This window comes from Vulcanibacillus modesticaldus (genome assembly GCF_001730235.1).
In the GTDB taxonomy this organism is placed as follows: domain Bacteria; phylum Bacillota; class Bacilli; order Tepidibacillales; family Tepidibacillaceae; genus Vulcanibacillus; species Vulcanibacillus modesticaldus.
The window spans coordinates 1-57076 of record NZ_MIJF01000089.1 but is presented as its reverse complement, the minus strand read 5'-3'; the positions used below and the strand labels follow the sequence as shown (position 1 = coordinate 57076).

73 protein-coding genes, 1 rRNA gene and 2 other annotated features (1 of these 76 cut by a window edge) are annotated in these 57076 nt (G+C 36.3%); of the genes, 1 reads left to right on the top strand and 73 read right to left on the bottom strand.

Annotated elements, in window-relative coordinates; translation table 11 throughout:
- The 66 genes from truA to radA form a co-directional block, all read right to left on the bottom strand.
- Positions 1-337 carry the beginning of a tRNA pseudouridine(38-40) synthase TruA gene (gene truA / locus BHF71_RS10965; protein WP_069657668.1) on the bottom strand. Its footprint begins 404 nt before the window's first position, so 337 of the gene's 741 nt are visible here — the first part of the coding sequence; the start codon lies at positions 335-337; its stop codon lies beyond the left edge, outside the window.
- 1 nt (position 338) lies between these two features.
- Positions 339-1145, bottom strand: a complete 807-nt coding sequence (locus BHF71_RS10960) for an energy-coupling factor transporter transmembrane component T family protein (RefSeq protein WP_069657667.1) — start codon at positions 1143-1145, stop codon at positions 339-341.
- Entirely contained in the window at positions 1145-2002 is an 858-nt protein-coding gene (locus BHF71_RS10955; protein ID WP_069657666.1) for an energy-coupling factor transporter ATPase, read from the bottom strand. Before BHF71_RS10955 ends, BHF71_RS10960 begins: the two co-directional genes overlap by 1 nt.
- The gene (locus BHF71_RS10950) at positions 1987-2823 is read right to left on the bottom strand and encodes an energy-coupling factor transporter ATPase (protein ID WP_069657665.1); all 837 of its coding nucleotides are present in this window, start codon (positions 2821-2823) and stop codon (positions 1987-1989) included. Before BHF71_RS10950 ends, BHF71_RS10955 begins: the two co-directional genes overlap by 16 nt.
- 92 nt (positions 2824-2915) lie before the next feature.
- The gene (gene rplQ, locus BHF71_RS10945) at positions 2916-3281 is read right to left on the bottom strand and encodes a 50S ribosomal protein L17 (protein WP_069657664.1); all 366 of its coding nucleotides are present in this window, start codon (positions 3279-3281) and stop codon (positions 2916-2918) included.
- Positions 3282-3313: 32 nt separating this feature from the next.
- Positions 3314-4258: a DNA-directed RNA polymerase subunit alpha gene (locus tag BHF71_RS10940; protein ID WP_069657663.1), complete on the bottom strand. Its 945-nt coding sequence runs from the start codon at positions 4256-4258 to the stop codon at positions 3314-3316.
- A 203-nt stretch (positions 4259-4461) separates the two neighbouring features.
- On the bottom strand, positions 4462-4851 hold the full coding sequence (gene rpsK, locus BHF71_RS10935; protein WP_069657662.1) for a 30S ribosomal protein S11: 390 nt from the start codon (positions 4849-4851) through the stop codon (positions 4462-4464).
- Between the two features lie 14 nt (positions 4852-4865).
- Complete coding sequence (rpsM, locus tag BHF71_RS10930; RefSeq protein WP_069657661.1) at positions 4866-5234, bottom strand: 30S ribosomal protein S13; 369 nt, start codon at positions 5232-5234, stop codon at positions 4866-4868.
- A gap of 20 nt (positions 5235-5254) precedes the next feature.
- Positions 5255-5368, bottom strand: a complete 114-nt coding sequence (rpmJ, locus tag BHF71_RS10925) for a 50S ribosomal protein L36 (RefSeq protein ID WP_003322638.1) — start codon at positions 5366-5368, stop codon at positions 5255-5257.
- A 32-nt stretch (positions 5369-5400) separates the two neighbouring features.
- Positions 5401-5619, bottom strand: a complete 219-nt coding sequence (infA, locus tag BHF71_RS10920) for a translation initiation factor IF-1 (RefSeq protein WP_069657660.1) — start codon at positions 5617-5619, stop codon at positions 5401-5403.
- A gap of 3 nt (positions 5620-5622) precedes the next feature.
- Positions 5623-5934 carry a KOW domain-containing RNA-binding protein gene (locus BHF71_RS10915; protein ID WP_069657659.1) on the bottom strand — a complete coding sequence of 104 codons (312 nt, stop codon included), beginning with the start codon at positions 5932-5934 and terminating at the stop codon, positions 5623-5625.
- Positions 5935-5942: 8 nt separating this feature from the next.
- The gene (gene map, locus BHF71_RS10910; RefSeq protein WP_069657658.1) at positions 5943-6689 is read right to left on the bottom strand and encodes a type I methionyl aminopeptidase; all 747 of its coding nucleotides are present in this window, start codon (positions 6687-6689) and stop codon (positions 5943-5945) included.
- Positions 6689-7339, bottom strand: coding sequence for an adenylate kinase (locus BHF71_RS10905; RefSeq protein ID WP_069657657.1), 651 nt, complete (start codon positions 7337-7339; stop codon positions 6689-6691). Before BHF71_RS10905 ends, map begins: the two co-directional genes overlap by 1 nt.
- Before the next feature lie 68 nt (positions 7340-7407).
- Positions 7408-8700 (bottom strand): preprotein translocase subunit SecY, encoded by a 1293-nt coding sequence (secY, locus tag BHF71_RS10900; protein WP_069657656.1) that lies wholly within the window; start codon positions 8698-8700, stop codon positions 7408-7410.
- Complete coding sequence (rplO, locus tag BHF71_RS10895) at positions 8700-9140, bottom strand: 50S ribosomal protein L15 (RefSeq protein ID WP_069657655.1); 441 nt, start codon at positions 9138-9140, stop codon at positions 8700-8702. The genes secY and rplO overlap by 1 nt, the downstream gene beginning before the upstream one ends.
- A gap of 30 nt (positions 9141-9170) precedes the next feature.
- Positions 9171-9359 (bottom strand): 50S ribosomal protein L30, encoded by a 189-nt coding sequence (gene rpmD, locus BHF71_RS10890; RefSeq protein WP_069657654.1) that lies wholly within the window; start codon positions 9357-9359, stop codon positions 9171-9173.
- Positions 9360-9370: 11 nt separating this feature from the next.
- Positions 9371-9868 (bottom strand): 30S ribosomal protein S5, encoded by a 498-nt coding sequence (rpsE, locus tag BHF71_RS10885; protein WP_069657653.1) that lies wholly within the window; start codon positions 9866-9868, stop codon positions 9371-9373.
- Between the two features lie 23 nt (positions 9869-9891).
- On the bottom strand, positions 9892-10260 hold the full coding sequence (rplR, locus tag BHF71_RS10880; RefSeq protein WP_069657652.1) for a 50S ribosomal protein L18: 369 nt from the start codon (positions 10258-10260) through the stop codon (positions 9892-9894).
- Between the two features lie 31 nt (positions 10261-10291).
- Positions 10292-10828, bottom strand: a complete 537-nt coding sequence (rplF, locus tag BHF71_RS10875) for a 50S ribosomal protein L6 (RefSeq protein WP_069657651.1) — start codon at positions 10826-10828, stop codon at positions 10292-10294.
- 30 nt (positions 10829-10858) lie between these two features.
- Positions 10859-11257 carry a 30S ribosomal protein S8 gene (gene rpsH / locus BHF71_RS10870; protein WP_069657650.1) on the bottom strand — a complete coding sequence of 133 codons (399 nt, stop codon included), beginning with the start codon at positions 11255-11257 and terminating at the stop codon, positions 10859-10861.
- Between the two features lie 27 nt (positions 11258-11284).
- Positions 11285-11470, bottom strand: a complete 186-nt coding sequence (locus BHF71_RS10865; RefSeq protein WP_069657649.1) for a type Z 30S ribosomal protein S14 — start codon at positions 11468-11470, stop codon at positions 11285-11287.
- 23 nt (positions 11471-11493) lie between these two features.
- Positions 11494-12036, bottom strand: a complete 543-nt coding sequence (rplE, locus tag BHF71_RS10860; RefSeq protein ID WP_069657648.1) for a 50S ribosomal protein L5 — start codon at positions 12034-12036, stop codon at positions 11494-11496.
- A 26-nt stretch (positions 12037-12062) separates the two neighbouring features.
- Positions 12063-12398 carry a 50S ribosomal protein L24 gene (gene rplX / locus BHF71_RS10855; protein ID WP_069657647.1) on the bottom strand — a complete coding sequence of 112 codons (336 nt, stop codon included), beginning with the start codon at positions 12396-12398 and terminating at the stop codon, positions 12063-12065.
- Between the two features lie 25 nt (positions 12399-12423).
- Positions 12424-12792 (bottom strand): 50S ribosomal protein L14, encoded by a 369-nt coding sequence (gene rplN / locus BHF71_RS10850; protein WP_069657646.1) that lies wholly within the window; start codon positions 12790-12792, stop codon positions 12424-12426.
- A gap of 46 nt (positions 12793-12838) precedes the next feature.
- On the bottom strand, positions 12839-13102 hold the full coding sequence (gene rpsQ, locus BHF71_RS10845) for a 30S ribosomal protein S17 (protein WP_069657645.1): 264 nt from the start codon (positions 13100-13102) through the stop codon (positions 12839-12841).
- Between the two features lie 21 nt (positions 13103-13123).
- Positions 13124-13324 carry a 50S ribosomal protein L29 gene (gene rpmC / locus BHF71_RS10840; protein ID WP_069657644.1) on the bottom strand — a complete coding sequence of 67 codons (201 nt, stop codon included), beginning with the start codon at positions 13322-13324 and terminating at the stop codon, positions 13124-13126.
- A complete protein-coding gene (gene rplP / locus BHF71_RS10835) occupies positions 13314-13748 on the bottom strand; it encodes a 50S ribosomal protein L16 (protein WP_069657643.1) in 435 nt (144 codons plus the stop codon). The genes rpmC and rplP overlap by 11 nt, the downstream gene beginning before the upstream one ends.
- Before the next feature lie 2 nt (positions 13749-13750).
- Entirely contained in the window at positions 13751-14413 is a 663-nt protein-coding gene (gene rpsC, locus BHF71_RS10830) for a 30S ribosomal protein S3 (RefSeq protein ID WP_069657642.1), read from the bottom strand.
- A gap of 3 nt (positions 14414-14416) precedes the next feature.
- Positions 14417-14758, bottom strand: coding sequence for a 50S ribosomal protein L22 (gene rplV, locus BHF71_RS10825; protein ID WP_069657641.1), 342 nt, complete (start codon positions 14756-14758; stop codon positions 14417-14419).
- Positions 14759-14782: 24 nt separating this feature from the next.
- Positions 14783-15061, bottom strand: coding sequence for a 30S ribosomal protein S19 (rpsS, locus tag BHF71_RS10820; RefSeq protein WP_069657640.1), 279 nt, complete (start codon positions 15059-15061; stop codon positions 14783-14785).
- 68 nt (positions 15062-15129) lie between these two features.
- Positions 15130-15960, bottom strand: coding sequence for a 50S ribosomal protein L2 (rplB, locus tag BHF71_RS10815; protein WP_069657639.1), 831 nt, complete (start codon positions 15958-15960; stop codon positions 15130-15132).
- A 28-nt stretch (positions 15961-15988) separates the two neighbouring features.
- Positions 15989-16276 (bottom strand): 50S ribosomal protein L23, encoded by a 288-nt coding sequence (gene rplW, locus BHF71_RS10810; RefSeq protein ID WP_069657638.1) that lies wholly within the window; start codon positions 16274-16276, stop codon positions 15989-15991.
- On the bottom strand, positions 16276-16899 hold the full coding sequence (gene rplD, locus BHF71_RS10805; protein ID WP_069657637.1) for a 50S ribosomal protein L4: 624 nt from the start codon (positions 16897-16899) through the stop codon (positions 16276-16278). Before rplD ends, rplW begins: the two co-directional genes overlap by 1 nt.
- 26 nt (positions 16900-16925) lie before the next feature.
- Positions 16926-17558, bottom strand: coding sequence for a 50S ribosomal protein L3 (rplC, locus tag BHF71_RS10800; protein WP_069657636.1), 633 nt, complete (start codon positions 17556-17558; stop codon positions 16926-16928).
- Positions 17559-17597: 39 nt separating this feature from the next.
- On the bottom strand, positions 17598-17906 hold the full coding sequence (rpsJ, locus tag BHF71_RS10795; RefSeq protein WP_020155511.1) for a 30S ribosomal protein S10: 309 nt from the start codon (positions 17904-17906) through the stop codon (positions 17598-17600).
- A 181-nt stretch (positions 17907-18087) separates the two neighbouring features.
- Entirely contained in the window at positions 18088-18951 is an 864-nt protein-coding gene (locus tag BHF71_RS10790; protein WP_069657635.1) for a DMT family transporter, read from the bottom strand.
- Between the two features lie 262 nt (positions 18952-19213).
- Entirely contained in the window at positions 19214-20404 is a 1191-nt protein-coding gene (gene tuf / locus BHF71_RS10785) for an elongation factor Tu (RefSeq protein ID WP_069657634.1), read from the bottom strand.
- Positions 20405-20504: 100 nt separating this feature from the next.
- Entirely contained in the window at positions 20505-22580 is a 2076-nt protein-coding gene (gene fusA / locus BHF71_RS10780; protein ID WP_069657633.1) for an elongation factor G, read from the bottom strand.
- Positions 22581-22617: 37 nt separating this feature from the next.
- Entirely contained in the window at positions 22618-23088 is a 471-nt protein-coding gene (gene rpsG, locus BHF71_RS10775; RefSeq protein WP_069657632.1) for a 30S ribosomal protein S7, read from the bottom strand.
- A 55-nt stretch (positions 23089-23143) separates the two neighbouring features.
- On the bottom strand, positions 23144-23563 hold the full coding sequence (gene rpsL / locus BHF71_RS10770; protein ID WP_069657631.1) for a 30S ribosomal protein S12: 420 nt from the start codon (positions 23561-23563) through the stop codon (positions 23144-23146).
- A gap of 117 nt (positions 23564-23680) precedes the next feature.
- Positions 23681-23932 (bottom strand): 50S ribosomal protein L7ae-like protein, encoded by a 252-nt coding sequence (locus tag BHF71_RS10765; protein WP_069657630.1) that lies wholly within the window; start codon positions 23930-23932, stop codon positions 23681-23683.
- A gap of 78 nt (positions 23933-24010) precedes the next feature.
- Entirely contained in the window at positions 24011-27622 is a 3612-nt protein-coding gene (gene rpoC, locus BHF71_RS10760) for a DNA-directed RNA polymerase subunit beta' (protein WP_218064940.1), read from the bottom strand.
- A gap of 47 nt (positions 27623-27669) precedes the next feature.
- Positions 27670-31191 (bottom strand): DNA-directed RNA polymerase subunit beta, encoded by a 3522-nt coding sequence (rpoB, locus tag BHF71_RS10755; RefSeq protein ID WP_069657628.1) that lies wholly within the window; start codon positions 31189-31191, stop codon positions 27670-27672.
- Between the two features lie 226 nt (positions 31192-31417).
- Positions 31418-32029, bottom strand: a complete 612-nt coding sequence (locus BHF71_RS10750) for a class I SAM-dependent methyltransferase (protein ID WP_069657627.1) — start codon at positions 32027-32029, stop codon at positions 31418-31420.
- 86 nt (positions 32030-32115) lie between these two features.
- Complete coding sequence (gene rplL, locus BHF71_RS10745; RefSeq protein ID WP_069657626.1) at positions 32116-32481, bottom strand: 50S ribosomal protein L7/L12; 366 nt, start codon at positions 32479-32481, stop codon at positions 32116-32118.
- Between the two features lie 38 nt (positions 32482-32519).
- Positions 32520-33017: a 50S ribosomal protein L10 gene (gene rplJ, locus BHF71_RS10740; protein ID WP_069657625.1), complete on the bottom strand. Its 498-nt coding sequence runs from the start codon at positions 33015-33017 to the stop codon at positions 32520-32522.
- 28 nt (positions 33018-33045) lie between these two features.
- Positions 33046-33170: a sequence feature (ribosomal protein L10 leader region), on the bottom strand.
- 47 nt (positions 33171-33217) lie between these two features.
- Positions 33218-33955 (bottom strand): 50S ribosomal protein L1, encoded by a 738-nt coding sequence (rplA, locus tag BHF71_RS10735; RefSeq protein WP_084024515.1) that lies wholly within the window; start codon positions 33953-33955, stop codon positions 33218-33220.
- Positions 33956-33997: 42 nt separating this feature from the next.
- Positions 33998-34423 carry a 50S ribosomal protein L11 gene (gene rplK, locus BHF71_RS10730; protein ID WP_069657623.1) on the bottom strand — a complete coding sequence of 142 codons (426 nt, stop codon included), beginning with the start codon at positions 34421-34423 and terminating at the stop codon, positions 33998-34000.
- 168 nt (positions 34424-34591) lie between these two features.
- Positions 34592-35125 (bottom strand): transcription termination/antitermination protein NusG, encoded by a 534-nt coding sequence (gene nusG / locus BHF71_RS10725; protein ID WP_069657622.1) that lies wholly within the window; start codon positions 35123-35125, stop codon positions 34592-34594.
- A 43-nt stretch (positions 35126-35168) separates the two neighbouring features.
- Positions 35169-35399, bottom strand: coding sequence for a preprotein translocase subunit SecE (gene secE, locus BHF71_RS10720; RefSeq protein WP_176717358.1), 231 nt, complete (start codon positions 35397-35399; stop codon positions 35169-35171).
- Between the two features lie 13 nt (positions 35400-35412).
- Positions 35413-35562, bottom strand: a complete 150-nt coding sequence (gene rpmG / locus BHF71_RS11710; RefSeq protein ID WP_084024513.1) for a 50S ribosomal protein L33 — start codon at positions 35560-35562, stop codon at positions 35413-35415.
- 184 nt (positions 35563-35746) lie between these two features.
- Positions 35747-36391 (bottom strand): RNA polymerase sporulation sigma factor SigH, encoded by a 645-nt coding sequence (gene sigH, locus BHF71_RS10715; protein ID WP_069657621.1) that lies wholly within the window; start codon positions 36389-36391, stop codon positions 35747-35749.
- 78 nt (positions 36392-36469) lie between these two features.
- Complete coding sequence (locus BHF71_RS10710; protein WP_069657620.1) at positions 36470-36985, bottom strand: NYN domain-containing protein; 516 nt, start codon at positions 36983-36985, stop codon at positions 36470-36472.
- Between the two features lie 18 nt (positions 36986-37003).
- Positions 37004-37756, bottom strand: a complete 753-nt coding sequence (gene rlmB, locus BHF71_RS10705) for a 23S rRNA (guanosine(2251)-2'-O)-methyltransferase RlmB (RefSeq protein WP_069657619.1) — start codon at positions 37754-37756, stop codon at positions 37004-37006.
- Positions 37757-37758: 2 nt separating this feature from the next.
- A complete protein-coding gene (locus BHF71_RS10700) occupies positions 37759-38181 on the bottom strand; it encodes a Mini-ribonuclease 3 (RefSeq protein WP_069657618.1) in 423 nt (140 codons plus the stop codon).
- Positions 38178-39584 carry a cysteine--tRNA ligase gene (gene cysS, locus BHF71_RS10695; RefSeq protein ID WP_069657617.1) on the bottom strand — a complete coding sequence of 469 codons (1407 nt, stop codon included), beginning with the start codon at positions 39582-39584 and terminating at the stop codon, positions 38178-38180. Before cysS ends, BHF71_RS10700 begins: the two co-directional genes overlap by 4 nt.
- The gene (gene cysE, locus BHF71_RS10690) at positions 39581-40225 is read right to left on the bottom strand and encodes a serine O-acetyltransferase (protein WP_069657616.1); all 645 of its coding nucleotides are present in this window, start codon (positions 40223-40225) and stop codon (positions 39581-39583) included. Before cysE ends, cysS begins: the two co-directional genes overlap by 4 nt.
- Positions 40226-40324: 99 nt before the next feature.
- Positions 40325-40550 (bottom strand) — a binding site (T-box leader).
- Positions 40551-40577: 27 nt separating this feature from the next.
- Positions 40578-42044: a glutamate--tRNA ligase gene (gene gltX / locus BHF71_RS10685; RefSeq protein ID WP_069657615.1), complete on the bottom strand. Its 1467-nt coding sequence runs from the start codon at positions 42042-42044 to the stop codon at positions 40578-40580.
- A gap of 103 nt (positions 42045-42147) precedes the next feature.
- Positions 42148-42621: a 2-C-methyl-D-erythritol 2,4-cyclodiphosphate synthase gene (gene ispF, locus BHF71_RS10680; RefSeq protein WP_069657614.1), complete on the bottom strand. Its 474-nt coding sequence runs from the start codon at positions 42619-42621 to the stop codon at positions 42148-42150.
- Positions 42618-43304, bottom strand: coding sequence for a 2-C-methyl-D-erythritol 4-phosphate cytidylyltransferase (ispD, locus tag BHF71_RS10675; RefSeq protein ID WP_069657613.1), 687 nt, complete (start codon positions 43302-43304; stop codon positions 42618-42620). Before ispD ends, ispF begins: the two co-directional genes overlap by 4 nt.
- 12 nt (positions 43305-43316) lie before the next feature.
- Positions 43317-44399, bottom strand: coding sequence for a PIN/TRAM domain-containing protein (locus BHF71_RS10670; protein ID WP_069657612.1), 1083 nt, complete (start codon positions 44397-44399; stop codon positions 43317-43319).
- Positions 44400-44518: 119 nt separating this feature from the next.
- A complete protein-coding gene (locus BHF71_RS10665) occupies positions 44519-45013 on the bottom strand; it encodes a CarD family transcriptional regulator (RefSeq protein ID WP_069657611.1) in 495 nt (164 codons plus the stop codon).
- 267 nt (positions 45014-45280) lie between these two features.
- On the bottom strand, positions 45281-46003 hold the full coding sequence (pssA, locus tag BHF71_RS10660; RefSeq protein WP_069657610.1) for a CDP-diacylglycerol--serine O-phosphatidyltransferase: 723 nt from the start codon (positions 46001-46003) through the stop codon (positions 45281-45283).
- Positions 46000-46635, bottom strand: a complete 636-nt coding sequence (locus tag BHF71_RS10655) for a phosphatidylserine decarboxylase family protein (protein ID WP_069657609.1) — start codon at positions 46633-46635, stop codon at positions 46000-46002. Before BHF71_RS10655 ends, pssA begins: the two co-directional genes overlap by 4 nt.
- A 20-nt stretch (positions 46636-46655) precedes the next feature.
- A complete protein-coding gene (disA, locus tag BHF71_RS10650) occupies positions 46656-47705 on the bottom strand; it encodes a DNA integrity scanning diadenylate cyclase DisA (RefSeq protein WP_069657677.1) in 1050 nt (349 codons plus the stop codon).
- Positions 47706-47740: 35 nt separating this feature from the next.
- Positions 47741-49105 (bottom strand): DNA repair protein RadA, encoded by a 1365-nt coding sequence (radA, locus tag BHF71_RS10645; protein ID WP_069657608.1) that lies wholly within the window; start codon positions 49103-49105, stop codon positions 47741-47743.
- A gap of 277 nt (positions 49106-49382) precedes the next feature.
- Here radA and BHF71_RS10640 point away from each other — a divergent pair, with 277 nt between their 5' ends.
- Positions 49383-50339, top strand: a complete 957-nt coding sequence (locus tag BHF71_RS10640) for a 5'-nucleotidase, lipoprotein e(P4) family (RefSeq protein ID WP_069657607.1) — start codon at positions 49383-49385, stop codon at positions 50337-50339.
- A gap of 49 nt (positions 50340-50388) precedes the next feature.
- Here BHF71_RS10640 and BHF71_RS10635 read toward each other — a convergent pair whose 3' ends face one another.
- The 7 genes from BHF71_RS10635 to rrf all read right to left on the bottom strand — a co-directional run bounded on the left by BHF71_RS10635 (position 50389) and on the right by rrf (position 56945).
- Positions 50389-52812 (bottom strand): ATP-dependent Clp protease ATP-binding subunit, encoded by a 2424-nt coding sequence (locus BHF71_RS10635; protein ID WP_069657606.1) that lies wholly within the window; start codon positions 52810-52812, stop codon positions 50389-50391.
- Between the two features lie 49 nt (positions 52813-52861).
- Positions 52862-53926, bottom strand: coding sequence for a protein-arginine kinase McsB (mcsB, locus tag BHF71_RS10630; protein WP_069657605.1), 1065 nt, complete (start codon positions 53924-53926; stop codon positions 52862-52864).
- A 5-nt stretch (positions 53927-53931) separates the two neighbouring features.
- Entirely contained in the window at positions 53932-54459 is a 528-nt protein-coding gene (gene mcsA / locus BHF71_RS10625) for a protein-arginine kinase activator protein McsA (RefSeq protein ID WP_069657604.1), read from the bottom strand.
- A gap of 95 nt (positions 54460-54554) precedes the next feature.
- Positions 54555-55016 carry a CtsR family transcriptional regulator gene (locus BHF71_RS10620; RefSeq protein WP_069657603.1) on the bottom strand — a complete coding sequence of 154 codons (462 nt, stop codon included), beginning with the start codon at positions 55014-55016 and terminating at the stop codon, positions 54555-54557.
- 167 nt (positions 55017-55183) lie between these two features.
- Entirely contained in the window at positions 55184-55834 is a 651-nt protein-coding gene (locus tag BHF71_RS10615) for an MgtC/SapB family protein (protein ID WP_425425407.1), read from the bottom strand.
- Positions 55835-55923: 89 nt separating this feature from the next.
- A complete protein-coding gene (locus BHF71_RS10610; RefSeq protein ID WP_069657601.1) occupies positions 55924-56586 on the bottom strand; it encodes an HAD family hydrolase in 663 nt (220 codons plus the stop codon).
- 242 nt (positions 56587-56828) lie between these two features.
- Positions 56829-56945, bottom strand: a 5S ribosomal RNA gene (gene rrf / locus BHF71_RS10605).
- Positions 56946-57076: the final 131 nt, after the last annotated feature.

The window sequence follows — 57076 nt, the reverse complement described above, 5'->3', positions numbered from 1 at the left end:
GATAAATTTTCTTTTTAACATCAAATCGAGAATGAAACTCAAAAGGCATTTCAGTTGCCGATTTAACAACTATATCTTCAGGTAAGAGAGAATTTAAGGCATCGACCCATTTTTCCACCGGAATTCTACTTTCTGTATGAAAATTGCAGACTTGTTTTCTTGCGTGAACACCTGTATCCGTTCTACCTGAAGCAGTAATTTTTATCTGTTGCTTGATAATCATACCGATTGCCTTTTGCAATTCTCCCTGAATGGTTCTTTGGTCAGGTTGGATTTGAAAACCATGAAAATTAGTACCATCATAACTTATTTCCAACTTAATATTTCTAACATTCATCTTACAAACCTCTAATACTTAATATTGTAATCAAAAGAACGCTGAAAATAAGGAGTAATAATAAATCCCTCCAAGTAAAAACAGATACTCTTAATCTCGTTCTACCCTCTCCACCACGATATCCCCGAGATTCCATGGCTATCGCTAATTCATCTGCCCTTTTAAATGCACTAATAAATAAGGGAATGATAATGGCGATCATATTTATAACTCTTTTATGGATTGGACCAGTTTCAAAATTAGCGCCTCTAGCTTTTTGAGCTTTCATAATTTTATCCGCTTCATCAACCAAAGTAGGTATAAATCTTAAAGAAATTGACATCATCAATGCCAATTCATGGATAGGTAAATTTACACGTTTTAATGGATTCAAAATTCGTTCCAAACCCATCGTTAAATCAATTGGTGAAGTTGTTAATGTTAACATTGAAGCGATTATAACTAATATTAGTAGTCTTAATGTAATAAATACAGCCTGTTCAATACCTTGACTATAAATTTCAATCCACTTCCACTGAAATACTAAATCGCCAGCCTTATTAGTTGTTAAATGGAGAATAATCGTAAACAAAATTATTAAAAAGATAGGCATGATACCTTTAACATAGTACGATATGGGGATTTTAGATATTAATATCCCAATGATGATAAAAGACAACAAAATTAAATACCCCAAAATACTATTAGTCAAAAATACCAAAAATATATATAAAAAAACAAAGATTAGTTTCGATCTAGCATCAAGCAGATGAATATATGAGTTACCAGGAATATAACGACCAATTACCATATATTGAGATAAATTCATTACTTCTTCTCCTTTAATCGAATGGATAGATAGTACTCTAATTCATCAATTGAAAAACAACTCAATGGTATTGGGGGAGTAATTTTTTGGTTTAATAATTTAATTAATTTGGTAATTTCCGGGATATCAAGGTTGTTTTCTTGTAACAAATCAACCCGATTAAAGACCTTTTGGGGAGTACCTTCAAGTAGTACCTTCCCTTGATTTAAAACAATAAGATTATCAGCGAAATTAGCTACTTCATCCATACTATGTGACACTATAATCGTAGTCATATTTTGCTTCTGATGAAGTTCGGTTATCATCTTAAATATGTCCTTTTTCCCAATCGGATCTAAACCCGCTGACGGTTCGTCCAGGATCAAAATTTTAGGACGAAAAGCTATAACACCAGCAATCGCTACCCTTCGCTTTTGCCCTCCACTTAACTCAAACGGTGAACGGTGAGCAAACTTCTCATATGGTAACTTTACTAGTTCCATTGCCTCTTTTACGGCTTCTAATCTTTCTACTTCTGTAAATCCATAATTGCTTGGTCCAAAAGCTATATCCTTTTCAACTGTTTCTTCAAATAGTTGATGTTCTGGATATTGAAAGACTATTCCCACTTGCTTTCTTAATTCAGCAAGAGCTTTTTTATTTTTCCAATCCATTTCACCTATTTTAACTGTTCCTGTACTTGGATGTATCAGTCCTGCAATTAGCTGAATTAAGGTTGACTTACCTGAACCAGTATGACCTATTATTCCAGTTATCGTTCCTTTTGGAATATGCAAATTAATATTATCTAACGCTTTTTTTTCAAAAGGAGTGTTCTTCATATAAGTTACAGAAACTTTTTTTAAATATATGTCCATAGTTCTTGTACAAACTCCTCTATACTTACTATATCTTCTTTAATCGGAACACCATTTTCCTTCAAACGGTACGCTAGTTCGGTAGCTAGAGGAACATCCAGCCCAATATGCTTTAAAAGTAAGCGTTCTTTAAACACCTTTTTTGGTGAACCATCTAATAAGATTTTCCCTTTATCCAATACAATAACCCGATCCGCCAGAATAGCTTCATGTAAATCGTGGGTAATGTGCAATATTGTAATTTTTTCAATACTTGATAGGTTTTTTACCGTCTGTAGTACTTCTTTTTTACCTTTAGGATCAAGCATTGATGTCGCCTCATCTAGAATAATAACTTTCGGTTTCATAGCAATAATCCCGGCAATCGCTACTTTTTGCTTTTGTCCACCAGATAAATAATGTGGTTCATATAACTTAGCAAATCCTAAACCTACTTTATCAAGTGCCTTATCCACTCTTTCACGGATCACTTCTGGCTCTATACCTTTGTTTTCTAAACCAAAAGCAACATCATCCTCAACTGTATTTGCAACGATCTGATTATCAGGATTTTGAAATACTATTCCAACTTGACTTCTTATGGTCCATACTTGTTCTTCATCACTATTGGTATCAATTTGATCAACTATCACCACACCCTCAGTTGGTAACAACAAACCATTAAGTAGTTTAGCCAAAGTAGATTTCCCAGAACCATTAGGTCCTAATATTGTGATAAACTGGTTTTCTTCTAGATATATTGAAATATTTTTAAGAACTTCTTGTTCCATCCCTGGATATTGATATGAAACATTCCTTAACTCAATTATAGGATTCACCATTTTCCCTCCAAATGAGAGCTTAATAAAAAATAAAAAAGGGTATCGAATCAGAAGCTGAAAATTCAGTTTCTGCCCTCACCCTTTTATAAAAACTATTCTACTAGTTCAAGGTATACCATTGGTGCTGCGTCTCCGCGGCGAGGCCCTAGTTTAAGAATACGTGTATAACCTCCCTGACGTTCAGAGAAACGTGGAGCTATTTCACTAAATAATTTTTGGATTGCGTCCTGTCCGGTTTCTGCATCAGCTACTTCTTTTCTCACATAAGCTGCTACTTGACGACGAGCATGAAGATCGCCACGTTTTGCTAATGTGATAAGCTTTTCAGCAATTTTACGTACTTCTTTTGCTTTAGATTCAGTAGTTTCAATACGCTCATTTATGAATAAATCTGTTACGAGGTCACGGAACAAAGCCTTCCGCGCTGCTGAGTTACGGCCTAATTTCCTGTATGCCATTCCTTGTCCCCTCCTTTAAACAAGATTCTTATCTATTCATCCTTACGAAGCGAAAGTCCTAAGTCATGGAGTTTATTTTGCACTTCTTCAAGTGACTTACGTCCAAGATTTCGCACTTTCATCATGTCTTCCTCAGTTTTGGTAGTTAATTCTTGAACAGTATTAATACCAGCACGTTTTAAACAATTGTAAGAACGAACAGATAGGTCTAATTCTTCTATAGTCATTTCTAGTACTTTTTCTTTTTGATCTTCTTCTTTTTCAACCATGATTTCTGCTTCTTTTGCTTCTTCTGTTAATCCGACAAATAGATTAAGATGCTCTGTTAAAATCTTCGCGCCTAAGCTTACCGCCTCTTCAGGACGAATACTTCCATCAGTCCATACTTCAAGAGTTAACTTGTCGTAGTTGGTTATTTGCCCAACGCGTGTATTTTCAACATTAAAGTTAACCCTAGTTATCGGAGTATAGATGGAATCGACAGGAAGAATTCCTATAGGTTGATCTTCTTTTTTATTCCGTTCAGCCGGTACATATCCTCTTCCACGATTAGCACGGATTTGCATATGAAATCTAGCATTATCTTCAACCGTTGCAATATGAAGATCTGGGTTAAGTATTTCTACGTCACTGTCGGCTCGAATATCCCCAGCTGTAACCTCGCCACCGCCATCAACATCAATCTCTAAAATCTTTTCCTCATCTGAGTGGATTTTAAGAGACAATTTCTTAAGATTTAAGATAATTTCTGTAGTATCTTCTACGACACCAGGAATAGTAGAAAATTCATGCAAAACACCATCGATTTGAATAGAGGTAACAGCAGCACCTGGTAATGAAGACAGAAGAATACGTCTTAATGAATTACCAAGTGTTGTGCCGTAACCCCGTTCTAGAGGCTCAACTACGATCTTACCGTAGGTAAAATCTTCACTTACCTCTACTACTTCAATTTTCGGCTTTTCTATTTCAATCATTATTAACCCTCCTTTAAAACGTCCCATTTCAGATGGCATATATAATTACGAGGGTAAATTACCATAAAGGAACAATCGGTGGTACCAACATTCATAACCTAACCATGTTCTTTAGTAGATCTAGTTGAGAGTACATATTTACCCTAACCTATCATTTTATTATTCACATGTTCAGGCATTCTATACGTCTATAAACAAAATAATTATACACGACGGCGTTTTGGTGGACGGCAGCCGTTATGTGGAATAGGAGTTACGTCTTTAATCAAACTAACTTCTAAACCTGCAGCTTGTAAGGAACGAATAGCTGCTTCACGACCTGCACCAGGTCCTTTAACTAGTACTTCTACTGTTTTCATGCCGTGTTCCATTGCTGCCTTTGCTGCAGCCTCCGCTGCCATTTGTGCAGCAAATGGAGTGCTTTTACGAGAACCTTTAAATCCAAGAGCACCAGCGCTACTCCAAGATATCGCATTACCATGTGGGTCGGTAATGGTTACAATTGTGTTGTTAAAAGTAGACTTAATATGTGCTACTCCATTCTGAATATTCTTACGCTCACGCCTTTTAGTTCTAGTAGTTCTTTTAGCCATTTCGTCATCCCTCCTTACTTCTTCTTATTAGCAACAGTACGGCGTGGACCTTTTCTAGTTCTAGCATTAGTTTTAGTTTTTTGTCCACGAACAGGTAGTCCTCGACGATGACGAATGCCTCTGTAAGAACCTATTTCAATTAGGCGCTTAATATTAAGAGCAATCTCACGTCGCAGATCTCCCTCAACCTTAATGTTTTTATCGATTACTTCACGAAGTTTAGATACTTCATCCTCTGTTAAGTCACGTACTCTTGTATCTGGATTAATCCCTGTTTCAGCTAAAATCTTTTTTGAAGTAGAACGTCCAATTCCGAAAATATAGGTTAATGCAACTTCTACTCGCTTATCGCGAGGTAAGTCTACACCTGCAATACGTGCCATTAGATTAACACCTCCTTGGATTAGCCTTGTTTTTGCTTATGCTTTGGATTTTCACAAATGACCATTACAGTTCCTTTTCGACGAATAACTTTGCACTTTTCACAAATTGGTTTGACGGATGGTCTTACCTTCATGTTTTTAACCTCCTTACGTGCAAACAAAAAAACTATTTATATCGATACGTAATCCGACCACGTGATAAATCATAAGGCGACAACTCGACTGTTACTTTATCACCAGGTAGAATTCTGATAAAATGCATTCTTATTTTTCCTGATACGTGAGCTAAAACTTTGTGACCATTCTCCAATTCGACTCTGAACATTGCATTAGGCAAAGGTTCAATTACAGTCCCTTCAACTTCAATAACGTCTTCTTTGGCCATGGTTCACTCCCCTTTCTTTTCGTCCTCATTAAAATTATTAGAGATATAATTCTGAAGAACATATCGCAATTTAGCATTCGATACTCTTTTGTCTTCCATTATACTTTTTACGACCTCTTCTGAAATATATCCCGTAGTCCTTAAATGGCGTACGTTTTTCTTTTTAGGATGATCAAACTTTCGTTTATCACCATCTGCAATGATAACGTAGCGATCATTTATTATTTCTAATACAACTGCATATTTTCCAGTGTCTCGGCCCATTAAAATTTCAACTATCTCACCAACTTGAAACAATGAACTATTATCACTCATATTTTCACCTATAATTTAGTCAATATTTCATGACCATTATCAGTTATTACAATGGTATGTTCGAAATGCGCACATAAAGAATTGTCTTCAGTAACAACTGTCCATTGATCAGTCAAGGTTTTTACAAACCTCTTACCTGCATTAACCATTGGTTCAATAGCTAAGGCCATTCCTGGTTTTAATCGAGGTCCGCGATTTGGAGGCCCGAAATTTGGGATTTGAGGATCTTCATGAAGATTCTCACCGATTCCGTGGCCAACGTATTCCCTAACTATCGAAAAACCATGGGACTCAACATGCTGTTGTATAGCATGAGAAATATCAGATAGCCGAAATTCAGGAGATGCTTTTTCTAACCCTTTATACAAGGATTCTTCAGTCACTTTGAGCAATTTCTTAGCTTGTTCTGAAATTTTCCCAATACCATATGTCCAAGCAGAATCTCCATGATAACCTTTATACTCCGCGCCAACATCTATACTGATGATGTCACCTTCTTTTAGCACACGGTTACTAGGAATACCATGGACTAGCTCATTATTCACTGAAGTACAAATACTTGCTGGAAAGCCTGCATAGCCTAAAAACGAAGGACTGGCACCTTTACTTCTTATAAAATTTTCAGCAATCTGGTCCAGCTCTTTTGTTGTAATACCAGGGCGAATTGCCTTAGCCAAAACTTGATGGGTTTCCGCCACGATTTGTCCAGCAATTCGCATCATTTTAATTTCATAATCGGACTTACGTATAATCATTAGTTAAGACCTCTCAGTATTTTAGCTATTGATTCAAATACCTCGTCGATCTTCTGATTGCCATCAATCGTTCTTAGTAAATCCTTTTCTTGATAAAATTTTAATAAAGGTTCGGTTTGTTTAATGTTTACTTCAAGCCTTGTAGCTACTGTTTCTTCTTTATCATCATCGCGTTGATAAAGTTCTCCACCACATTTATCACAGATACCATCTACTTTTGGAGGGTTATAGATTAAATGATAAGTGGCTCCACAATTACTACAAATACGGCGGCCTGTTAAACGTTCTAACAAACTCTCCTTATCTACTGCTATATTGATCACATGATCAATCTTTTTACTCATTTGTTCAAGCAATTCATCGAGTGCTTCAGCTTGAGCTACAGTTCGTGGAAAACCATCTAATAAGAAACCGTCCTTACAATCATCTTTTCCCAAACGTTCCCTTACAATACCAATAACGACTTCATCGGGTACTAGTAAGCCTTGATCCATATATGATTTTGCTTGCAATCCCATCTCTGTGCCCTCTTTAATCGCACTTCTGAACATATCTCCAGTTGATATGTGTGGGATTTTAAATTCTTCAACTATCTTTTCGGCTTGGGTTCCTTTACCAGCACCAGGCAAACCCATAAGCACAATATTCATTAATCATCCCTCCATCAAGCCGTTGCTTTCAACATGAAGACCAACTCTTAAGAAGTCAGGCGTTAATATTATTTCTTAATAAAACCGTCGTAATGTCTCTTAATAAGCTGGGATTCAATCTGTTTCATTGTATCTAGTGCTACCCCAATTACGATAAGTAATGAAGTACCACCGATTCTTACTGATTGAGGTAGATCAGTAAAAGATGTAAAGAGTATCGGTAAGATTGCAACTGCTGCTAGGAAAAGTGAACCAGCCAAAGTAATACGGCTTAACACTTTAGTAATATATGCAGAAGTTGCTTTACCTGGTCTTACACCTGGAATATACCCACCATTCTTCTTCATGTTATCAGCCATTTGCACTGGATTAATTTGAACAAATGTATAGAAGTATGTGAAACCTACGATTAGTAACACATAAAGAGCAATCCCAAATGCAGAGTTGGTACTAAAATTACGAATAAACCAATCAGCTATTCCATTCCCTGCCCAAAAACTTGCAATAGTTGATGGGAACATCAACAATGATAAGGCAAAAATTACTGGAATTACCCCAGCAGAATTAACTTTAAATGGAATATAAGTAGACTGGCCACCGTACATTTTTCTACCCACTACGCGCTTTGCATAGTTAACTGGTATCTTTCTAACGCCCTGTTGCACATAGATAACACCAACAACGATTAAAATAACAACAAGTGCAATTAGCAATGTTTTAACTATATTAATAAATAGTAGATCTCCTGCGTCTCCAATCTCAGTTGCAAAAATCGCTGCTAATGCGTCAGGAATTCGTGCGACAATACCAGCAAAAATGATAATTGAAATACCATTACCTATCCCATTCTCGGTGATTTGCTCACCTAACCACATTAGAAATGCTGTTCCTGCTGTTAATGTAATTGCAATCAATAGATAAGTAACAAATCCTGGATCTATAACAAGCCCTGGATATAATCTATTGAAACTGATTGAAAATCCAATAGCCTGAATAAATCCTAAGACAACTGTTCCGTAACGAGTAAACTGCGCTAGTTTTCTACGTCCTGCTTCTCCTTGTCGTGCCCATTCAGCAAACTTCGGAACTACATCCATAGTTAATAGCTGAACAATGATAGATGCCGTAATATAAGGCATTATTCCTAACGCAAAGATAGAAAATTGTTTTAAAGCCCCTCCAGAAAAGGTGTCCAATAATCCAAAAATATCTCTTTCTGTAAGTGGCATTAATGCCTCACTATTAATATTCGGCACTGGAATAAAACTACCAATTCGGAAAACAACAAGCATCAAAAGGGTAAAGATAATTCGCTTACGTAAATCCTCTACCCTAAAAATATTGGAGACCGTTGCAAACATTAGATCACCTCAGTTTGGCCGCCGGCAGCAGCAATTTTCTTAACAGCAGATTCGGAGAACTTGTGAGCTTTTACAGTTAGTCCTACATTTAATTCTCCATTTCCTAAAACCTTCACACCATCTTTCACTTGCTTCACATAGCCTTTTTCTTCAAGTAATTCTGGTGTAACAACCGTACCTGCCTCAAAACGATTTAATACGTCTAAATTAATTATAGCGTATTCTTTGCGAGTTGGGTTTTTAAATCCACGTTTTGGCAATCTGCGCGCTAATGGAGTTTGACCACCTTCAAAACCAAGGCGAACGCCCCCACCAGAACGAGCTTTTTGACCTTTTTGTCCACGTCCAGCTGTTTTACCATTTCCAGTTGCAATACCACGACCTACACGCTTTCTAGTATGACGTGAACCTTCTGCTGGTTTGAGTTCATGTAACTTCACAATTACACCTCCCCTATACAAAGCTATTTATTATTCATCAACTTCTGTTACTTCAACTAAATGACTCACTTTATTAATCATCCCGCGAATAGCAGGGTTATCATTGTGAACGACAGTTTGATTTAACTTTCTAAGTCCTAAAGTTTTAACAGTAACTCTTTGAGTTTCTGGACGACCAATTAAACTGCGTTTGAGGGTGATTTGTAATTTTTTTGCCATGATACTCCCTCCTATCCTAAAAGTTCTTCAACTGTTTTTCCACGTAATTTAGCAACTTCTTCAACACTTTTTAAACTATTTAGTCCTTCTAAAGTTGCCTTAACCATGTTAATTGAATTTGAAGAACCTAAAGATTTAGTTAAAATATCCCCGATTCCTGCTAATTCAAGTACTGCACGAACTGGTCCACCAGCTATAACTCCAGTACCTTCTGAAGCAGGTTTTAAGAATACTTTTCCTGCACCAAACTCTCCAGTAATTGGATGAGGTATAGTTGAACCAACCAGTGGTACATGGATTAAGTTTTTCTTAGCATCTTCAATACCCTTACGGATAGCATCAGGTACTTCAGATGCTTTACCTATACCAGCACCAACCCAGCCATTTTTGTCCCCAACAACAACCAAAGCACTAAAACTAAAGCGACGTCCACCTTTAACAACTTTAGCTACTCGGTTGATGTTAACCACTTTTTCTTGCAAATCAAGTGTATTTGGGTCAATACGCATGTTTTTCCCTCCTTCATGTCTTGTTAAAACTGAAGTCCTGCTTCTCGAGCAGCTTCAGCTAAGGCTTTGATTCTTCCGTGGTACAGATATCCACCTCTATCAAAAACTACGCTCGCATAACCTTTTTCAACAGCTCTTTTAGCAACAAGTTCTCCAACTAATTTAGCTGCTTCAACATTACCACCGTTACTAATCTTATCTTTAAGTTCGCTATCTAATGTTGATGCAGAAACTAAAGTAGTTCCTGTAACATCATCGATTAATTGAGCATAAATGTGTTTTGAAGAACGGAATACGTTTAAACGAGGTCTTTGTGCTGTACCAACAATATTTTTTCTCATACGTAAGTGTCTTTTCTTACGGATTTTATTTTTATTTGTTTTATTAATCAACCGGATTCACTCCCTTCGTTAAGCGAAAGCATTACTTACCAGTTTTACCAACCTTACGACGAATACGTTCATCAGCGTATTTAATACCTTTACCTTTATAAGGTTCTGGTTTACGGATTGATCTAATTTTCGCTGCAGTAGCACCAACACGCTCTTTATCGATTCCTTTAACGATAATCTTAGTTGGTTCTGGTACCTCAAGGTCAATACCTTCTTCAGGTAGGAATTCAACTGGATGAGAGTAACCAACACTTAATGTTACTTTTTTACCAGATTTAGCAGCACGGTATCCAACACCAACTAATTCTAATGTCTTCTCAAACCCCTTAGTTACGCCTTCTACCATGTTGCTGATTATACTACGGGTAGTACCGTGTAATGCACGATGTAATTTATTATCAGAAGGACGTTCTACAATTACTTCATTTCCTTCTTTGATAATTTTGATATCATTATGGAATGTCCTAGTTAAAGTTCCTTTCGGTCCTTTAACACTAACTACAGTACCATCGATCGTTACTTCTACACCAGCTGGTATTTCAACTGGTTTCTTTCCAATACGAGACATTCTTACACCTCCAATCGGATTTAAGTTCTATTACCAGATGTAAGCAAGAACTTCTCCGCCCACTTTTGCTTTACGAGCTTCTTTATCAGTCATCACACCTTGAGAGGTAGAGATGATTGCGATTCCTAATCCTCCAAGTACTCTTGGAATTTCGTTATACTTTGCATAAACACGTAAACCTGGTTTACTAATTCGCTTTAATCCAGTAATTACACGTTCATTATTTGGTCCGTATTTTAAGAATAAACGGATTATACCTTGTTTGTCATCTTCAATATATTCTGCGTCACGAATGAAACCTTCACGCTTTAAAATTTCAGCAATTTCTTTCTTGATGTTTGAAGCTGGTACTTCAACAATCTCGTGACGAACAATATTTGCATTTCTGATACGAGTAAGCATATCAGCAATTGGATCTGTCATCGCCATATTGATAGCCTCCTTCCCTAACTGGGTTTACCAACTAGCCTTCTTAACTCCAGGAATTTGTCCTTTATACGCAAGTTCCCTAAAACAAATACGACATAACTTGAATTTACGAATTACAGCATGTGGACGACCACAACGTTCACAACGAGTATATTCTCTTACTTTGAACTTTTGAGGTCGTCTTTGCTTAGCAATCATTGATTTCTTTGCCACGCTATTTCCTCCTCAAATTAGAGTTATTTTGCAAACGGCATTCCTAATAGACTTAATAACTCATGTGCCTCTTCATCAGTATTTGCAGTTGTTACGAAAACAATGTCCATACCACGAAGTTTATCGATTTTATCATAATCAATTTCTGGGAACACTAATTGTTCTTTTAGTCCTAAGGTATAGTTACCGCGTCCATCAAAAGCTTTATTTGAAACACCACGGAAGTCACGAACACGTGGAAGTGCAATATTAAATAATTTATCGATGAAGTGATACATACGCTCACCACGAAGTGTTACCTTTGCACCGATTGGCATTCCCTCACGTAATTTAAAACCAGCGATGGATTTCTTTGCACGAGTAATTACTGGTTTTTGTCCAGCTATTTGTTCTAAATCAGCTACTGCACTATCCAAAATTTTTGGATTTTGTACAGCTTCTCCTAGTCCCATATTGATTACAACCTTTTCAATACGAGGCACTTCCATTACTGATTTATAATTAAATTTTTTCATCAATGCTGGAGTAATTTCATTAAGATATTTTTCTTTTAACCTTGCTGTCATAATTTAGACCTCCTTCCTTCACCTGACTACTTGTCAATTACTTCGCCAGATTTTTTAGCAACCCGCACTTTTTTCCCATTTTCTAAAACTTTATATCCAACTCTTGTCACTCCACCAGTTTTTGGATCTACTAACATAACATTAGATGCGTGTATTGGAGCTTCTTGAGTTATAATACCACCTTGTGGATTTGCTTGAGAAGGACGAGTATGTTTTTTAACAAGATTTACTCCTTCAACTAGTACACGGTTTTCCTGTGGATAAGCTTGCAATACACGTCCCTTTTTACCTTTATCCTTACCACTGATTACAATTACAGTGTCACCTTTTTTAACATGTAGTTTGTTTTTTGAGGATTTCATTAAATGCACCTCCTTACAGTATAGATTAAATGACTTCAGGAGCTAAAGAAACGATTTTCATAAAGTCTTTTTCACGTAATTCACGTGCTACAGGTCCAAAAATACGTGTCCCACGAGGACTCTTATCATCTTTAACGATAACTGCTGCATTTTCGTCAAATTTAATGTAAGATCCATCACTACGTCTAGTTCCTCGCTTAGAACGTACAATAACAGCTTTAACTACGTCACCTTTCTTAACAACGCCACCTGGTGTTGCTTCCTTAACGGAACAAACAATGATATCTCCAATGTTAGCGAATTTTCTCTTTGAACCACCTAAAACCTTAATAGCCATTAATTTTTTAGCTCCAGAATTATCAGCTACATTTAAAATTGTTTGTGGCTGAATCATTCAAAAGTCCCTCCCTTCGGAACATCAGTCTAGATTAACTGTCATATTATATGATGATTGCTTCTTCAACAATCTCAACTAATCTCCAACGCTTATCCTTAGATAATGGTCTTGTTTCCATAATCTTCACGATATCGCCAATCTTTGCTTGATTGTTCTCATCGTGAGCTTTGAATTTCTTTGTATATTTAATGCGCTTGCCGTATAACGGATGCTTTTTGTAAGTCTCAACAGCAACTACAATAGTCTTATCCATCTTGTCGCTAACTACTTTACCAACTTGAACTTTACGTTGATTACGTTCAGACATTATTTAACCTCCTTTCAGGGTTTACTTATTAATCCCTAATTCTCTTTCACGCAATACAGTCTTAGCACGTGCGATTCCCTTACGCACTTCTTTAATACGAGCTGTATTCTCTAATTGACCCGTCGCTAATTGAAAACGGAGGTTGAAAAGCTCTTCTTTAAGAGAATTAATTTTTTGCTCAATTTCAGCAGTGGTCATATTTCTTAGTTCATTAGCTTTCATTTGCGTCACCACCCACTTCTTCACGCTTTACAAACTTAGTTTTAATTGGCAGCTTATGGGATGCCAGACGCATAGCTTCACGCGCTACCTCTTCAGATACACCAGCTAATTCAAATAATACTTTACCTGGCTTTACAACCGCAACCCATTTCTCAGGTGAACCTTTACCACTACCCATTCGAACCTCTAGTGGCTTTTGTGTAATAGGTTTTGAAGGGAAAATTTTAATCCAAACCTTACCACCACGTTTAATATAACGTGTCATCGCAATACGAGCTGCTTCAATTTGTCTGTTAGTAATCCAAGCCGGCTCTAATGCTTGTAACCCAAATTCACCAAATGCTACTTCAGTACCACCTTTTGCACGCCCGCGCATTTTACCACGGTGTTCTTTGCGGTGTTTAACACGTTTTGGCATCAACATAATTATCTGCCTCCTTCCTTAGCTTTTTTGTTCTTCGCTACAGGAAGAACTTCTCCACGATATATCCAAACTTTAACCCCTAAACGTCCATAGGTTGTATGCGCTTCTGCTGTTCCATAGTCAATATCCGCACGAAGAGTATGAAGTGGAACAGTTCCCTCGCTATAGCCTTCACTACGAGCAATCTCCGCTCCGCCAAGACGTCCACTAACTAAAGTTTTGATCCCTTTAGCACCGGCACGCATTGTGCGTTGAATCGCTTGTTTCATTGCACGACGGAAAGAGATACGACGCTCTAATTGTTGTGCTATATTCTCAGCAACTAATTGAGCATCAAGTTCAGGGTTCTTAATTTCAGAAATATTTATGTGAACTTTTTTATCAGTCATCTTAGTTACTAATTGACGAAGATTTTCAACTTCAGCTCCACCTTTACCGATTACCATTCCAGGTTTTGCTGTGTGAATTGTTACATTAATACGGTTTGCTGCCCTTTCAATCTCGATATGGGAAACAGCCGCATCATATAATCGCTTCTTTAGCACTTCACGGATTTTGATGTCTTCATGTAGTAAATCAGCATAATCTTTCTCAGCGAACCATTTAGACTCCCAATCACGAATAATTCCTACGCGAAGTCCTATCGGATTAACTTTTTGTCCCACGATTTATCCCTCCTTTTTTTCAGTTAATACTACAGTAATGTGGCTGGTACGCTTGTTGATTCGACTTGCACGTCCCATTGCTCTTGGACGGAAACGTTTCAAAGTTGGACCTTGGTTTGCGTAAGCCTCACTTACAACTAGTTTTTCTACATCCATGTTATAGTTATGCTCTGCATTCGCAATTGCAGAATTGATTAACTTTTCAATAACTGGGGAAGCCGCCTTTGGAGTATGACGAAGGATTGCAATAGCTTCTCCAACTTCTTTGCCCCGAATTAGGTCTAATACAAGACTCACTTTACGAGGAGCAATCCGTACATATTTAGCTACAGCTTTAGCTTGCATTCACTGTACCTCCTCTCAATTCGATTAGCGCTTAGTTTTCTTATCGTCGTCCGCGTGTCCTTTGTAAGTACGAGTAGGAGCAAACTCACCTAATTTATGCCCTACCATATCTTCAGTTATATATACAGGCACGTGTTTACGACCATCATGTACTGCTATAGTATGTCCAACAAATTCAGGGAAAATCGTAGAACGACGAGACCATGTTTTAATGACTTTCTTTTCGTTCTTTTCGTTTAATTCTATTACTTTTTTCATTAAATGATCATCTACAAAAGGTCCCTTTTTTAAGCTACGTCCCATTAATAAACCTCCCTTCAAGATGGCAGAATAGATTATAATCTTATATTTAAACCATCAACATCTTATATTTACTTCTTACGACGGCGAATAATGTACTTATCAGAAGTGTTATTTTTCTTACGAGTTTTGTATCCCAATGTTGGTTTACCCCAAGGTGTAACAGGTGATTTACGTCCGATTGGAGCTTTACCTTCTCCTCCACCGTGTGGATGGTCATTAGGGTTCATAACAACTCCACGAACGGTAGGTCTCTTTCCTAACCAACGGGAACGTCCTGCTTTACCAATACTAATATTTTCGTGATCTAGGTTACCAACTTGACCGATTGTCGCTTTACACTCTTTACGAATCATTCGTACTTCACCAGAGCTTAGACGAATAATCGCATAATCGCCATCTTTACCAAGAAGTTGAGCCTCTGCTCCAGCAGCACGAACCAATTGTCCACCCTTACCAGGTTTCATTTCGATATTGTGGATGATAGTACCAACAGGAATATTTTCAAGTGGAAGTGCATTTCCCACCTTAATATCAGCTTGCGGTCCTGATTCGATCATGTCACCAACTTTTAATCCGTTAGGTGCAATGATATATCTCTTCTCACCATCAACATAGTTGATTAATGCAATGTTTGCAGAACGGTTTGGATCGTATTCAATTGTAGCAACGCGTCCTGGTATGCCATCTTTATTTCGCTTGAAGTCAATGATACGGTATTGTCGCTTATGACCGCCACCCTTATGGCGAACTGTTAATTTTCCTTGATTGTTACGGCCAGCCTTTTTGTTTAGTGGCGCCAAAAGTGATTTTTCTGGTTTATCCGTAGTAATTTCGTCGAAAGTAGAAACAGACATTCCACGTCTACCAGCAGAGGTTGGTTTGTATTTCTTAATTCCCATTGTTATTTCCCTCCTTTTCTTCTATATATTAAACTTCAAATAATTCCAAAGCTTTGCTATCCTCGGTTAAGGTTACGATAGCCTTTTTCCACTCAGAAGTATATCCACTATAACGTCCATATCGTTTTGGTTTTGCAGGCATTTTAACTAGGTTAACCTTTTTAACTTTTACCCCGAAGATACTTTCGATAGCAGCTTTAATCTCAGTTTTGTTTGATTTCATGTCAACTTCAAACACATATTTGTTTTCAGCCATAAGATCGCTAGTTTTTTCTGTTAACACAGGGCGCTTTATAATATCGCGAGGATTTTTCATTATACAAGCACCTCCTCTATCTTCGCCACTGCCTCTTTAGTGATGATCAATTTGTCATGATTTAAGATATCAAGAACGTTGATTCCATCAGCAGATACAAATTTAACTCCTGGAATGTTGCGAGAAGATAATGCAATATTATCATTATAATCTCTATCAACAATTAAAGCCTTACGATCTGCATTTAAATTACTTAAAATGTTTGCCATTTCTTTAGTCTTTGGCGCAGATAAAACTAACTCATCTAATACAATAAGTTCTTTATCTAATACCTTTGTAGAAAGGGCTGATTTTAAAGCTAAACGGCGAACTTTCTTTGGAAGTTTATATGCATAGCTTCGTGGAGTAGGTCCAAATACAGTTCCACCACCAACCCATTGAGGAGCACGAATACTACCTTGACGGGCACGACCTGTTCCCTTTTGACGCCACGGCTTTCTTCCTCCTCCTCTTACTTCAGAACGACCTTTAACCTTATGAGTTCCTTGACGCTCTGAAGCACGTTGCATAATAACTGCATCATAAAGTACTGACTCATTTGGTTCGATTCCAAAGATTGCATCAGATAATTCGATTTCTCCAACTTGAGTCCCACTTATATTATATAAAGCTACTTTAGGCATAGCGAATCCTCCTTTCTTTAGAAAGCTTATTTATTAGCCTTTTTTACTGCTTCTTTAATAACTACATAACTGTTTTTAGGACCTGGGATAGAACCTTTAACTAAAATAAGGTTTCTCTCAGTATCTACCTTAACGATTTCTAGGTTTTGAATAGTTACCTTATCAGTACCCATACGTCCTGGTAATGGTTTACCTTTAACAACTCTGTTAGGAGCGATTGGCCCCATTGAACCCGGTCTTCTATGATAACGGGAACCGTGAGCCATTGGTCCACGTGATTGATTGTGTCTTTTGATTACACCAGCAAAACCTTTACCTTTAGTAACGCCAGTTACATCAACAAATTCACCTTCAGCAAAAATGTCAGCTTTAACTTCTTGACCAACTTCATAATCCATAGACATGCCACGGATTTCTTTGATGAAGCGCTTAGGTGCTGTATTAGCTTTCTTCACATGACCAAGCTCTGGCTTGTTTACACGATGCTCTTTTTGATCATCAAAACCTAATTGAATAGCCTCGTATCCATCATTTTCGTTGTCTTTCTTTTGTAGAACAACACAAGGCCCTGCTTCAACTACTGTAACAGGTACTACATCACCATTATCAGTGAAAATTTGCGTCATCCCAAGTTTTTTACCTAAGATTCCTTTGGTCATTTTTGCCACCTCCTATATCAAATAAGTTACATCATTTCATTATAGTTTTATTTCAATATCTACACCAGATGGTAAATCTAATCTCATAAGTGAATCAACAGTTTGAGGTGTAGGATTGATGATGTCAATTAGACGTTTATGTGTACGCATTTCAAACTGTTCACGAGAATCCTTATACTTATGAACCGCACGAAGGATTGTGTAAACAGATTTTTCTGTTGGCAATGGAATCGGTCCGGAAACTGATGCTCCAGAACGTTTTGCTGTTTCAACAATCTTTTCAGCGGATTGGTCTAGGATTCTGTGGTCGTACGCTTTTAATCTGATTCTAATTTTTTGCTTCGCCATCTTATATTCCCTCCTTCTCGCCCATTTTTATAACGGACATTTCTCAGTAGAAATTTCCCGCTCACACCCCATGGCAAAGGGGCCGGGTGTGTCGGCAACCTTCTACCTCATCGCAAGTCCACAGACCAACGTTTTATATTATATTAAAATTCGAGGCTGAATGCAAGTGTTTTGTGTAAAATTACTTATATTTTAAATAGATAAAAATGCCTCCTATAATTATTAACCCGCCGATCATTTGTAATAATTCGACTGTTTCATTTAGGATTAAAAAAGCTAATATTATTGAACCTATTGGTTCAACTAAAATACTCATTGTTACTGTGGTTGCATTGATATAACGTATTGTCCAATTTAAAATTGTATGTCCCATGATATTTGGAATTACTGCTAAAGCAATAAACAACTTCCAGTCCCTAAGCTCATAATCTAATAAGTCGATCCCCAGCAATATATTATAAATGAGTAAAAGGATTGTGCTTGTACTATAAACAACTGTAGTATATGGTAATAATGATAATTTTTTTCGTAATGTTTGTCCAAAAAGCCAATAACCAGTTGCCGTTATCGCTCCAATAAACGCTAAAAAATCACCAATCAATGCTTGTCCAGCAATATTAAAGTCTCCCCAACCAACAATAAAGGCACCTGCTAATGCAAAAAATGCTCCGATTACCCCCAATATCGAGACCTTTTCTTTAAAAAGAAAATAACCTCCAATCATTGCAAGTATCGGTTGTAAGGTTACAATTACTACCGAACTTGCTACTGATGTGTACTTCAGTGATTCAAACCATGTAATAAAATGAATCGCTAAAAAAACTCCAGATAGCATTGAATACAACCATTCTTTATTTTTCAACAACCTCAATTCTTCACGATAATATATAATAGTAGGAATTCCGAGTATTAATGTAGAGAATAGCAATCGATATAATGCAATTATTGAAGCTGGAGCAGCCGATAATTTGACAAAGATCGCTGCCGTTGAAACTGACAATACCCCAATCCCTAAAGCTATATAAGCTCTATTTTTATTTGCCATGAATATCCCTACTTTAAAAAAGTTTTTAGACACAATGCACTTATTTCCCAGAAAATTTCCCTTCATTTATTTTACTATAAGATTAAACACAAAAATGCACCATTCCCTTGAAACAAGTACTTTATTTTGTAAAAGTGCAGCTTTTAGAAGTGTAATGAACAAGGTGAGCAGGTTATAAAATACAATTTTCTAAAAAGAAAAGCCAGCGCATAAACGCTGGCTTAACTATTTTTTAGTACTTATGTAAGTACTATTCTCTATATTATTCAATGATAGTAGATACTACACCTGCTCCTACAGTACGTCCACCTTCACGAATAGCGAAACGAGTACCATCTTCGATAGCGATTGGTGCGATAAGTTCAACTTCCATAGTAATATTGTCTCCAGGCATAACCATTTCAGTACCTTCAGGTAAGTTGATTACACCAGTTACGTCAGTTGTACGGAAATAGAATTGTGGACGATAACCGTTGAAGAATGGAGTATGACGTCCACCTTCTTCTTTTGTTAATACGTAAACTTCTGCTTTAAACTTAGTGTGTGGGTTAACACTACCAGGTTTAGCTAAAACTTGTCCGCGCTCAATCTCTTTACGATCTACACCACGAAGAAGCGCACCAATGTTATCTCCAGCTTCAGCTTGATCAAGAAGCTTACGGAACATTTCTACACCAGTAACTACAGTCTTCTTAGTTTCATCGGAAAGACCAACGATTTCAATTTCGTCTCCAACTTTGATTACTCCACGTTCAACACGTCCAGTAGCAACTGTACCACGACCAGTGATTGAGAATACGTCCTCAACTGGCATTAAGAATGGCTTATCAGTATCACGCTCTGGAGTTGGAACGTACTCATCGACTGCAGCCATTAACTCATGAATTGCATTTGCCCATTCACTTGATGGATCCTCAAGAGCCTTAAGAGCTGAACCTTTGATTACAGGAATATCGTCTCCAGGGAAATCGTACTCGGACAATAGATCACGAATTTCCATTTCAACTAGCTCTAGTAACTCTTCATCGTCTACCATGTCAACTTTGTTCATGAATACAACGATGTAAGGAACCCCTACTTGGCGAGAAAGAAGGATATGCTCACGAGTTTGTGGCATAGGACCGTCTGCTGCAGATACAACTAGGATAGCGCCGTCCATTTGAGCAGCACCAGTGATCATGTTCTTAACGTAGTCAGCGTGTCCTGGGCAGTCAACGTGTGCATAGTGACGAGTTTCAGTTTCGTATTCTACGTGTGCAGTAGAAATTGTGATACCACGTTCACGCTCTTCTGGAGCCTTATCAATTTGATCGTATGCGGTAGCTTCAGCTCCACCAGCTTTAGCTAATACAGTAGTAATAGCTGCTGTTAAAGTTGTTTTACCATGGTCAACGTGTCCAATGGTACCAATATTAACGTGTGGTTTAGTACGTTCGAATTTTTCTTTAGCCATTTTATTTCTTCCTCCTTAATTAACTAATTCTTATATGTTGAAGAAATTCACCTACAGGAACTGCAGGTAAATTTCTATATTAATAAATTAACTGGAGTTTTTATTCTCCTTTTTGTTTAGCTATAATTTCATCAGCAATGTTCTTTGGTACTTCTTCATAATGGTCAAAGTGCATTGAGTAGTTTCCACGTCCTTGAGTACGTGAACGAAGTGATGTTGCATAACCAAACATCTCAGCAAGTGGAACAAAAGCACGAATATGTTGAGCTCCGGCTTGAGCTTCCATTCCTTCGATACGTCCACGACGGGAGTTTAGGTCACCCATAACATCTCCCATGTACTCTTCCGGTACGACTACTTCCACTTTCATAATTGGCTCTAATAGAACTGGGTTACATTTGCTCTTCGCAGCCTTAAACGCCATGGAACCAGCGATCTTAAATGCCATTTCTGAAGAGTCAACATCATGGTAAGAACCGTCAAAGATTGTAGCTTTGATATCGATAGCAGGATAACCAGCAATTAAGCCATTTTTCATCGCTTCTTCAATACCCGCTTGAACTGCTGGGATGTATTCTCTTGGAACTACACCACCGACAATTTTATTTTCGAACTCAAAGCCCTTTCCTGGCTCAAGTGGTTCAAATTCAATCCATACGTGTCCATATTGACCACGTCCACCGGACTGACGTACGAACTTACCTTCAACCTTAGCAGCCGTACGAATAGTTTCTTTATATGCAACCTGAGGAGCACCAACATTAGCTTCCACCTTAAATTCACGCTTTAAGCGGTCAACAATAATATCTAAGTGAAGCTCACCCATACCTGCAATTATTGTTTGTCCAGTCTCCTCATCTGTATGAGTCTTGAATGTTGGATCTTCTTCTGCAAGTTTAGCCAAAGCCATTGCCATCTTATCTTGGTCAGCTTTAGTTTTTGGTTCAACAGAAAGACGGATAACTGGCTCTGGAAACTCCATGGACTCAAGAACAATAACTTCTTTTTCATCACAAAGCGTATCTCCAGTTGTTGTATCCTTTAACCCAACCGCTGCTGCAATATCTCCGGAATATACAGTGCTAATTTCTTCCCTATGGTTAGCATGCATTTGTAGAATACGCCCGATTCTCTCACGCTTACCTTTTGTTGAGTTTAGTACATAAGAACCAGAATTTAATATACCAGAATATACACGGAAGAATGTTAACTTACCAACATAAGGGTCAGTCATAATCTTAAATGCTAAAGCTGAGAAAGGTGCATTATCATCAGCTGGTCTTTCTGCCTCAGAACCATCTTCAAGTGTTCCCTTAATTGCTGGGATATCAATCGGAGATGGTAGATAATCGATTACAGCATCTAACATTAACTGAACACCTTTGTTTTTGTAAGAAGAACCACAAAGTACTGGGAAAACTTCTACATTAATAGTTCCCTGACGAAGAGCAGTTTTAATCTCTTCATTTGTGATTTCTTCTCCCTCTAAGTACTTCATCATTAGTTCTTCGTCCAGTTCTGCAACTGACTCTACTAGCTTAGTTCTCCATTCTTCAGCTAATTCCTTATATTCATCTGGGATTTCACGAGCTTCTGCACGTGTTCCAAGATCATCAAGGTAGTAATAAGCTTCCATAGTTATTAGGTCAATAATACCCTCAAATTGATCTTCTGCACCAATAGGAAGTTGAATTGGCACAGGTTTAGCTTGTAAACGATCTTCAATAGTTTTAACAGATTTTAAGAAATCAGCACCAATGATGTCCATTTTGTTTACATATACAATACGTGGTACACCATAGGTTGTTGCTTGACGCCAAACAGTTTCTGTTTGAGGTTCAACGCCACTTTTAGCATCTAAAACAGTAACAGCTCCATCTAATACACGTAAGGAACGTTCAACTTCTACCGTAAAATCTACGTGTCCTGGAGTATCAATGATGTTAATACGGTGACCTTTCCATTGAGCAGTTGTAGCAGCAGAGGTAATAGTAATACCTCTTTCTTGCTCCTGCTCCATCCAGTCCATTGTTGCAGCACCTTCATGAACCTCACCGATTTTATGAGTACGACCAGTGTAGTAAAGAATTCGTTCAGTAGTAGTTGTCTTGCCGGCATCAATGTGTGCCATGATACCGATATTACGTGTATTTTTTAAGGAGAATTCTCTTGGCATGACTATTTCTCCTTTCTAAAAGTTTATGATTTAAAGATTACCAACGATAATGAGCAAAAGCCTTATTCGCTTCGGCCATCTTATGAGTATCTTCTTTCTTCTTTACAGATGCACCAGTATTATTTGCAGCATCAATAATTTCAGCAGCTAAACGCTCTTCCATTGTTTTTTCTCCACGAAGGCGTGAATAGTTAACCAACCAACGTAACCCTAATGTAGTTCTACGTTCAGGCTTTACCTCTACAGGTACTTGGTAGTTAGCTCCACCAACACGACGAGCTTTAACTTCTAAAACAGGCATTATATTTTTAAGTGCTTGTTCAAATACCTCCATCGGATCCTTACCAGTACGCTCTCTGATAATGTCGAAAGCACTGTAAAGAATCTTTTGGGAAACACTCTTCTTACCATCAACCATCATCCGATTGATTAAACGTGTTACTAATTTGCTGTTGTATATTGGATCAGGTAACACATCTCTACGAGAAACAGGTCCTTTACGTGGCATTATTTCCCCTCCTTTGCTACATAACCTATTTTGGATAGTACTACAGTACTAAAGATTATTTTTTCTCCTTTGGTCGTTTAGTACCATACTTAGAACGACCTTGCATACGGTTCTGAACTCCCGCAGTATCTAAAGCACCGCGAACGATATGATAACGAACCCCTGGCAGGTCCTTAACACGTCCTCCACGCACTAATACAACACTATGCTCTTGAAGGTTGTGCCCAATTCCAGGAATATATGCTGTAACCTCGATACCATTGGTTAAGCGTACACGCGCATACTTACGAAGCGCAGAGTTAGGCTTTTTAGGAGTCATTGTTCCTACACGAGTACATACACCACGTTTTTGAGGTGAGCTTTGGTTTGTTTGTTCCTTTTTAAAACTGTTATAACCTTTTTGTAAAGCAGGTGCCGTAGATTTTACTACTTTACGTTTGCGTCCTTTACGAACTAATTGATTAATTGTTGGCATATCGCCACCTCCTTCCTTAAGTTAAGCCCACAGATCCAGGCGGTTCATAATTTTTCAAAATAAATTGCAAGACAATACATCACGCTGTATTACAGCCTGATGCTTGTCATGCAATAGTTAGTCTTTCAATACAGCAACAGCTGCTGCACCGACATCAATACCACTTGCTTTACCAAGTTGTTTCATTGAGTCGACATACGAAATAGCAATTTTTCTCTCTTCGCTGTACTGAATTATTCTTGAAGTAAGTCTTTGATCAGCGTCTTTTGCTACGATTACCTCTTGAGCTTTCCCTTGTTCAATCGCTTTTAAGGTTTGCTTCAAGCCTACAGATAAGCGTTTAGCCTGTTTTACTTTTTCATAAGACATAATCCTACATCCTCCAAAGAACAGGATTTACGCACACTTAAACATGATAACATTCCTGAACTCTATTGTCAATCATTATTAGGAATTAACTTCTAAAGTTTCAGCTAATTCCGCAGAATTCGAATCAGTCGGCTTCTTAATTTGAATATTTCGGTACTTAGCTAACCCAGTTCCCGCTGGTATCAACTTACCAATGATTACATTCTCTTTCAATCCTACCAACTTATCCACTTTCCCTTTTATTGCAGCTTCTGTTAATACACGAGTTGTTTCTTGGAATGAAGCAGCTGATAAGAAGGAATCAATTTCAAGAGATGCTTTTGTGATACCAAGGATTACCGGTCTTGCTGTCGCCGGTCTTTTACCATTTATAAATGTTTCTTGGTTGGCAGATTCAAAATCACGTAAATCTATTATGGAACCAGGTAATAAATCAGTTTCACCACTATCGATCACCCGAACCTTACGAAGCATTTGACGAATCATAATCTCAATATGCTTATCGTTGATTTCAACACCTTGAAGACGGTATACCCTCTGAACTTCTTGAAGTATATAATTTTGTACACCTTGAATCCCCTTAACTCTTAATAACTCTTTAGGATCGATAGAACCTTCTGTAAGCTCATCTCCAGCCTTCACCTGTTGGTTAAGAGATACTTTGATTCTAGCACCAAACGGTACAGAGTAAGACCTGACTTCTACTTCTCCTGTTATTTCAATTTCACGCTTTTCTTTACTATCTCTAATATCAGTTACTTCACCATCTATTTCTGAAATCACAGCTTGACCTTTTGGATTCCTAGCTTCAAACAATTCTTGAATACGTGGTAAACCTTGAGTGATATCATCTCCGGCAACCCCACCAGTGTGGAATGTTCTCATTGTCAATTGAGTTCCAGGTTCTCCAATGGATTGTGCAGCAATCGTTCCAACAGCTTCACCAATTTCTACACCTTTACCAGTAGCAAGATTTCGTCCATAACACTTCTTACAAACTCCATGACGTGTTCGACATGTTAATACTGAACGTATTGCCACTTCTTTAATGCCAGCATTAATAATCTCCTCAGCTTTTTCCTCGTCGATCAATTGATTACGCTGTACTATTATTTCATCGGTTTCAGGATGACGCACCGTTTCAAATGCATATCTGCCTAGGATACGATCATACAATTTCTCTATAATCTCATTGCCATCTTCAATATTAGTTACTCTAAAGCCTTTATCAGTATTGCAATCTTCCTCACGAACTATCACATCTTGGGCCACGTCAACCAAACGACGTGTTAAATATCCTGAGTCAGCAGTACGTAATGCTGTATCAGCTAATCCTTTACGAGCACCGTGGGTCGAAATGAAATATTCTAATACTGTCAGACCTTCACGGAAATTGGACTTAATAGGCAACTCAATAATTCGTCCGGAAGGCGCAGCCATCAAACCGCGCATACCAGCTAACTGAGTAATCTGCGAAACGTTACCTCGAGCACCTGAGTTAGCCATCATGTAAATAGAGTTGAAACGGTCTAATGAATTCATTAGTACCTCTGTAATCTGATCCTTCGCTTTACTCCAAATCGAAATAACTCTATCATATCGTTCATCATCGGTTATTAAACCTCTACGATATTGTTTTAGAACTTCTTGGACTTTTTCTTCAGCTTCTTTAAGAATTTCATCCTTTTCTGCTGGGACGGTTACATCAGAAACAGCAATTGTAATTCCAGCTTTTGTGGAGTAAGTAAAACCTAACTCCTTAATTTTGTCTAAGATCACCGCAGTTTGTGTCGTATGGAAACGTCTAAATATTTCCGAAATAATCGAACCTAGATAACTCTTCTTCACAGCGCCTCTATTTGGGACGTTTTTAATAAACTCTTGTATGTCAACTCCCTTATCATAGATAAAATAATCATCTGGAGTTCCGTTTATTAAATTATTCTTAGTTGGTGCATTAATATACGGAAAATCATGCGGAAAGATCTCATTAAAGATGATCTTACCGATCGTTGTAACTATTAATGCGTTTTGCTGTTTTTCTGTGAAAGATGTTTTCCTTAGAGCTTTTACAGGAATAACTACCCTAGCCTGTAATGATGCATAGCCATTTTGATAGGCAGCTATGGCTTCCTCAGGACTATGGAAAATCATCCCTTCACCCTTATCTCCCTCTTTTTCTATCGTTAGATAGTAACACCCTAAAACCATATCCTGAGAAGGAGTTACTACGGGACTTCCGTCTTTCGGATTTAAAATGTTATGTGCAGCAAGCATTAATAATCTAGCTTCTGCTTGTGCCTCAGCAGATAATGGTACATGGACAGCCATTTGGTCACCATCAAAGTCAGCATTATATGCCGTACATACGAGTGGATGAAGCCTTATAGCACGCCCTTCTACAAGTATTGGTTCAAAAGCCTGAATTCCTAATCTGTGCAACGTTGGAGCACGATTAAGCAATACTGGGTGTTCTTTAATAACTTCTTCAAGTACATCCCATACTTCAGGGCTTAACCTTTCAACTTTACGTTTCGCACTCTTAATATTATGTGCAATCTCTTTATTCACTAATTCTTTCATTACGAATGGCTTAAATAATTCTAGAGCCATTTCTTTAGGTAATCCGCATTGATACATCTTAAGGTTTGGACCAACGACTATAACAGAACGACCAGAATAGTCAACCCTCTTGCCCAGTAAGTTTTGACGGAAACGTCCTTGTTTACCTTTTAACATATGACTTAATGATTTTAAAGGACGATTTCCAGGACCCGTTACTGGTCTACCCCTACGGCCATTATCAATCAAAGCATCAACTGCTTCCTGTAACATTCTTTTTTCATTTTGAACAATGATATCTGGAGCACCTAGGTCTAACAATCTTTTTAAGCGATTATTTCTGTTGATAACCCTTCTATATAAATCATTCAAATCTGAAGTTGCGAATCTTCCACCATCAAGCTGAACCATCGGACGTAATTCAGGCGGTATAACTGGTAGTACATCCAATATCATCCATGATGGTTTGTTTCCTGATGATCTAAATGCTTCAAGAATTTCTAAACGTTTAATGATTCGATTACGCCTTTGTCCTTGAGCTTCTTTAAGTTCTTCTTTTAAAGTTTTCACTTCTTTATCTAGATCAATCTCTTCTAGAAGTTTTTTAATCGCTTCTGCTCCCATTCCTGCTGAGAAGCTATTTCCATACTTCTCTTTATAATTACGATACTCTTTTTCTGTTAGCAGTTGCTTTTTTTCTAAAGGAGTATCACCAGGATCGGTTACCACATATGAAGCGAAATAAATAACTTCCTCTAGTGATCTAGGGGACATATCTAGAACTAGCCCCATTCTACTTGGAATACCTTTGAAGTACCAAATGTGAGATACCGGCGCAGCTAGTTCAACATGCCCCATTCTCTCTCGTCTAACCTTAGATCTTGTAACCTCAACACCACAACGGTCACAAACAACGCCTTTATATCTTACACGCTTGTATTTTCCACAATGACATTCCCAGTCTTTTGTAGGTCCAAATATCTTTTCGCAAAATAGCCCTTCTTTTTCTGGTTTTAACGTACGATAATTAATTGTTTCTGGTTTTTTAACCTCTCCATATGACCAAGATCTGATCTTTTCTGGAGAAGCCAATCCTATTTTCATAAACTCAAAATTATTAACATCCATCAAAGGGCACACCTCCCTTATTCATAAAGCGGAACTTATAATTTTGCTTACTCTTCATTACCTTCAAGATTCAATGTTAACTTCTCTGAGTGATCATCCTCATCATCAAACTCTTTAATCTCAATTTCTTCTTCGTTTTCTGAAAGAATTTTAACATCCATCCCTAAACTTTGAAGTTCTTTGATAAGAACTTTAAATGACTCAGGGATTCCTGGTTCAGGAACATTTTCTCCTTTTACGATCGCCTCATAAGTTTTAACACGCCCTACAACATCATCTGATTTAACAGTAAGTATTTCTTGCAATGTATAAGCAGCACCATATGCCTCTAAGGCCCATACTTCCATTTCTCCAAAACGTTGTCCACCAAACTGCGCCTTACCACCCAGTGGTTGCTGAGTTACAAGGGAGTATGGCCCGGTTGAACGAGCATGAATCTTATCATCAACCATGTGGGCTAATTTAATCATATACATAACTCCAACAGTAACCCTTCTTTCAAAAGGCTCGCCTGTTCTACCATCATACAAAATTGTCTTACCATCTCTAGCAAATCCTGCTTCTTCTAACGCATTAAACACATCATTCTCTCTCGCACCATCAAATACTGGTGTAGCAACATGGATACCTAACGCTTTAGCAGCCCACCCTAGGTGAACTTCTAATACCTGACCGATGTTCATGCGTGATGGAACTCCTAAAGGGTTTAAAACAACATCAACAGGTGTACCATCAGGTAAGAACGGCATATCTTCTTCAGGTAATATTCTCGCTATAACACCTTTATTACCATGGCGTCCGGCCATCTTATCTCCTTGGGAAATCTTACGCTTTTGGGCAATATATACTCGTACTAATTGGTTAACACCTGGTGGTAATTCGTCTCCATTTTCCCTCGTGAAGACTTTTACATCGACAATAATTCCATCTTGTCCATGTGGCACTCTTAATGATGTATCTCGTACTTCTCTCGCCTTTTCACCAAATATCGCATGTAATAGACGTTCTTCAGCTGTTAACTCGGTAACACCCTTAGGCGTTACTTTTCCTACTAAGATATCTCCCGGACGAACTTCTGCACCAATTCGGATTATTCCACGTTCATCCAGATTTTTTAATGCTTCCTCACCTACATTAGGAATATCACGTGTAATTTCTTCAGGTCCAAGTTTAGTATCTCGTGCTTCAGACTCATACTCCTCTATATGAATAGAAGTATAAACATCTTCTTTCACAAGTCGTTCACTTAACAATATAGCATCCTCATAGTTATAACCTTCCCATGTCATAAACGCAACGACTACGTTTCTACCAAGAGCTATTTCTCCCATTTCTGTAGAAGGCCCATCTGCTATAATATCTCCTACTTTTACTCTATCTCCTTTTCGGACTAAAGGTCTTTGATTTATACATGTTCCTTGGTTTGACCGCATAAACTTATGTAGTTTATATCGAACCAAATCCCCGTTTACTAACTTACCATCAATTTCTTTTTGAACACGGACTTGAATTTCTCGTGCATCAACACGTTCAACAATTCCATCATGTTTAGAAACGATACAAACCCCAGAGTCCTTTGCAGCTTTATACTCCATTCCTGTACCAACAAAAGGCGCTTCAGGAACTATCAATGGTACAGCCTGTCGTTGCATGTTTGAACCCATCAACGCACGGTTAGAGTCATCATTCTCAAGGAAAGGAATCATTGCTGTCGCAACTGAAACAACTTGTTTAGGTGACACGTCGATGAAGTCAACTCTTTCTTTAGGAACAATCAAGTTCTCATCTTTATATCTGGCGATAACTTCGTCGTCTAAGAAGTTTCCATCCTCATCTAGTTTCGCATTCGCTTGAGCAATAACATAGTTATCCTCTTCATCAGCTGTTAAATACACTATTTCATCAGTAACCCGATTAGTTTCTGGATCCACTTTTCGATAAGGTGTCTCTATAAAACCATATTCATTTACACGAGCATAAGATGATAAAGAGTTAATCAATCCAATGTTTGGACCTTCAGGAGTCTCAATTGGACACATTCTTCCATAATGCGAATGATGTACGTCACGCACCTCAAATCCTGCTCTTTCTCTAGTTAATCCACCAGGACCTAAAGCACTTAAACGTCTTTTGTGTGTTAGTTCAGCCAGTGGGTTAGTTTGATCCATAAATTGTGAAAGCTGACTGCTCCCAAAAAATTCCTTGATAGATGCAATTACAGGACGTATGTTAATCAAAGCCTGCGGTGTAACCATGTTTGCATCCTGAATGGACATTCTCTCACGAACGACCCTCTCCATTCGTGATAATCCAATTCTAAATTGGTTTTGTAATAGCTCCCCAACTGAACGAAGACGACGATTACCTAGGTGGTCAATATCATCAGTGTCTCCTACTCCGTATAAAAGATTAATGAAATAACTTATAGTAGAAATAATATCAGCAGGTGTAATATGTTTAACAGATTTATCAATCACCTGATTGGAAATAACTTTGATTATCAAACCATCCTCAATAGGTGAAAAGATATTAATAGATTGAAGCGGGATTGTTTCTTCTAAAACTCCACCCCGTGGTTCATAATCAACAAAATTTACCCCATTTTCTAAATAAGGAAGCAACTTATCTAACAAGCGACGGTCTATTACTTGTCCTGCTTCTGCTAAAATCTCCCCTGTTTGAGGATCAATTAATGTTTCTGCTAAACGTTGATTAAACAGTCTATTTTTGATATGAAGCTTTTTATTAATTTTGTATCTTCCCACATCCGCTAAGTCATATCTCTTAGGATCAAAAAATCTTGAGATCAATAAATTCTTAGCATTCTCAACTGTAGGAGGTTCACCCGGACGTAATCTTTCATATATCTCCAATAATGCTTTCTCAGTAGAATCAGTATTGTCTTTTTCAAGTGTATTACGAATAAACTCATTATCACCTAATAAGTCAATTATTTCTTCGTCGGTCCCAAATCCTAACGCCCTTAGAAGTACCGTTGCCGGTAACTTCCTAGTACGATCAATCCGCACATAGATAATATCCTTGGCATCTGTTTCTAATTCCAACCAAGCACCTCGATTTGGTATAACCGTAGATGTATAGGTTTTTTTACCGTTTTTATCTACTTTAGTACTGAAGTAGACACTCGGAGACCTCACTAATTGACTTACAATAACCCTTTCTGCTCCATTGATAATGAAGGTTCCTGTTTCTGTCATTAGCGGGAAGTCACCCATGAATACGTCCTGCTCTTTTACTTCACCTGTTTCCTTATTGATCAAGCGGACCTTCGCTCTAAGTGGAGCCGCATAGGTAACATCGCGCTCCTTGGCCTCATCAACGGTGTACTTAGGTTCACCTAAACTATAATCGAAAAATTCTAGATTCAAGTTCCCTGTGAAATCTTGAATAGGTGAAATATCCTTAAACATTTCTCTTAAGCCAACATCCAAAAACCACTGATAAGATTTAAGTTGAATCTCGATAAGATTAGGTACTTCTAGCACCTCTTTGATTCTAGCGTAGCTTCTACGTTGCCTTCTACCTAACTGTACAAGATGTCCCGCCAAATCTTTTCACCCCTTAAGACCAGAGTAATTACTACAAAAAAGAAAAATGGGTATAAAACCTCATTTTTTATAAACTTTTATATTATTGATTTCTTTCCAAAATTATCTATTTCCATTCTTTTTTTTAAAAAAATCTTGACAAATCGCAATGATTATATATAATTACAACTTTCGCATTTTATAACATTACCATAAATAAAAATGATAGTCAAGAATTAATTTTAAATTATTTGGTACTTTTTATTATAAAATATCCTTTTTTCTTCTCGACGATATCAACTTGCGAAAAAGTAGCTTCTAATTTTTTAATTGCTGAAGGAGCACCTTGTTTTTTCTGAATAACAATCCATAATTCACCTTTATCACTTAAATGATGGTAAGATTGTTCAAATAACTCATGAATTAGTTTTTTTCCGGCTCTAATTGGAGGATTTAACAAAATATAATTAAAATCCCGTTCTTCTATTTTGGTAAAACCATCGCTTTGTTTTACATAAACTTCTATATTATTTCCGATATGATGCTGATTGGTAATCAGATTATGCTTAGCAAGTTCAATTGCTCTCTCATTAATATCTACTAGATGTACTTCTCCCTTTGATAACTGAGAAGAAATGATAATGCCAATCGGACCGTACCCACAACCCAAATCTAATATTTTCGCTTCATTTGGAACTGGAAATGTTTCTATAAGTAACGATGAGCCAAAATCAACCCTGTTTTTCGAAAAAACACCCGCGTCTGTTTTAAAAATAAATTCCCTATTGTGAAAGATTGATTTAATAATTTTCTCATCATGTCCTACGTTTGGTTTTTCACTATAGTAATGATTCACCATTTAAGTTCCTCCAGAAATATTCACCCTAATACTTATACTAGCCAAAAAACCCGCTGTTCTATACAGCGGGTTTTGTATCAAGATAACTACTTAAGCTCGATAGTCGCTCCAGCTTCTTCTAACTTAGCTTTAATAGACTCAGCTTCATCCTTGGAAACTTTCTCTTTAATTGCTTTTGGAGCATTGTCAACTAATTCTTTTGCTTCTTTTAATCCTAAACCAGTTACTTCACGAACAGCTTTGATAACGTTGATCTTAGAAGATCCTGGGCTAGATAGGATTACATCAAACTCAGTTTGTTCTTGTGCCGCTTCAGCAGCTGCACCTGCTCCCATAACAGCAACTGGAGCTGCAGCAGTAACACCAAATTCTTCTTCAATTGCTTTAACTAAATCATTTAATTCTAAAACAGTCATATTTTTTATAGCTTCAATGATTTGCTCTTTAGTCATTATATATTCCCTCCTATTTTTTTGAATTATACTTAATATTAGGCTTCTTGACCTTCTTCTTTCTCAGCAACAGCTTTAACAGCTAGTGCCATATTACGCATTGGCGCTTGTAATACGCTAAGCAACATAGAAAGTAATCCATCTCTTGAAGGTAACGCTGCAAGTGCTTTAACTTCATCAACACTTAATAATTTACCTTCTAAAAGTCCTGCTTTAATTTCTAAAGCCTCATGTTCCTTAGCAAAATCAACTAGAATCTTAGCTGGTGACACTAGGTCTTCGTAACTGAATGCAATAGCTGTAGGTCCAGTTAAAAACTCATTAACATCTGAAAGTTCAGCTTGTTCTGCAGCACGTCGAACCATAGTATTCTTTAATACTTTATACTCAACACCAGCTTCACGAAGACTTTTTCTAAGTTCTGTTACTTCAGCAACATCAAGTCCACGATAGTCAGTAAAGATTGTTGACTTACTATCTTTAAGTTTTTGTGCAATATCTGCAACTAACTTCTGTTTCTCTTCGCGAACGCCCATTACATGCACCTCCTATTTGTTTTATCATTACCGCAAACAAAAATGCCTTCGCACACAGCAAAGGCATAATAATCTCCGAAGAATTTATTATTACCTCGGTAGGAAATTAAGCCATCCGGCACCTACTGTCTACGGTATCTAAATTATATTAACTTATCAAACGATAATCATGATAACACATATGCAAACTAATGTCAAAATTATTTAGTCACTTTAGACAGGTTAATTTTAACACCAGGACCCATTGTTGAGCTCACAGATACATTACGAATGTATTGTCCCTTTGCTGCGGCTGGTTTAACCTTAATTAAAGTATCAATAATAGTTTGTAGATTTTCAACTAGTTTAGAATCATCAAAGGAAACTTTACCTATTGGTGCATGAATGTTACCAGCTTTATCTACACGATACTCAATCTTACCAGCTTTAATTTCGTTCACAGCTTTTGCTACATCAAATGTAACAGTACCAGTTTTAGGGTTTGGCATCAAACCTTTTGGTCCTAAGATACGTCCCAATTTACCAACTGCACCCATCATATCTGGAGTAGCAACAACTACATCAAAGTCAAACCAACCTTGTTGAATTTTATTAATGTAGTCATCGTCACCTACATAATCAGCGCCAGCTGCTTCTGCTTCTTTAGCTTTTTCACCTTTAGCAAAAACAAGTACACGCTGAGTTTTACCAGTACCATGTGGTAACACAACTGCTCCACGTATTTGTTGATCAGCTTTCTTTGGATCAACTCCTAGGCGAACAGCTACTTCAACAGTCTCATCGAAATTTGCTGAAGCTATCTTCTTAACAATAGCGATCGCTTCAGATGGGTCATAAACTTGATTTTGGTCATATTGCTTAACAGCTTCCATATACTTTTTGCTAAGTTTAGCCATTTCACTTTCCTCCTTCGTGGTTATTGCGGCTTTACCTCCCACTATTATAGGGTTGGTATTTAAACCAACCCTTTATAACTATTCTTAGTCTTCAATAACTATTCCCATGCTACGTGCAGTACCTTCAACCATACGCATAGCCGCTTCGATATCAGCTGCATTCAAATCAGGCATTTTTTGTTCAGCAATCTCACGTACTTTATCACGCTTAATTGTAGCAACTTTATTTCTATTAGGTTCTCCAGAACCTCTTTCAATTCCAGCAGCTTTCTTAAGCAATACTGCAGCAGGCGGGGTCTTAGTAATGAATGTAAAAGAACGATCCTCGAAAACAGAGATTTCAACAGGAATTATTAATCCTGCTTGGTCTGCTGTACGAGCATTAAATTCTTTACAAAATCCCATAATATTTACACCTGCTTGACCAAGCGCAGGACCAACTGGTGGTGCTGGGTTCGCTTTTCCAGCAGGAATTTGTAGCTTCACTACTTTGATCACTTTCTTTGCCATGCGAAACACCTCCTTAGTCCAAAATGTGGTTAGCGGGGTATTCCCTCCCACTCAAACAAACCAATTAAATAAAAAAACTTTGAAAAACCGCATAACAAATTAAATTTAACATAAATACAAATGCAATTCAATTATTATTACATTAACTTTAAAAATTCAACAATGAAACTAAATTTTTTCAACCTGGTTGAAATCTAACTCAACCGGAGTTTCTCTACCAAACATATTGACTAAAACTTTTAGTTTTTGTTTTTCTACGTTGATTTCCTCAATATAGCCAACAAAATTTTCAAAAGGCCCATCAATAACTTTAACAGTTTCCTTGATTTGGAAATCAACTTTCGGACGAGCCTCTTCAATTCCCATCTGCTTAAGAATTGCTTTTGCCTCATCTTCTAAAAGGGGAGTCGGTTTGGAACCAGCACCAGTCGAACCCACAAATCCAGTAACACCGGGTGTATTGCGAACAACGTACCAAGAATCATCAGTCATAATCATTTCTATCAATACATATCCCGGAAAAACTTTTTTCATTGTGGATTTTTTCTTACCGTCTTTATGCTCGATTTCTTCTTCCATAGGAACAAGAACTCTGAAAATCTGGTCTTCCATACCCATGGATTCCACGCGCTTTTCTAGGTTAGTCTTAACCTTATTTTCATACCCTGAATAAGTATGAACGACATACCATTTCCTTTCCATGATGTTTTAGGACTACGTCCTTCCCCCCTTTTTTCATAGATGATTACTTTCCAAACCCAAATAATTGTAATATTAACGAAATTCCTAAATCAATAACAAAAAAGAAAATCGTTATGAATACGACTGTCCATATAACGATATTAGAATAAGCAACCAATTCTTTGCGATTTGGCCAACGAACTTTTTTAAGTTCCTTAACCCCTTCGCGAATAAAGTTAACTACAGAATTGAAACCATTCTTGATACCGGCTCCTAATCGCATAACAAATCCCATCATTACACCCCCATTAGCGTGTTTCACGATGTAATGTGTGATCATTACAGAATTTACAATATTTCTTCATTTCAATGCGGTCAGGATTATTGCGCTTGTTTTTACTTGTGGTATAATTGCGTTGTTTGCATTCGGTGCAAGCTAATGTTACAGTAACCCGCATGTAATACACCTCCCACGATCAATCTAACCTTTATATTAAGTAGTTTATCCATCTTGACATTCTCACTAAAAAATATGAGCCTGTGCATGGTTACTAAAACACTTTAACATAATAGGATTTTAATGTCAATAAATATCGCTTTTTTATTGATAAAAAAGACTTCATCCGAAGTCTTTTAGTAACGTTATTGTTTTTTATCCTCTAAATAACGCTCTAGTTTTCGCTTAACCCTCTGAAGAGCGTTATCAATCGATTTCACATGTCGGTCTAAATCCTTTGCAATTTCTTGATATGAACGACCGTCTAAATATAGTTTGAGCACTTGGCGCTCTAATTCACTTAAAATCTCACCCATTTTTTCTTCGATATCATCATATTCCTCTTGATTTATTATCAATTCTTCAGGATCAGCAGCCTTATTTCCACATATTATGTCAAGAAGAGTACGATCCGAATCTTCTTCGTATATTGGCTTATCTAGTGAAACATAAGAATTTAAAGGAATATGTTTTTGGCGAGTAGCAGTTTTTATAGCAGTTATAATTTGTCTTGTAACACACAACTCGGCAAAGGCCTTGAAAGATGTAAGCTTGTCCCCACGAAAATCACGTATTGATTTATACAAACCGATCATACCTTCTTGTACAATATCTTCTCGGTCAGCACCAATCAAGAAATAAGAGCGAGCTTTTGATCTTACAAAATGTTTATACTTATGGATGAGATACTCAAGAGCCTCATCATCTCCCGCATGAATATGGTCTATCAAATCTTCATCAGTTAATTGCTCATAATCAATTACGTCACTTTCTTTGAGGTTAACACTCACAACGACCCCTCCGATATCTGACCGGTTAAACAAGTTAAAATAATTATACATTATGTAATCTACTAGAGTCAATAAATCCTATCTTTCTCTTCGCCAATCTTCTAATAATTTCAACATTTCTTCATCCAATGAAGAGAAAATATTGCTTTTGATTTTTTTATTTTTTTTTATGACACTTCTCTTTATAGATTTTTCCATAACTTCCTTTTCTACTGCTAATTCTCTTGCAGAAATTCTCAAGGCACCTTGTCCAAATATAACTCGCTGTTCGGTGTAATCAGAAGTGGCAACATAAATTTGCCTTTTACGATGATGCAAATCTTTGACTAACCTTTCAATTAATTCATCAGCTGTCTCATTTTCCTTTGTAAAATAAACTATTATTCGTTTGTCGTCATATCTTCTCCCAATCCCGGGAACCTGATGTGCATCAAAGACCACGATTACTTTTCGTCCCGAATATGTTTGATATTCGGTTAACCAGTCTAACAATTCATCCCGCGCCTCTTCTAAATGACCTTTTTTCTTCAATTTTCTTAGTTCAGGCCATGCTCCAATTATGTTATAGCCATCCACTACTAAAATTTCTTCCATGGCTCTCCCCCGGAATTTCTAAAAACCTCTTTGACGAAAAACTTCAAACATTATTATAGCTGCTGCAACAGACGCATTCAATGAATTAACATGACCTTTCATCGGCAATTTGGCGATAATGTCACATTTGTTTTTAATTAATCTAGACATTCCCTTTCCTTCGCTACCGATGACTAAACAGATTGGGGTTTGAAAATCAGCTTCGGTAAATAAACGATCTCCTGAAGCATCAGTACCTATTATCCAATAACCTTCGTCCTTAAGTTTATCTAGAGTTTGTGCTAAATTTGTAACTCTGGCAACTGGCACATATTCTATTGCTCCTGCAGATGTTTTAGCCACTGTTGAAGTAAGACCAACCGATCTCCTTTTAGGAATAATAATCCCATCCGCGCCAACAACATCCGCTGTTCTTAATATTGAGCCCAAATTATGAGGGTCTTCAATCTCATCTAACATTACCAAAAAAGGTGAAGTTTTTTTCCCTCTTAAATTTTGCAACAACTCGTGCAGATCATAATATTCGTAAGCAGCTACCGACGCAACAACTCCTTGATGATTTTTAGATTGAACCATTTGATCAATTTTTTTTCTGGGCACAAATTGAGTAATGATCTTTTTCTCTTTGGTTAGGGAAAGCAGTTCATGAACTTTTGATTTTTGCATACCTTCAGCAATATATATCTTGTTAATTGAGCGATTGGATTGTATCGCTTCAAAAACCGGATTTCTTCCGATAATGTATTGTTTATCAAAGCTCTTCTTATCCATAACTAATCACCATTTTGATTCCCTTCAATGTAGTTTATCGCTGATTCAATAATCTGTTCAAGCCTTTCTTGTTCATTAGTTAAGAACAAAAAACCAAGTAAAGTCTCAAATCCAGTACTATAACGATAATCTATTATACTAGTGTTTTTGGGGCTGGAATATGACTTAGCATTTCTACCTCGCTTTACGATATCCTTTTCTTTTTCGGTTAACATAGGTAGAATATTTTGTAAAATTTTTGCCTGTGCCACCGCTGAAACATATTTTTTTGTATTTTGATGAAGAATGTTTGGCTTATTACTGCCCTTAGAAAGTACGTATTCTCTAATATAAACCTCATATATAGCATCGCCCATATAAGCCAAAGCCAAAGCATTCATTTCTTCTGGTTTCTTTTTACTCTCACGTTGATTAACCTTTATCATCTTCTTCTCCATCTAACCCCTTGTGGTGTGTCTTCTAATATTATTCCATGCTCCTTTAAATAATCTCTAATTTCATCCGCCCTCGCCCAATTTTTATTCTTTTTGGCCATGTTTCTCTCTTCAATTAACTCCTCAACCCAGGCGTCTTCTGTATTTGTTCTTTCTTTCCTTAAGATCTTATCTAGTCCTAGGATATTCAAAAATGTTCTCAATAAATCAATCATAGCAGATATTGTTTGACTACTTACTCGTTCTTTCTGTAAGTAAATATTACTCTGCTTAATCAAATCAAAAATTACTGTAATAGCATTTGCTGTATTAAAATCATCATCCATTTCTTGTTCAAAGCGTTCAGACAATTTATTTAACACTTGGGACATTTCTGTTTCCATTTTCAATTCATAGTCCAGGTTTTCAAGACGATAGAGCATATTTGCATGTGCCTTTTTTATTCTTTCTAAACTATTACTAGATTGTTCTAATAATTCCTCAGAAAAGTTAATCGGATTACGATAATGTACGCTTAGAATCAAAAATCTTAGAATATTAGGATCATATTTACTAATCAATTCCCTAACCATCAAAACATTTCCGAGAGATTTTGACATTTTCTCATTATTAATATTTATATACCCATTGTGCATCCAATATTTTGCAAACGGTTTATTTGTCAAGCTTTCAGATTGCGCAATTTCATTTTCATGGTGAGGAAAAATCAAATCAGCACCACCAGCATGAATATCAATTGTTTCTCCAAGATATTTTTTTGACATAGTTGAGCATTCAATATGCCAACCTGGTCTCCCTTGTCCGAAAGGACTATTCCAATTAACCTCACCCATTTTAGCATTTTTCCATAGTGCAAAATCTAAAGGATTTTTTTTCTTTTCATCAACTTCGATTCGTACACCAACCTTCAAATCTTCGATAGATTGGTTGGATAGCTTTCCATAATCAGAAAACTTCTCTGTTTTAAAGTAAACATCCCCATCTACCACATAAGCCATGTCTTTATCGATTAATCGTTTGATAAAATCAATTATATCATCCATATTTTCAGTAACTTTAGGGTGAAAATCTGCTTTTTTCACCCCTAACGCTTCTGCATCACGGAAAAATTCTTCGATAAATTTTTCCGAAATTTCCTTTGCTTCTTTACCTGATTCTTTGGCCTTATTGATAATCTTATCGTCTACGTCTGTAAAATTCTGAACGTAGGTAACTTCGTATCCCTTATATTCTAAATAACGACGTACTGTATCAAAGACCACTAATGGTCTAGCATTACCAAGATGAATAAAGTTATATACGGTAGGGCCACAAACATACATTTTAACTTTTCCTTCTAAGATAGGCTTAAATTCTTCTTTTTTCCGAGTCAATGTATTATAGATTCGAATCATTTATAAACCCCTTTCCTGCTCAAAATCTGAATTTCCTCTTTAAGTTGCTCAATTTGTTCTTCCAGTAAATTAATCTTATCAGAGATAATGTTAATCATTTCTTCATTTTTGTCGTTAATTCGAATACCATCTTGAATAACTACCCGTCCCGGCACCCCAACGACGGTTGCATTGGGCGGTACTTCTTGTATAACAACCGCTCCAGCACCTATCTTGGAGTAATCACCTATTTTCATTGAACCTAGTACTTTAGCACCTGCCGATAACATAACATGATTTCCCACTGTGGGGTGTCTCTTACCCCGTTCTTTTCCTGTTCCTCCAAGCGTAACTCCTTGAAAGATCAATACATCATCACCGATTTCACAAGTCTCACCGATCACAATTCCAGAACCATGGTCTATGAATAACCTTCTACCAATTTTTGCTGCTGGATGAATTTCGATTCCAGTCAAAAATCTCGCAAAATTAGAGATAATTCTTGCTAATAAACGTAAATTTCTATTCCATAGGATGTGCGACAAGCGGTAAAACCAGATGGCATACAATCCTGGATAAGTCAAAATTATTTCTAAAGCATTCCTTGCAGCTGGATCATTTTCGAGAAATACCTCGATATCCTCCTTTATTCGTTTGAACATATCTTAACCCCCATTTTTTGTAAATCATAGTTGTAAAATTACCAATATATAATTTGAAAAATTTTTTTAGATGATAATTAAAAAACCGCCTCTGCACAATACAGAGACGGTTAATCCGCGGTTCCACCCTGTTTAGAATGTTTTTATATCCAAACATTCTCACTCGAACTTGATAACGGAAAGATCCGTTGAAACCTAATCGTAACCACTTTCAGTTTCAATGCTCAGAAGTGCACTTCGATTATCAGCAGCCAAACTTCTTTCAGCCGAGGAAGTTCTCTCTGAAGACTACAAAATAATCTACTCTCTTCGTCATCGCTTTGATATTTTATTTTATTTAAAATAATAATCCTTAATCTTTATTTGTCAATAAATTATTAAGCCTATTCAACACTTTATCCTTACCTAATAGGTATAAAGTTTCAGGCAAATCACGTCCATGCGTAGCACCTGTAGTAGCTACCCGAACGGGCATAAATAATTTTTTTCCTTTAAATCCTGTTACTTTTTGAACGGCCTTTAATGCAGCACTTATTGTTTGAGAATTATATTCTGTTAATTCTTGTAACTGCTTATAAAACTCACTTAAAACCACTGGAATATGTTCTTCAGACAAAATCTTATTTTCTTCCTCTCCATATTCAAGCTCTTCTTCAAAGAACATCTTAGAGAGTTCCACTATTTCTTGGGCATAATTCATTTGTTCTTTATAAAGATTAACTAAAACCTCTACCCATTCCTTCTTTTGTTCCGAAAGTTGTTCAGGAATCAGACCTGCTTTTTGGAGATGCGGAATACATAAATCAACGATTTTACTTAATGGCGCCTCCTTAATATAATGGTTATTCATCCAAAATAATTTCTGTACATCAAAAATTGCTGGACTTTTAGAAACCCTGTCCAAAGAGAACTGTGAGATCAACTCTTCTTTGGTGAGTATCTCTTCTTCTCCCTCAGGACTCCATCCAAGTAACGCAACAAAATTTAGTAAAGCTTCAGGTAAAAAGCCTAGTTTCTTATATTGTTCAACAAATTGAATAATCGATTCATCCCGTTTACTCATTTTTTGTCTATCTTGATTTAATATCAAAGAAACATGAGCAAATTTAGGTGGCTCCCAAGAGAATGCCTCATAGATCATCAATTGTTTAGGTGTGTTTGTTAAATGTTCTTCACCACGAATAACGTGACTGATCTTCATTAGATGATCATCCACTGTTACCGCAAAATTGTAGGTTGGGATCCCGTTTGGTCTAACTATAACAAAATCTCCAATTCCATCAGATTCAAACTCTACAACCCCACGAACTATATCATTAACTTTTATAACTTTTCCCTCTGGCACTCTAAAACGCACACTAGGATTACGCCCTTCTTTCTCATACTGCGCCTTCTGTTCTTCAGTTAAATGCCTACACTTCCCTGAATATTTCGGTGTTTCACCACGATCTAATTGCTCTTGTCGTTCCTTTTCTAATTCCTCCGGAGTACAATAGCAATAATATGCATCGCCATTTTCCAATAACTTATCTAGATGTTCTTTATAAATATCTAATCTATCCATGCATCTGTATGGACCGTAATCTCCACCAATATCTACCGACTCATCCCAGTCTAGACCTAACCATTTAAGACTAGCTAATAACTTTTCTTCTGCATTTTCAACGTTTCTAGATTGATCTGTATCCTCTATCCGAATGATGAATGAACCATTATAATGTTTTGCAACTAAATAACTAAATAAAGCTGAACGCGCACTACCAATATGTAAATGTCCTGTTGGACTTGGAGCAAATCTTACTCTAACTTGATCTACCATTTTAATCCCTTCCTTATGTCCCAATTATACATGATCTTTATTTTATCATAGTCTATATCTTAACATAGCCTGAATAATCTTACACTATTATAATCATATAACTCTATTTAGACAATAATACAACAGCTTGTGCCGCAATCCCTTCTCCTCTACCAGTAAAACCTAATTTTTCAGTTGTAGTTGCCTTAATATTCACCTGTTCCAAATTGCATTCTAAGATAGAGGAAATTACCTTTTGCATTTCAGGAATATGATCAGCCATTTTCGGTCTTTGAGCAATGATTATCATATCCGCATTTTCAATTCTAAAACCATCATTTTTAGCTTCTTTCCAAACACTTTTTAGGATTTCTTTACTATCAATTCCTTTTATTGAAGGATCATTGTCAGGAAACCACTTACCGATATCCCCTTTAGATAGAGCACCTAATACGGCATCAGCCAATGCGTGTAACAAAACATCCGCATCAGAATGTCCCAACAGCCCCTTTTCGTAAGGTATTTCTACCCCACCAATTATTAACTTTCTATTTTTAACAAGTTGATGAACATCAAAACCTTGTCCAATCCTGATCATTTGAATTCACTCCATTCATCCAATATTGACTTTGCCCATATTAAATCCTCAGGAGTTGTAATTTTAATATTGCGATAATCGCCTTCTAATATATGAACTTTCATACCTATCCGTTCTACCAAAGAAGAGTCATCAGTACCCAAGAAACCATCTTCTTTCGCCTTCTGATAGGCTTCTTTTAATATCGACAGACGAAAAGCTTGTGGAGTCTGTATCGCCCACAAGCTCTTACGATCAGGTGTATGTTTAATATACAAAGTTTCGTCAACAATTTTAATCGTATCTTTTGTAGGAACCCCCAAAACAACAGCTTCTTTCGTTTGCAGCTGTATGTATAATTTATCAAGTAGTTTGGGATCTATGAACGGACGAGCACCATCATGAACCATAACCCAATCAGAACGAATATAGGATAACCCATTTTGAATACTTTCTTGTCTTTCATTTCCACCAGGCACTATTTTGTCAACACTTAATCCAAATTTTTGTATGAGACGACGTACCTCATTAAGCTCCTTTGGATGAGCAACTATTATTATCTCATTGATCCAATCCTTATTTTGAAACTTTTCTAAGGTATGAACTAGAATAGGTTTTCCATTTATATTTAAGAACTGTTTATTGATCCCAGCACCCATTCTTTTTCCCTGTCCTGCAGCTGCAATTAAAATACCACAACTCATATCATTTACCACCTATAATGCTTTTTCTAGTAATTTAGGTTTTGCAAAAATCATTCTACCAGCTGAAGTCTGTAATACGCTAGTTACTAATACATCTATGTGATGCCCTATAAAATCCCTTCCACCTTCAACTACTATCATTGTTCCATCATCCAAATAAGCGATTCCTTGATTATGTTCTTTACCATCTTTAATTACTTGTACATTTAATTCCTCACCAGGTAACACAACAGGTTTTACAGCATTTGATAAATCATTGATATTTAATACTGGCACCCCTTGAAGTTCGCACACTTTATTTAAATTATAATCATTCGTAACCACTTTACCTTCAAGGACTTTAGCCAATTTAACTAGCTTACTATCGACTTCTTGTATTTCATCAAAATCTCCTTCGTAAATAATTACGTTTATATCTAAATCTTTTTGGATTTTATTGAGAATGTCAAGACCTCTTCTTCCCCTATTCCGTTTTAATGTATCCGATGAGTCCGCGATATGCTGTAGCTCTTCCAATACAAAACTAGGGATTACTATTATACCATCGATGAATCCAGTCTTACAGATATCTGCTATCCTACCATCAATTATCACACTTGTATCCAAAATTTTGTGTTCATACTTGGGTAAATTATCTTTTTTCGTCACCCTATCTTTATTAAACTTGCTTAATGAAAAAATTGATATCAATTCATCACGTTTTTTAAAACCAAGCCTAAAACCAAAATACCCAAGAAAAATTGATAATGAGATCGGGCCAATAAATTTGACAACAGGGATGTTTTCAATTGAGTTAGAAAGTAGATTAGCGATAATAAGACCCAAAATCATCCCCATCAATCCGAAAAAGAAATCAGTCACAGGTAGTTTTAGGATAAATTCTTCACCTAACCTTAACCAGGAAATGATCGTGTCCAAAAACCACGCTATTAAAAAAAATAAAATGAGTGCTCCAACAACAAATCCTAATATACGAGTTTTAATTTCATTAAAAGGCACATTAATCTCAAATAGTTTGATTATATCAGGAATATATAAAAAACCTAAGGTTCCACCCAAAAGGACAAAAAAGATTTGAAATGCTCTTTTTAACATTTCTTCACCCCCCTTTTACCATTATTAACATTTATTTATAAATCAAACCTATTATTTATTTCATTTGTATACAAATTAATATTTAGAAAGTTCGGTAAAAGTGTCAGTAGAAAAAAGCGTCAAAATGACGCATTTTTCTCTGAGATAATACTATCTAATAATGCAAATGCTTCTTCCTGTTTTAAATTTTTTGCTAGAACTAATTCACTTATAAAAATTTGCTTTGCATTATCCAACATTTTTCTTTCTCCAGTGGACAAACCTTTTTCTTGATTTCTTATCATCAAATTTTTTACAACATCTGCTATTTCATATATATCTCCGCTTTTCATTTTATCTAAATTTGCCCGGTAACGACGATTCCAATTTGCTGACATATCCGTTTGGCTATTCTGCAATGTTCCAATTACCTTATCTATTGTTTCTTCATCGACAACTTCTCTTAAACCAATCCCAGCGACGTTATTCATCGGAATCATTACTCGCATATCACCTATTGGTATGCGCATAATATAATACTTTTTAGTTTCACCTAAAAACTCTTTTTCCTCAATGGATTCAATTATACCAGCGCCATGCATCGGATATACCACTTTATCTCCAACATTAAACAAACCCGTCACCCCCGGCTTAAAATACATTTCCATTTTATCACATTTGCTTTTTGATGTCAAAATTAAAATTATTATCTTAGCATACTAAAATACGCAAAGTCAATAATATCTTTAAAATTTATTATTTTTTTTATGAAAAACTTTTTAGGTAATGCAATTATCTGTTAATACGATCAAAAAAAATAAAAAGTTTCAAGAAAAATAAAAAAAGACTTATTTTTAATAAGCCTTTTTTATTATTTGTCATCAATATTCTTTTTACCTTGATTACCTTTTTTCCAATTCCGAGCGAAATTCATCATCTGCAAGATGCTTATTCATTTTGTTTCTCCTAAAACTCTTTTTAATTCCATATAATGCATATAATCCTAAAGGTAAGAATACTACCCTAGGGAATCCCTTAGGAAAATAGATAGCCAAAACAATCACAAGAATCAACGTCAAAGGAACAACAAAATAAACAGTTTTAGGAAAACCTACTTTCTTAAAGTTTGGATATTTTATATTGCTGACCATTAAATAAGACAAGAAAGTCATAATTATGACTAATACAGGGACTTTAAAAACTTCGTAATACAAAGTAGTTGTTGCTAATACCCCACCAGCAGCAGTGATTGGCAAACCAATAAAATACCCTGGAATGCCGGGTTTCACATTAAATCTTGCTAATCTCAATGCACCGGCCATAGGAAATAAAGCTGTTACAATCCAACCTAGTGGACCTACATCTTTTAGCACAACCACATACATGATAAAAGCTGGAGCAACTCCAAATGATATCACATCAGATAATGAATCCAATTCCTTTCCGAAATCACTTTGGACATTTAACAGCCTAGCTATTCGACCATCAAAACCATCTAATAACATACTAATAATTACCATTATCGCAGCATACTCAACTGCGCCTTGAAAAGCTAAAATAATCGCAATAATACCTAAAAATAAATTCCCGAGTGTAAACATGCTGGGAAGAATACGAATAATCATTTTGGGTACCTCCCAATGACAGTTATTCCCGATATCACTTTATCTCCTTTTTTTACACTGATTTCAGTATCAACAGGTAAAAATACTTGAGTACCAGAACTAAATTTTATCATCCCTATTTTATCACCTTTTTTGACTACTTGATCAATTGACGACCAATTTACTATCCTACGTGCCATTATTCCAGCGATCTGTACCACTAAAATTTTGAAGTTATCGTTTTTTATCCCAATGTAATTTTTTTCATTTACATCGTGACTTTTAGGGTTTGTTGCAGACATAAATTTTCCCTTTTGATATTTGATAAAACTTACCTTTCCAGAAATAGGACTCCTATTAATATGAACATCCATTGGACTCATAAATATACTTATGCGTATAGCCTTTTGTTGCATGAATAAGTTTTCATCTACTTCATCAATATTTGTGATCAACCCATCCGCAGGAGCTAAAATTACTGATTCATCAGCCGGTATTTCGCGTTTGGGATCACGAAAAAAATAGATAACAAACATCATAAGTCCGATACCAAAGAAGGATAACCAAGGATTGAGTAGAAATAGAAGAATTGTTAGAGAAATTACTACAACTAGTGTTGGCAGTCCCTCCCTCAATAAAGCGTGTTGCTTCACATAATCACCCCAATGTTTCATTATATATGACGATCAATAAAAACGTGCTCTTGAATTCGCTTCAACCCTTCTTTAATTGCTCTAGCCCGCACTTCACCAATACCATCAACTTCATCTAACTCATCTATGGAAGCAATCATTACTTTGGGAAGAGTTGAAAATTGTTCAATTAAATTATCAATAATAGCGCTTGGTAATCTTGGTATCCGACTTAGTATTCTATAACCTCTTGGTGAAACTAACTCTTCTTGAAGATTAATTTTACCGGTATATCCTATAATCCGCGCCATATTTTGACTATCTAATAATTCATCAGGACTTAACTTTTTCAATTCCGTGATGATCCGTTTTATTTCTTCATCTGCATTATTTTTAGAGTAATCTTTAAATAAATAAAAGGCTTCTTTATCTATATTGGCAACTAATTCTTCAAGCTGCATGCTAATCAATCTACCTTCTGTTCCTAATTCATTGATAAATGTATCTATTTCAGTTTTAATCCTTTGTACCATTTCAATTTTTTGCATCACATATGCAACGTCATTTAATGTTACAACTTCCTCAAATTCCATTGCTGAAAGGTTAGTTAAAGCTTGGTCTAACACTGATTTATACTTTTCTAAAGTTTGAATAGCTTGATTTGCCTTAGTTAAAATTACTCCAATATCCTTTAGTGAATAGCGATAATTACCTTGATATAATGTGATAATATTTCTTCTTTGAGAGATAGATACAACTAAATGACCAGATTGCTTAGCAACCCTCTCTGCGGTTCTATGTCTAATTCCAGTTTCATTGGAGGATATCGATGTATCTGGAATTAATTGTGTATTAGCATATAGAATCTTTTTTATATCATCACTTAAGATAATTGCCCCATCCATTTTAGCTAATTCATATAAATTGGCAGGTGTAAAATCACAGTTAATAGAAAATCCACCATCTACTATATCCATAACTTGAGGACTATAACCAACTACTATCAATGCACCTGTTTTCGCTCTAAGGACATTATCTAATCCTTCTCTAAACGGAGTTCCTGGTGCAACTAACTTGAGTACATTTGACATAAATTTTTCTCTATCAATATCTTTATTCACATATTTCACCCCCCAAATGCTATATCTAGAGCATCTGCAACCGTTTGGACGCCTATTACTTTAATTCCATTTGGAATATTCCATCCCTTTAAATTTTTTTCCGGTATTATTACTCTTTTAAAACCTAATTTTTTAGCCTCTAATACCCTTTGTTCCACTCTTGAAATTCCGCGTACTTCTCCAGTTAATCCAATTTCACCGATAAAAACATCGAAGGGGCCTGTGGCTTTGTCACGAAAACTTGAAGCAATACTCACAGCAATTGAAAGATCAATTCCAGTTTCAGCTAATTTAACCCCACCGGCTACGTTGACATATGCATCTTGGTTCTGCAAAAACATTCCCAAACGTTTTTCTAAAACAGCCATAATCAATGCTACCCTTTGCTGATCCAAACCAGTCGCCATTCTTCTGGGAGTTACAAAACTAGTTGGGGATAGTAATGCCTGGATTTCTACTAATACTGGTCGTGTTCCCTCCATGCTAGCAACTACTGAAGAACCAGCAACGCCAATTGGTCGTTGGGAGAGAAATAACTCTGAAGGATTGCTTACCTCGACTAAACCTACTTCTTTCATTTCAAATATTCCAATTTCATTTGTTGACCCAAATCTATTTTTAACTGATCTTAAGATCCGATAGGTATGATGTCTTTCCCCTTCAAAATAAAGAACTGTATCAACCATATGCTCTAATAATCTCGGACCAGCAAGTTCTCCTTGTTTGGTAACATGACCTACAATAATGATGGCTATCCCACTTGATTTGGCAATTCTCATAAGGCGAGCAGTACATTCCCTTACTTGTGCAACACTTCCAGGACCCGAAGAAATCTCGGAATTATACATTGTTTGGATCGAGTCAATGATTGCTACTTGAGGATTAACTTGTTGTATTTGTTTTTCAATATGATTTAATTGGTTTTCCGTTAGGATATACAGATGTTCTGAGTTAATGCTAAGCCTCTCAGCTCTTCTCTTGATCTGTTTTACTGACTCTTCACCAGATACATATAAAACCTTATAACCTTGGTTGGCAATACTCTGTGACGATTGGAGTAACAAAGTCGACTTACCTATTCCCGGATCACCACCAACCAAAATGAGGGAGCCAGGAACAATGCCTCCTCCTAATACCCGATTCAATTCCCCAATATTAGTATTAATTCTTGGTTCATCCTCTACTTTTATATCAACTATTAATTGTGGAATAGACGAATGTGACAATTGTAAACTTTGAACATTAGGATTTGGTGAGGTGACTTCTTCAACCATTGTATTCCATTTTAAACAACTAGGACATTTTCCCATCCACTTTGGGCTTACATATCCACATTCTTGACACGAGTATTGCGATTTAACCTTAGCCATATTTTTATTTCCTCATCTGTATATTTATATTCATTATTCCTTAATCTTAATTATACATTAAAAATAACCGTATTAGCCGCATCTGTTCATTATAATATAACAATGCTACGTGAAAAAAAAGGGTAAATCAGTCAAGACTTATCACACAGATAAAATAATTTGAAGAAATTTATTAATTATTTATTTCTAATTTTTCAACTTTTAAAGCAGGAATATTTGTATTAATGGCAAATTATTGTACTTAGAGGTCAATAAACATCAAATGGAGGTTTTAAAAATGAAAAAAACTATTAGTATCACGCTAGCATTATTGCTTGTTGTTTCCTTTGTAGTTACAACTCAGGCTTCCGCTGAAAGCGGTTACATTGTTAAGCCGGGAGACACGTTGGGTAAAATTGCTAAAGAATATGGTCTTGATTGGAAAAAACTCGCTGAAATAAATAAATTGGAAAATCCACACTTAATTTTCCCGGGACAAAAAATCGTTTTATCTGACTATAATACTGAAGATTTGAATGAACAACTCGTAATGGCAACAGCATGGGTACAAAATTCAGCCGAGTACCGTGCCCTTGCATACCAAGCATTTAATGTTGCAAAAATGATATTAGACAAAGACTTGGCTGAAAATACTTCTACAGAAAAAAGAGCGATCATTGTTGATGTCGATGAAACGATTTTAGACAATAGTGCTTATGAAGCATTTTTAATTGGTAACGATTTCGGTTACTCTTCAAAAACTTGGAATCCTTGGATGGATGCTGCTGAAGCAACAGCAATTCCTGGCGCGGTTGAATTTCTAAATTATGCTGCTGGTAAAGGCGTCGATATATATTACATCACAAATCGAAAAGTAGTTGGCAAAGAGGGAACATTAAAGAACTTAAAAGATTTAGGTTTCCCACAAGTTGATGAAGAACATTTAATGCTTAGAACCGATACCTCAAGCAAAACAGCAAGAAGAGATGCTGTTGATGCTGATCATCGCATTGTTTTATTAATGGGAGATAACTTAAATGACTTTTCCGATGTATTTAAAGGAAAAACTATTGAGGAAAGATTTGCAGCAACTGATGCAAATAAAGATCTTTTTGGTAGTAAATTTATAGTTTTACCAAATCCTCAATACGGTGAATGGGAAGGAGCTATTTATAACTATAATTGGGGTGCATCAGCAAAAGAAAAGAATCAAATGCGCAAAGATTCTCTTAAACGTTGGTCATTTAATCAATAAAAATAATTACACATAAAACAAAATCACCCCTGTGGGTGATTTTGTTTTATTAAACAGTTTTATTTACCACTAATGTATTGTCTTTTACATCTATTTTTACAGTGTCACCTTTCTTGATATTTCCTTTTAATAATTCTTCAGAAAGCTTATCTTCAATATGTTTTTGGATTGAACGACGTAAAGGTCTTGCACCAAAGTTTGGATCATAACCTTCTTTAGCCAAAAAGTCTTTCGCTTCTTCTGTTAAGATAAAATCAATTCCTTGTTCTTTTAATCTTTTCCTCAACTCATTTGCCATTAATGTCACTATCTTTTTAATGTTCTCTATTGATAAGGAATGGAATACAATTACTTCATCTAATCTGTTTAAAAACTCTGGACGAAAATTCCGCTTAAGTTCGCTCATGACACGATTTTTCATTTGATTATATTCATCTTCTGGGTTTGGAGTGGTAAATCCTAGTGTTGCGTCTCTCTTTATCAATTCTGCTCCAACATTTGAAGTCATGATTATAATGGAATTTCTAAAATCAACAGTTCTACCTTTTCCATCTGTTAATCTTCCATCTTCAAGAACTTGCAATAAAACGTTGAATACTTCTGGATGTGCCTTCTCTATCTCATCTAATAAAACAACCGAATAGGGCTTACGTCTTACCTTTTCTGTTAATTGTCCACCTTCCTCATAACCAACATATCCAGGAGGTGCTCCAATCAATCTTGAAGTTGCATGTTTCTCCATATATTCTGACATATCGATACGAATGATCGCATTTTCATCTCCAAACATAGCTTCAGCAAGGGCCCTCGCAAGTTCTGTTTTACCTACACCTGTTGGTCCCAAGAAAATGAACGACCCAATTGGACGTTTTGGATCTTTAAGTCCAGCACGCGCCCTTCTTATCGCCCTAGAAACTGCCTTAACAGCTTCTTCCTGACCAATAACACGCTTATGAAGTATTTCTTCCATGTTAATTAAACGTTCAGTCTCCTCCTCGGCTAACTTATTAACGGGAATGCCGGTCCAGTTAGCCACCACTAGAGCTATATCTTCAATTGATACTTCGGTGTCTGTTCTACCCTGTTTTTCCTTCCATTTGTTTTTTATTTCCTCTAATTCTTCTTTTATTTTTTGTTCTTTATCCCTTAATGAAGCAGCCTTTTCAAATTCTTGACTTTGTACCGCTGCATCTTTTTCCTTCTTAACTTCTTCCATTTTAGCTTCTAATTCTTTAATATTAGGTGGCACTGTATAGCTGTGAAGCCGTACTTTAGAAGCAGCTTCATCAATAAGGTCAATTGCCTTATCCGGAAGAAATCTATCGGTAATATATCGATCAGATAGCTTAACTGCCTGCTCAATAGCTTCATCAGTAATCTTTACACGATGATGTGCTTCATATTTATCTCGTAATCCTTTTAATATTTGAATCGTTTCTTCTACAGTGGGTTCATCAACCATAATAGGTTGGAAACGACGTTCTAATGCCGCATCCTTCTCAATATATTTACGATACTCATCTAAGGTTGTGGCACCGATTGCCTGTAATTCTCCTCTAGCTAGTGCTGGTTTTAAAATATTGGAAGCATCAATTGCCCCTTCAGCTCCTCCAGCACCAATCAATGTATGAAGCTCATCGATGAATAATATGATGTTACCTGCATTCCTTATTTCTTCCATCACTTTTTTCAATCTATCCTCAAATTCTCCACGGTATTTTGTTCCGGCAACTAAAGTTCCCATGTCAAGAGACATCACCCTCTTATCCCTTAAAATTTCAGGCGTCTCATTGTTTACAATCCGTTGTGCCAAACCTTCAGCAATTGCTGTTTTACCTACTCCAGGTTCACCTATTAGTACCGGATTGTTTTTGGTTCTACGACTTAAAACTTGAATTACTCTTTCAATTTCCTTGTCTCTACCTATTACCGGATCTAAACCCCCTCCTCTAGCAATAGCAGTTAAATCTCTAGCCAATCCATCTAACGTAGGGGTACTTTGATTCCTACTTTCATTTTGGCTAGTCGATACAACTTCAGTATTGCCAAGGAGTTGTAATACTTGTTGTCTAGCTTTATTTAAACTAACCCCTAGATTATTTAATACCCTAGCTGCTACACCTTCTCCTTCGCGTATTAATCCGAGCAAAATATGCTCTGTTCCTACATAACTATGGCCTAATTTTCGAGCTTCATCCATAGACAACTCGATAACTTTTTTTGCTCTTGGGGTATATGAGATATTTATTGGTTTATCGCTACCTTTGCCAATCAATGCTTCTACTTCTGATTGAACCTTTTCTAAACTTATGTTTAATGATTGCAACGCTTTTGCTGCAATTCCTCCACCCTCTTTCACAAGTCCAAGTAAAATATGCTCTGTTCCGATAACATTATGACCTAATCTGATAGCTTCTTCCTGTGCTAATGTCAATACTTTTTGAGATCTTTCAGTAAATCTTCCAAACATCATCCTATATTCCCTCCAATCTCCATTTTTTATTTTTCTAGTTCTTCTAATCTTATTTTATTTCAAGTAATTTTTTTCTAATTATAGTCGCTCTCCTAATATCCCTTTCTTCAGGGGTAAGGATTTCATTAGCAATATACTGTAGAAATCCTGGTTGGGTCATTACCATCAGTTCGTTTACGACTGAAGCTGAAATCCCTTTTATCATCTTTAAATCGATCCCTAACCGTAAATCAGATAATCTTTGGGCTGCTTCCTTAGAATCAATTATTTTGGCATTGGAAAGTATTCCATAAGCCCTGCCAACTTTATCTTCAATTTGGAATCTTTTTTCTTCTACAAGATTTCTTCGGGATTGTCTCTCAAGTTCAATAATCTGATTTACAACCCCATGTAGATTCCTTATTATGTCTTCTTCAGATTGTCCTAAAGTTATTTGGTTAGATATTTGAAATAAATTACCTAATGCTTCACTACCTTCACCATATATTCCTCGTACTGTTAATCCTACTTGAGTAATTGCTGGAACTAAACGATTCATCTGATTTGTTAAAACAAGAGCTGGTAAGTGTACCATCACAGATGCCCTTATCCCTGTTCCAACATTTGTAGGACAACTCGTTAAATAACCCCTTTTTTCATCAAATGCATAATCCAAATCCTTTTCTAAAATATCATCAATCTTATTTGCCATTTCCCATGCTTGATTGATCTGTAGGCCAGGATACAAACATTGTATCCGAATATGATCTTCTTCATTTATCATAATGCTGATTGCCTCATTTTCACTTAAAGTAACAGCACCTTTTCTGGATTCATTTGCTAGATTGAGACTTATTAAATGTTTCTCTACTAAGACCTTTTTTTGTAAATCATTTAGATCTTCTAGTAAGATAAGATCAAAATTACCGATTTGCTTCATTTTCCCATTTATAATCGTTTCGCTAACTTTATTTATAACCGCATTTGCCTGAGAGTCTGTAGCTAAAAGGGGAAAAGGATGGTCTTTTAAATTTCTAGCTATCCGAACACGACTGCTGATCACGATATCCGATTCTGGTCCATCATCACACATCCAATCGCTTATTGCATTTTGCAAATATCTTTCTACTGCCATCAAGCTCAACCCCGACTTTCTGAAATTTTATGCTCTAAAGCTCTAATTTTATCCCTAAGTTTAGCTGCTTCCTCAAACTCTTCAAGAGCAATTTTTTGTTGAAGTATGGCCTTTAGCTGACTTAATTCTTTTTTCAATTTAATACTCTTTCCCGATCGCAATGGGACTTTTCCAATATGTTGACTATTGCCATGAATCCTCCTGAAAATCGGCTCTAATTGGAGTTCAAAATATTTGTAGCAATCACTACACCCAAACTTACCCATCTTTTTGAACTGAGAAAAAGTCAATCCACAGGTTTCGCATCTTTGTGATTCAGGATTAGTATACAAAGGATGTTCTTCTACCATCTGATCAAAATTCAATAATCCAGATAATAAGTGATGAAATGGAAAACTTTCACTGCTACTAGAAAATATTTCTCCTTTTTCCTTTGCACACTGTTCGCATAAATGATATTCATTCTTTTGTCCATTGATTATTTTTGTAAAATGAAGAGTAGCTGGCCTTTTACCACAATTTTCGCAAAGCAATTGTCTTCCCTCCATTTATAAAACTATATTTTAATAATTGTCTCACTACTCTCTAATGATTTAATTTGAAATTACAAAATTATAAATAATAATATTTATTTCGAAAAGATAATTCTAATAACCGCCTTAAAGATATTGGCACGAATTTTATCTCTTATCGGTAATGGTAGATCTAAAACCTCTCTTGCGATAATAGCCTTTACCAGCCTATATTCTTTATTTGATAAATATTGCTCCTCTTTAAGTCTATCTAATAAATCTACAGCAGTGGCTTGAGTAATGTCTTCACCTATTGAATTAATCAAGGTTTCATAGAATTGATCATCAGAATTAATTTCTAATTTTTTTATCCTGATATAACCTCCACCACCTCGCTTACTTTCAACCAAAAATCCCTTTTCTAAAGAAAATCTAGTGCTTATAACATAGTTGATTTGGGAGGGAACACATTGGAATTTTTCCGCTAATGCACTCCTTTGAACTTCAATAACACCATCTTCACTTAATTCAATTATACTTTTTAGGAAATTCTCGATAATATCAGAAATATTCCTCATTGCATCCTCCAGTACATCTATTTTGACTTTGACTAACTTTGACTTTCAATTTTATTATATTATATTTTTTATTATTTGCCAATCACCACATAAAATTTTTATCATCAATTTTTTTAAAGAATTTAATATCTTTTTTGCTCAAGAAAAAACAGAGTAGCATAAAACCACTACTCTGTATTTTTTCCAAATTGGACTTCTTTTACTCCATCCACCTGCTTAATTTCATCAACTATTATAGGCGCATATTCTTTTTTTGATATTCTCAAGAGAAAAATTATACTCACATAATCATCTTCATAGTTTTCATTGTCTTCCTCTGTAATGCTGACACTTTTTATACTGATATTTCTTTCTCCTAATTTTGTTGCTATTTCTCCCAATTTTCCTGGACGATCAACAACATTTACTTTAAGGTGAACCAAACTCCGTTTATGGGCTATAAAGCGATCAATTTTATTTAAAACAGCTAAACTTATCAGTACAAACAAGGTAGCAACAAGAGCGCCTGAATAAAAACCCGCACCAATTGCTAATCCGATTCCAGCAACTACCCATAAGGATGCAGCAGTGGTTAACCCTGTCACGGTAAATCCATGTCGCAAAATTGTACCAGCTCCAAGAAAACCAATACCTGTCACTACTTGGGCAGCTATACGTGATGGATCAAATCTAACATTTTCTTCTAATAGAAAGTCGGTAAATCCATATATTGAGATTAACATTATTAATGCTGAGCCAATACTTACAAGGATGTGGGTTCTAAAACCCGCTGGATGATTATTTTGTTCCCTTTCAAAACCAATGATACCTCCAAGTATGGCTGCTAAAGATAATCTTAAGGTTATTTCTAAAAAATCAATAGACCAAACTCCCCAATTTCAATCACCTCAACCTTCACATTTAATCATTAATTATCAATGATACTCAATAAATCAACAAAATTTTTAATAGTAACATTTGCACCATCTAATTCATCAATTGAAGCAAATCCAAAGTCACAACCTACTGTTAAGCAATGATTATATTCACCTGCTTCAATATCTGAATGTCGATCACCAACCATTACGCATTTGTTAATAGAAAAATCAGCAATTAGCTGTTTTACTAAGAGCTTTTTTGTCGATGTATTATATTCTCCGGCAGTATAGATTGCATCAAAATAAGATTCAATCATAAATGCTTTGGATAAACCTTTAACGTATTCAGCTAATCCATTACTTGCGATAAATAATCTGTATCCTTGTCTTTTTAGTTCATCTAAAGTTTTGATAACTCCAGGATATAAAGCGCCATAACCCTCATTAACGAGGTCCAATTCATTTTTTAACATATACTCATTCGCTTTAATATGTGCCTCTTTTGGAAGCTCCGGTAAAAGTGAGTTCCAGATATCATCTAGGGTCATTCCTATAACGTTTAGCATTTGTTGTTCCGAAGGTATTTTGACTATTTTGATACCATCTTTTTTTAGTTGATCAAAGGTTCGTTCGAAAGAAGGAAGAGCTAATTTTTCAGTTTGAAATAATGTTCCGTCAAAATCAAAAATAATTGCATCATATTTATTTCCCATTTTATCCTCCTACTACTTCTATAATGTGTTCTTAAAATATCAAAGATAATATTATCAAGTATACCAAATTTATAGAATTTTAGCATTGAAGATAGTTAGGTTATAGATAATTTTTAATATTGTATTTAAGAATCCTCACTTTTATACTTTAATGTTTGAGAAACAAAAAAGCAGCCTAAATAGGCTGCAATAAGTACGGTTGGTAATATATAAAAATATGTATGCAATATATAAAAAAAGAAGCCTGGCAACGTCCTACTCTCCCAGGACCCTGCGGTCCAAGTACCATCGGCGCTGGAGGGCTTAACGGTCGTGTTCGGGATGGGTACGCGTGTGTCCCCTCCGCTATCGTCACCAGACTTCTTCTTATTTAATTTATGGTGTGGTTATACTTTTACAGTTGTAAAGTATAACTTTATACACCCTGAAAACTAGATGCGAGTTTCTTTCACCTTACTTGAGCTTTGGTTAAGCCCTCGACCTATTAGTA

Excerpts from the sequence above, each read along its gene's own strand:
- rplQ (WP_069657664.1), bottom strand. The coding sequence starts at position 3,281 with ATGGCATACAGGAAATTAGGCCGTAACTCAGCAGCGCGGAAGGCTTTG.
- BHF71_RS10640 (WP_069657607.1), top strand. The coding sequence starts at position 49,383 with ATGAAAAAAACTATTAGTATCACGCTAGCATTATTGCTTGTTGTTTCC.
- rpsH (WP_069657650.1), bottom strand. The coding sequence starts at position 11,257 with ATGGCGATGACAGATCCAATTGCTGATATGCTTACTCGTATCAGAAAT.
- rplW (WP_069657638.1), bottom strand. The coding sequence starts at position 16,276 with ATGAAAAATCCTCGCGATATTATAAAGCGCCCTGTGTTAACAGAAAAA.
- pssA (WP_069657610.1), bottom strand. The coding sequence starts at position 46,003 with ATGATTATTCGTATTCTTCCCAGCATGTTTACACTCGGGAATTTATTT.
- rplN (WP_069657646.1), bottom strand. The coding sequence starts at position 12,792 with ATGATTCAGCCACAAACAATTTTAAATGTAGCTGATAATTCTGGAGCT.
- tuf (WP_069657634.1), bottom strand. The coding sequence starts at position 20,404 with ATGGCTAAAGAAAAATTCGAACGTACTAAACCACACGTTAATATTGGT.
- rpmG (WP_084024513.1), bottom strand. The coding sequence starts at position 35,562 with ATGCGGGTTACTGTAACATTAGCTTGCACCGAATGCAAACAACGCAAT.
- rpsJ (WP_020155511.1), bottom strand. The coding sequence starts at position 17,906 with ATGGCGAAGCAAAAAATTAGAATCAGATTAAAAGCGTACGACCACAGA.
- rlmB (WP_069657619.1), bottom strand. The coding sequence starts at position 37,756 with ATGGATAAGAAGAGCTTTGATAAACAATACATTATCGGAAGAAATCCG.
- nusG (WP_069657622.1), bottom strand. The coding sequence starts at position 35,125 with ATGGAAAGGAAATGGTATGTCGTTCATACTTATTCAGGGTATGAAAAT.
- BHF71_RS10940 (WP_069657663.1), bottom strand. The coding sequence starts at position 4,258 with ATGATTGAAATAGAAAAGCCGAAAATTGAAGTAGTAGAGGTAAGTGAA.
- rplX (WP_069657647.1), bottom strand. The coding sequence starts at position 12,398 with ATGAAATCCTCAAAAAACAAACTACATGTTAAAAAAGGTGACACTGTA.
- BHF71_RS10960 (WP_069657667.1), bottom strand. The coding sequence starts at position 1,145 with ATGAATTTATCTCAATATATGGTAATTGGTCGTTATATTCCTGGTAAC.
- BHF71_RS10790 (WP_069657635.1), bottom strand. The coding sequence starts at position 18,951 with ATGGCAAATAAAAATAGAGCTTATATAGCTTTAGGGATTGGGGTATTG.
- radA (WP_069657608.1), bottom strand. The coding sequence starts at position 49,105 with ATGGCTAAGGTTAAATCGCAATACTCGTGTCAAGAATGTGGATATGTA.
- rpsS (WP_069657640.1), bottom strand. The coding sequence starts at position 15,061 with ATGGGACGTAGCTTAAAAAAGGGACCTTTTGTAGATGATCATTTAATG.
- ispD (WP_069657613.1), bottom strand. The coding sequence starts at position 43,304 with ATGAGTTGTGGTATTTTAATTGCAGCTGCAGGACAGGGAAAAAGAATG.
- gltX (WP_069657615.1), bottom strand. The coding sequence starts at position 42,044 with ATGGTAGATCAAGTTAGAGTAAGATTTGCTCCAAGTCCAACAGGACAT.
- BHF71_RS10950 (WP_069657665.1), bottom strand. The coding sequence starts at position 2,823 with ATGGTGAATCCTATAATTGAGTTAAGGAATGTTTCATATCAATATCCA.
- rpsE (WP_069657653.1), bottom strand. The coding sequence starts at position 9,868 with ATGCGTATTGACCCAAATACACTTGATTTGCAAGAAAAAGTGGTTAAC.
- rplC (WP_069657636.1), bottom strand. The coding sequence starts at position 17,558 with ATGACCAAAGGAATCTTAGGTAAAAAACTTGGGATGACGCAAATTTTC.
- rplF (WP_069657651.1), bottom strand. The coding sequence starts at position 10,828 with ATGTCTCGTATTGGAAAGAAACCAGTTGAAATACCAGCTGGTGTAGAA.
- rplL (WP_069657626.1), bottom strand. The coding sequence starts at position 32,481 with ATGACTAAAGAGCAAATCATTGAAGCTATAAAAAATATGACTGTTTTA.
- secY (WP_069657656.1), bottom strand. The coding sequence starts at position 8,700 with ATGTTTGCAACGGTCTCCAATATTTTTAGGGTAGAGGATTTACGTAAG.
- rplB (WP_069657639.1), bottom strand. The coding sequence starts at position 15,960 with ATGGGAATTAAGAAATACAAACCAACCTCTGCTGGTAGACGTGGAATG.
- rpsK (WP_069657662.1), bottom strand. The coding sequence starts at position 4,851 with ATGGCTAAAAGAACTACTAGAACTAAAAGGCGTGAGCGTAAGAATATT.
- BHF71_RS10905 (WP_069657657.1), bottom strand. The coding sequence starts at position 7,339 with ATGAATATTGTGCTTATGGGTTTGCCTGGTGCTGGTAAAGGAACCCAA.
- rpmJ (WP_003322638.1), bottom strand. The coding sequence starts at position 5,368 with ATGAAGGTAAGACCATCCGTCAAACCAATTTGTGAAAAGTGCAAAGTT.
- secE (WP_176717358.1), bottom strand. The coding sequence starts at position 35,399 with ATGGGATTTGTTATGCGATTAGGAGCCGGTATCAAGAATGGTTTCAAT.
- infA (WP_069657660.1), bottom strand. The coding sequence starts at position 5,619 with ATGGCCAAAGAAGACGTTATTGAAGTTGAAGGGACTGTAATTGAACCT.
- rplJ (WP_069657625.1), bottom strand. The coding sequence starts at position 33,017 with ATGGGCGTTCGCGAAGAGAAACAGAAGTTAGTTGCAGATATTGCACAA.
- BHF71_RS10670 (WP_069657612.1), bottom strand. The coding sequence starts at position 44,399 with ATGTTAAAAAGAGCATTTCAAATCTTTTTTGTCCTTTTGGGTGGAACC.
- BHF71_RS10610 (WP_069657601.1), bottom strand. The coding sequence starts at position 56,586 with ATGGGAAATAAATATGATGCAATTATTTTTGATTTTGACGGAACATTA.
- BHF71_RS10765 (WP_069657630.1), bottom strand. The coding sequence starts at position 23,932 with ATGTCTTATGAAAAAGTAAAACAGGCTAAACGCTTATCTGTAGGCTTG.
- BHF71_RS10700 (WP_069657618.1), bottom strand. The coding sequence starts at position 38,181 with ATGATAAAGGTTAATCAACGTGAGAGTAAAAAGAAACCAGAAGAAATG.
- rpmC (WP_069657644.1), bottom strand. The coding sequence starts at position 13,324 with ATGAAAGCTAATGAACTAAGAAATATGACCACTGCTGAAATTGAGCAA.
- BHF71_RS10750 (WP_069657627.1), bottom strand. The coding sequence starts at position 32,029 with ATGGTGAATCATTACTATAGTGAAAAACCAAACGTAGGACATGATGAG.
- map (WP_069657658.1), bottom strand. The coding sequence starts at position 6,689 with ATGATTATACGTAAGTCCGATTATGAAATTAAAATGATGCGAATTGCT.
- rplD (WP_069657637.1), bottom strand. The coding sequence starts at position 16,899 with ATGCCTAAAGTAGCTTTATATAATATAAGTGGGACTCAAGTTGGAGAA.
- cysS (WP_069657617.1), bottom strand. The coding sequence starts at position 39,584 with ATGATTCGAATCTATAATACATTGACTCGGAAAAAAGAAGAATTTAAG.
- rplV (WP_069657641.1), bottom strand. The coding sequence starts at position 14,758 with ATGCAAGCTAAAGCTGTAGCTAAATATGTACGGATTGCTCCTCGTAAA.
- disA (WP_069657677.1), bottom strand. The coding sequence starts at position 47,705 with ATGTCAAATGTACTCAAGTTAGTTGCACCAGGAACTCCGTTTAGAGAA.
- mcsB (WP_069657605.1), bottom strand. The coding sequence starts at position 53,926 with ATGGCAGTAGAAAGATATTTGCAAAATGCAATAAGCGATTGGATGTGT.
- BHF71_RS10955 (WP_069657666.1), bottom strand. The coding sequence starts at position 2,002 with ATGGACATATATTTAAAAAAAGTTTCTGTAACTTATATGAAGAACACT.
- rplE (WP_069657648.1), bottom strand. The coding sequence starts at position 12,036 with ATGACAGCAAGGTTAAAAGAAAAATATCTTAATGAAATTACTCCAGCA.
- rpsG (WP_069657632.1), bottom strand. The coding sequence starts at position 23,088 with ATGCCACGTAAAGGACCTGTTTCTCGTAGAGATGTGTTACCTGATCCA.
- BHF71_RS10620 (WP_069657603.1), bottom strand. The coding sequence starts at position 55,016 with ATGAGGAATATTTCTGATATTATCGAGAATTTCCTAAAAAGTATAATT.
- cysE (WP_069657616.1), bottom strand. The coding sequence starts at position 40,225 with ATGTTCAAACGAATAAAGGAGGATATCGAGGTATTTCTCGAAAATGAT.
- ispF (WP_069657614.1), bottom strand. The coding sequence starts at position 42,621 with ATGATCAGGATTGGACAAGGTTTTGATGTTCATCAACTTGTTAAAAAT.
- fusA (WP_069657633.1), bottom strand. The coding sequence starts at position 22,580 with ATGCCAAGAGAATTCTCCTTAAAAAATACACGTAATATCGGTATCATG.
- rpoC (WP_218064940.1), bottom strand. The coding sequence starts at position 27,622 with ATGGATGTTAATAATTTTGAGTTTATGAAAATAGGATTGGCTTCTCCA.
- rpmD (WP_069657654.1), bottom strand. The coding sequence starts at position 9,359 with ATGGCAAAAAAATTACAAATCACCCTCAAACGCAGTTTAATTGGTCGT.
- rpsM (WP_069657661.1), bottom strand. The coding sequence starts at position 5,234 with ATGGCACGTATTGCAGGTGTAGACTTACCTCGCGATAAGCGAGTAGAA.
- BHF71_RS10635 (WP_069657606.1), bottom strand. The coding sequence starts at position 52,812 with ATGATGTTTGGAAGATTTACTGAAAGATCTCAAAAAGTATTGACATTA.
- BHF71_RS10915 (WP_069657659.1), bottom strand. The coding sequence starts at position 5,934 with ATGAGTGATAATAGTTCATTGTTTCAAGTTGGTGAGATAGTTGAAATT.
- rpsL (WP_069657631.1), bottom strand. The coding sequence starts at position 23,563 with ATGCCAACAATTAATCAATTAGTTCGTAAAGGACGCAAACGTAAAGTA.
- BHF71_RS10710 (WP_069657620.1), bottom strand. The coding sequence starts at position 36,985 with ATGGAAGAAATTTTAGTAGTGGATGGCTATAACATAATTGGAGCATGG.
- rplK (WP_069657623.1), bottom strand. The coding sequence starts at position 34,423 with ATGGCAAAGAAAGTGATCAAAGTAGTGAAGCTACAAATTCCTGCTGGA.
- rplP (WP_069657643.1), bottom strand. The coding sequence starts at position 13,748 with ATGTTGATGCCAAAACGTGTTAAACACCGCAAAGAACACCGTGGTAAA.
- rpsQ (WP_069657645.1), bottom strand. The coding sequence starts at position 13,102 with ATGTCTGAACGTAATCAACGTAAAGTTCAAGTTGGTAAAGTAGTTAGC.